Source organism: Pseudolysinimonas sp. 10J20-29, from assembly GCF_055809595.1.
In genome coordinates, this window is the sequence record NZ_CM147917.1 from 2,592,967 (window position 1) to 2,649,311 (window position 56,345).

50 protein-coding genes and 3 pseudogenes (2 of these 53 only partly in view) are annotated in these 56,345 nt (G+C 70.8%); 32 read left to right on the forward strand and 21 right to left on the reverse strand.

Annotated elements, in window-relative coordinates; all coding sequences use genetic code 11:
* The 3 genes in view from AC0L6Y_RS12570 to AC0L6Y_RS12580 are tightly spaced (at most 40 nt apart) and all read left to right on the forward strand, a layout consistent with a single transcriptional unit that may run on beyond the window.
* A protein-coding gene (locus AC0L6Y_RS12570) for a phage holin family protein (protein ID WP_473553145.1) crosses the window boundary here: on the forward strand, positions 1–377 show its 3' portion. It extends 43 nt beyond the left edge of the window; 377 of the gene's 420 nt are visible here — the last part of the coding sequence; its start codon lies beyond the left edge, outside the window; it ends in the stop codon at positions 375–377.
* Positions 378–379: 2 nt separating this feature from the next.
* On the forward strand, positions 380–601 hold the full coding sequence (locus AC0L6Y_RS12575) for a DUF3618 domain-containing protein (RefSeq protein WP_473553149.1): 222 nt from the start codon (positions 380–382) through the stop codon (positions 599–601).
* Positions 602–641: 40 nt separating this feature from the next.
* Positions 642–1,400 carry a uroporphyrinogen-III synthase gene (locus AC0L6Y_RS12580; protein ID WP_473553153.1) on the forward strand — a complete coding sequence of 253 codons (759 nt, stop codon included), beginning with the start codon at positions 642–644 and terminating at the stop codon, positions 1,398–1,400.
* A gap of 2 nt (positions 1,401–1,402) precedes the next feature.
* Here the strand turns inward: AC0L6Y_RS12580 and AC0L6Y_RS12585 are convergent, their stop codons facing one another.
* The 3 genes from AC0L6Y_RS12585 to AC0L6Y_RS12595 are packed head-to-tail and all read right to left on the reverse strand — an operon-like array spanning position 1,403 to position 3,864.
* Positions 1,403–1,822 (reverse strand): DUF1304 domain-containing protein, encoded by a 420-nt coding sequence (locus AC0L6Y_RS12585; protein ID WP_473553157.1) that lies wholly within the window; start codon positions 1,820–1,822, stop codon positions 1,403–1,405.
* Between the two features lie 24 nt (positions 1,823–1,846).
* On the reverse strand, positions 1,847–2,845 hold the full coding sequence (locus AC0L6Y_RS12590; RefSeq protein ID WP_473553162.1) for an acrylyl-CoA reductase family protein: 999 nt from the start codon (positions 2,843–2,845) through the stop codon (positions 1,847–1,849).
* Entirely contained in the window at positions 2,842–3,864 is a 1,023-nt protein-coding gene (locus AC0L6Y_RS12595) for a 6-phosphofructokinase (protein WP_473553167.1), read from the reverse strand. The genes AC0L6Y_RS12590 and AC0L6Y_RS12595 overlap by 4 nt, the downstream gene beginning before the upstream one ends.
* Positions 3,865–4,011: 147 nt before the next feature.
* On the opposite strand from AC0L6Y_RS12595, the gene AC0L6Y_RS12600 reads away from it, so the two are divergent.
* The 3 genes from AC0L6Y_RS12600 to AC0L6Y_RS12610 all read left to right on the forward strand — a co-directional run bounded on the left by AC0L6Y_RS12600 (position 4,012) and on the right by AC0L6Y_RS12610 (position 5,944).
* A complete protein-coding gene (locus tag AC0L6Y_RS12600; RefSeq protein ID WP_473553173.1) occupies positions 4,012–4,278 on the forward strand; it encodes a hypothetical protein in 267 nt (88 codons plus the stop codon).
* 215 nt (positions 4,279–4,493) lie between these two features.
* On the forward strand, positions 4,494–5,300 hold the full coding sequence (locus AC0L6Y_RS12605; protein WP_473553176.1) for a DNA-3-methyladenine glycosylase family protein: 807 nt from the start codon (positions 4,494–4,496) through the stop codon (positions 5,298–5,300).
* Positions 5,301–5,371: 71 nt separating this feature from the next.
* On the forward strand, positions 5,372–5,944 hold the full coding sequence (locus AC0L6Y_RS12610) for an acyl-CoA thioesterase (RefSeq protein WP_473553179.1): 573 nt from the start codon (positions 5,372–5,374) through the stop codon (positions 5,942–5,944).
* Positions 5,945–5,947: 3 nt separating this feature from the next.
* On the opposite strand, the gene AC0L6Y_RS12615 is transcribed toward AC0L6Y_RS12610, so the two are convergent.
* Complete coding sequence (locus AC0L6Y_RS12615) at positions 5,948–7,528, reverse strand: phytoene desaturase family protein (RefSeq protein ID WP_473553181.1); 1,581 nt, start codon at positions 7,526–7,528, stop codon at positions 5,948–5,950.
* A gap of 140 nt (positions 7,529–7,668) precedes the next feature.
* Between AC0L6Y_RS12615 and AC0L6Y_RS12620 the strand changes: the two genes are divergently transcribed.
* The gene (locus AC0L6Y_RS12620) at positions 7,669–11,217 is read left to right on the forward strand and encodes a bifunctional proline dehydrogenase/L-glutamate gamma-semialdehyde dehydrogenase (protein WP_473553184.1); all 3,549 of its coding nucleotides are present in this window, start codon (positions 7,669–7,671) and stop codon (positions 11,215–11,217) included.
* 347 nt (positions 11,218–11,564) lie between these two features.
* Here the strand turns inward: AC0L6Y_RS12620 and AC0L6Y_RS12625 are convergent, their stop codons facing one another.
* Both AC0L6Y_RS12625 and AC0L6Y_RS12630 read right to left on the reverse strand, forming a co-directional pair.
* Complete coding sequence (locus tag AC0L6Y_RS12625; protein WP_473553186.1) at positions 11,565–11,921, reverse strand: GntR family transcriptional regulator; 357 nt, start codon at positions 11,919–11,921, stop codon at positions 11,565–11,567.
* Positions 11,918–13,388 (reverse strand): annotated as a pseudogene (locus AC0L6Y_RS12630) (helix-turn-helix domain-containing protein). Before AC0L6Y_RS12630 ends, AC0L6Y_RS12625 begins: the two are co-directional and overlap by 4 nt.
* Before the next feature lie 128 nt (positions 13,389–13,516).
* On the opposite strand from AC0L6Y_RS12630, the gene aceA reads away from it, so the two are divergent.
* Together aceA and aceB are read left to right on the forward strand one after the other, a co-directional pair.
* Entirely contained in the window at positions 13,517–14,830 is a 1,314-nt protein-coding gene (gene aceA / locus AC0L6Y_RS12635) for an isocitrate lyase (RefSeq protein WP_473553189.1), read from the forward strand.
* 26 nt (positions 14,831–14,856) lie between these two features.
* Positions 14,857–16,497, forward strand: a complete 1,641-nt coding sequence (gene aceB / locus AC0L6Y_RS12640) for a malate synthase A (RefSeq protein ID WP_473553192.1) — start codon at positions 14,857–14,859, stop codon at positions 16,495–16,497.
* A gap of 62 nt (positions 16,498–16,559) precedes the next feature.
* Here aceB and AC0L6Y_RS12645 read toward each other — a convergent pair whose 3' ends face one another.
* Complete coding sequence (locus AC0L6Y_RS12645) at positions 16,560–16,997, reverse strand: Lrp/AsnC family transcriptional regulator (protein WP_473553198.1); 438 nt, start codon at positions 16,995–16,997, stop codon at positions 16,560–16,562.
* 104 nt (positions 16,998–17,101) lie between these two features.
* Between AC0L6Y_RS12645 and ddaH the strand changes: the two genes are divergently transcribed.
* From ddaH to AC0L6Y_RS12675, 6 genes are all read left to right on the forward strand, one after another.
* Positions 17,102–17,950, forward strand: coding sequence for a dimethylargininase (gene ddaH, locus AC0L6Y_RS12650; RefSeq protein ID WP_473553204.1), 849 nt, complete (start codon positions 17,102–17,104; stop codon positions 17,948–17,950).
* Positions 17,947–19,176 (forward strand): ornithine--oxo-acid transaminase, encoded by a 1,230-nt coding sequence (rocD, locus tag AC0L6Y_RS12655; protein WP_473553207.1) that lies wholly within the window; start codon positions 17,947–17,949, stop codon positions 19,174–19,176. Before ddaH ends, rocD begins: the two co-directional genes overlap by 4 nt.
* 110 nt (positions 19,177–19,286) lie before the next feature.
* Positions 19,287–20,336 carry an iron ABC transporter substrate-binding protein gene (locus AC0L6Y_RS12660; RefSeq protein ID WP_473553210.1) on the forward strand — a complete coding sequence of 350 codons (1,050 nt, stop codon included), beginning with the start codon at positions 19,287–19,289 and terminating at the stop codon, positions 20,334–20,336.
* Positions 20,337–20,422: 86 nt separating this feature from the next.
* Complete coding sequence (locus tag AC0L6Y_RS12665) at positions 20,423–22,015, forward strand: ABC transporter permease (RefSeq protein ID WP_473553214.1); 1,593 nt, start codon at positions 20,423–20,425, stop codon at positions 22,013–22,015.
* Positions 22,012–23,085, forward strand: a complete 1,074-nt coding sequence (locus AC0L6Y_RS12670; RefSeq protein ID WP_473553217.1) for an ABC transporter ATP-binding protein — start codon at positions 22,012–22,014, stop codon at positions 23,083–23,085. The genes AC0L6Y_RS12665 and AC0L6Y_RS12670 overlap by 4 nt, the downstream gene beginning before the upstream one ends.
* A gap of 31 nt (positions 23,086–23,116) precedes the next feature.
* The gene (locus AC0L6Y_RS12675; RefSeq protein WP_473553219.1) at positions 23,117–24,145 is read left to right on the forward strand and encodes a Gfo/Idh/MocA family protein; all 1,029 of its coding nucleotides are present in this window, start codon (positions 23,117–23,119) and stop codon (positions 24,143–24,145) included.
* Between the two features lie 10 nt (positions 24,146–24,155).
* On the opposite strand, the pseudogene AC0L6Y_RS12680 reads toward AC0L6Y_RS12675, so the two are convergent.
* From AC0L6Y_RS12680 to AC0L6Y_RS12700, 5 genes and pseudogenes are all read right to left on the reverse strand, one after another.
* A pseudogene (locus AC0L6Y_RS12680) lies at positions 24,156–25,011 on the reverse strand (sugar phosphate isomerase/epimerase family protein).
* The gene (locus AC0L6Y_RS12685; RefSeq protein WP_473553222.1) at positions 25,008–26,168 is read right to left on the reverse strand and encodes a dihydrodipicolinate synthase family protein; all 1,161 of its coding nucleotides are present in this window, start codon (positions 26,166–26,168) and stop codon (positions 25,008–25,010) included. The pseudogene AC0L6Y_RS12680 and the gene AC0L6Y_RS12685 overlap by 4 nt, the downstream one beginning before the upstream one ends.
* Before the next feature lie 11 nt (positions 26,169–26,179).
* Positions 26,180–27,304, reverse strand: a complete 1,125-nt coding sequence (locus AC0L6Y_RS12690) for a Gfo/Idh/MocA family protein (RefSeq protein ID WP_473558532.1) — start codon at positions 27,302–27,304, stop codon at positions 26,180–26,182.
* 217 nt (positions 27,305–27,521) lie between these two features.
* Positions 27,522–28,172 (reverse strand): LacI family DNA-binding transcriptional regulator, encoded by a 651-nt coding sequence (locus AC0L6Y_RS12695; protein ID WP_473553225.1) that lies wholly within the window; start codon positions 28,170–28,172, stop codon positions 27,522–27,524.
* Positions 28,076–28,549, reverse strand: a complete 474-nt coding sequence (locus AC0L6Y_RS12700; RefSeq protein WP_473553228.1) for a LacI family DNA-binding transcriptional regulator — start codon at positions 28,547–28,549, stop codon at positions 28,076–28,078. Before AC0L6Y_RS12700 ends, AC0L6Y_RS12695 begins: the two co-directional genes overlap by 97 nt.
* Before the next feature lie 39 nt (positions 28,550–28,588).
* On the opposite strand from AC0L6Y_RS12700, the gene AC0L6Y_RS12705 reads away from it, so the two are divergent.
* The 6 genes from AC0L6Y_RS12705 (at position 28,589) to AC0L6Y_RS12730 (ending at position 35,169) form a co-directional block, all read left to right on the forward strand.
* Entirely contained in the window at positions 28,589–29,695 is a 1,107-nt protein-coding gene (locus AC0L6Y_RS12705) for an acyl-CoA dehydrogenase family protein (protein WP_473553232.1), read from the forward strand.
* A 154-nt stretch (positions 29,696–29,849) separates the two neighbouring features.
* On the forward strand, positions 29,850–31,334 hold the full coding sequence (locus tag AC0L6Y_RS12710) for an FAD-binding oxidoreductase (protein WP_473553235.1): 1,485 nt from the start codon (positions 29,850–29,852) through the stop codon (positions 31,332–31,334).
* 73 nt (positions 31,335–31,407) lie between these two features.
* Entirely contained in the window at positions 31,408–32,310 is a 903-nt protein-coding gene (locus AC0L6Y_RS12715) for a sugar phosphate isomerase/epimerase family protein (protein WP_473558537.1), read from the forward strand.
* A 12-nt stretch (positions 32,311–32,322) separates the two neighbouring features.
* Positions 32,323–33,546, forward strand: coding sequence for a Tm-1-like ATP-binding domain-containing protein (locus AC0L6Y_RS12720; protein ID WP_473553238.1), 1,224 nt, complete (start codon positions 32,323–32,325; stop codon positions 33,544–33,546).
* Positions 33,547–33,549: 3 nt separating this feature from the next.
* Positions 33,550–34,464 carry a creatininase family protein gene (locus AC0L6Y_RS12725; RefSeq protein WP_473553241.1) on the forward strand — a complete coding sequence of 305 codons (915 nt, stop codon included), beginning with the start codon at positions 33,550–33,552 and terminating at the stop codon, positions 34,462–34,464.
* A gap of 33 nt (positions 34,465–34,497) precedes the next feature.
* Positions 34,498–35,169, forward strand: a complete 672-nt coding sequence (locus AC0L6Y_RS12730; RefSeq protein WP_473553244.1) for a GntR family transcriptional regulator — start codon at positions 34,498–34,500, stop codon at positions 35,167–35,169.
* Positions 35,170–35,233: 64 nt separating this feature from the next.
* Here AC0L6Y_RS12730 and AC0L6Y_RS12735 read toward each other — a convergent pair whose 3' ends face one another.
* Positions 35,234–36,241 carry a sugar phosphate isomerase/epimerase family protein gene (locus tag AC0L6Y_RS12735; protein ID WP_473553246.1) on the reverse strand — a complete coding sequence of 336 codons (1,008 nt, stop codon included), beginning with the start codon at positions 36,239–36,241 and terminating at the stop codon, positions 35,234–35,236.
* 43 nt (positions 36,242–36,284) lie between these two features.
* Positions 36,285–37,460, reverse strand: a complete 1,176-nt coding sequence (locus AC0L6Y_RS12740; protein WP_473553249.1) for a Gfo/Idh/MocA family protein — start codon at positions 37,458–37,460, stop codon at positions 36,285–36,287.
* Positions 37,461–37,615: 155 nt separating this feature from the next.
* Here AC0L6Y_RS12740 and AC0L6Y_RS12745 point away from each other — a divergent pair, with 155 nt between their 5' ends.
* From AC0L6Y_RS12745 to AC0L6Y_RS12780, 8 genes are all read left to right on the forward strand, one after another.
* Positions 37,616–38,479, forward strand: a complete 864-nt coding sequence (locus AC0L6Y_RS12745) for a branched-chain amino acid ABC transporter permease (protein WP_473553252.1) — start codon at positions 37,616–37,618, stop codon at positions 38,477–38,479.
* On the forward strand, positions 38,476–39,552 hold the full coding sequence (locus AC0L6Y_RS12750) for a branched-chain amino acid ABC transporter permease (RefSeq protein ID WP_473553255.1): 1,077 nt from the start codon (positions 38,476–38,478) through the stop codon (positions 39,550–39,552). Before AC0L6Y_RS12745 ends, AC0L6Y_RS12750 begins: the two co-directional genes overlap by 4 nt.
* The gene (locus tag AC0L6Y_RS12755) at positions 39,549–40,802 is read left to right on the forward strand and encodes an ABC transporter substrate-binding protein (protein WP_473553258.1); all 1,254 of its coding nucleotides are present in this window, start codon (positions 39,549–39,551) and stop codon (positions 40,800–40,802) included. Before AC0L6Y_RS12750 ends, AC0L6Y_RS12755 begins: the two co-directional genes overlap by 4 nt.
* A 79-nt stretch (positions 40,803–40,881) precedes the next feature.
* On the forward strand, positions 40,882–41,640 hold the full coding sequence (locus AC0L6Y_RS12760) for an ABC transporter ATP-binding protein (protein ID WP_473553262.1): 759 nt from the start codon (positions 40,882–40,884) through the stop codon (positions 41,638–41,640).
* Positions 41,624–42,343: an ABC transporter ATP-binding protein gene (locus tag AC0L6Y_RS12765; protein ID WP_473553266.1), complete on the forward strand. Its 720-nt coding sequence runs from the start codon at positions 41,624–41,626 to the stop codon at positions 42,341–42,343. The genes AC0L6Y_RS12760 and AC0L6Y_RS12765 overlap by 17 nt, the downstream gene beginning before the upstream one ends.
* Before the next feature lie 9 nt (positions 42,344–42,352).
* The gene (locus AC0L6Y_RS12770) at positions 42,353–43,111 is read left to right on the forward strand and encodes an SDR family oxidoreductase (protein ID WP_473553268.1); all 759 of its coding nucleotides are present in this window, start codon (positions 42,353–42,355) and stop codon (positions 43,109–43,111) included.
* A gap of 81 nt (positions 43,112–43,192) precedes the next feature.
* Entirely contained in the window at positions 43,193–43,939 is a 747-nt protein-coding gene (locus AC0L6Y_RS12775) for an HtaA domain-containing protein (protein ID WP_473553273.1), read from the forward strand.
* Positions 43,936–45,054 (forward strand): heme/hemin ABC transporter substrate-binding protein, encoded by a 1,119-nt coding sequence (locus AC0L6Y_RS12780; protein ID WP_473553276.1) that lies wholly within the window; start codon positions 43,936–43,938, stop codon positions 45,052–45,054. The genes AC0L6Y_RS12775 and AC0L6Y_RS12780 overlap by 4 nt, the downstream gene beginning before the upstream one ends.
* Before the next feature lie 45 nt (positions 45,055–45,099).
* Here the strand turns inward: AC0L6Y_RS12780 and AC0L6Y_RS12785 are convergent.
* The 7 genes and pseudogenes from AC0L6Y_RS12785 to AC0L6Y_RS12815 all read right to left on the reverse strand — a co-directional run bounded on the left by AC0L6Y_RS12785 (position 45,100) and on the right by AC0L6Y_RS12815 (position 53,165).
* Positions 45,100–46,333 (reverse strand): annotated as a pseudogene (locus AC0L6Y_RS12785) (alpha-hydroxy acid oxidase).
* Positions 46,333–47,001 carry a GntR family transcriptional regulator gene (locus AC0L6Y_RS12790; protein WP_473553279.1) on the reverse strand — a complete coding sequence of 223 codons (669 nt, stop codon included), beginning with the start codon at positions 46,999–47,001 and terminating at the stop codon, positions 46,333–46,335. The pseudogene AC0L6Y_RS12785 and the gene AC0L6Y_RS12790 overlap by 1 nt, the downstream one beginning before the upstream one ends.
* A gap of 89 nt (positions 47,002–47,090) precedes the next feature.
* Positions 47,091–48,008, reverse strand: a complete 918-nt coding sequence (locus AC0L6Y_RS12795) for an LLM class F420-dependent oxidoreductase (protein ID WP_473553283.1) — start codon at positions 48,006–48,008, stop codon at positions 47,091–47,093.
* A gap of 22 nt (positions 48,009–48,030) precedes the next feature.
* Positions 48,031–48,798 carry a glucosamine-6-phosphate deaminase gene (locus AC0L6Y_RS12800; protein ID WP_473553288.1) on the reverse strand — a complete coding sequence of 256 codons (768 nt, stop codon included), beginning with the start codon at positions 48,796–48,798 and terminating at the stop codon, positions 48,031–48,033.
* Between the two features lie 94 nt (positions 48,799–48,892).
* Positions 48,893–50,314 carry a rhamnulokinase gene (locus AC0L6Y_RS12805; RefSeq protein ID WP_473553292.1) on the reverse strand — a complete coding sequence of 474 codons (1,422 nt, stop codon included), beginning with the start codon at positions 50,312–50,314 and terminating at the stop codon, positions 48,893–48,895.
* On the reverse strand, positions 50,311–52,341 hold the full coding sequence (locus AC0L6Y_RS12810) for a bifunctional aldolase/short-chain dehydrogenase (RefSeq protein WP_473553296.1): 2,031 nt from the start codon (positions 52,339–52,341) through the stop codon (positions 50,311–50,313). Before AC0L6Y_RS12810 ends, AC0L6Y_RS12805 begins: the two co-directional genes overlap by 4 nt.
* A gap of 71 nt (positions 52,342–52,412) precedes the next feature.
* Positions 52,413–53,165, reverse strand: a complete 753-nt coding sequence (locus AC0L6Y_RS12815) for a DeoR/GlpR family DNA-binding transcription regulator (RefSeq protein ID WP_473553301.1) — start codon at positions 53,163–53,165, stop codon at positions 52,413–52,415.
* A gap of 192 nt (positions 53,166–53,357) precedes the next feature.
* Between AC0L6Y_RS12815 and AC0L6Y_RS12820 the strand changes: the two genes are divergently transcribed.
* The 3 genes in view from AC0L6Y_RS12820 to AC0L6Y_RS12830 are tightly spaced (each overlapping or abutting the next) and all read left to right on the forward strand, a layout consistent with a single transcriptional unit that may run on beyond the window.
* Complete coding sequence (locus AC0L6Y_RS12820; protein WP_473553306.1) at positions 53,358–54,623, forward strand: hypothetical protein; 1,266 nt, start codon at positions 53,358–53,360, stop codon at positions 54,621–54,623.
* The gene (locus AC0L6Y_RS12825) at positions 54,620–55,654 is read left to right on the forward strand and encodes an aldose 1-epimerase family protein (protein WP_473553311.1); all 1,035 of its coding nucleotides are present in this window, start codon (positions 54,620–54,622) and stop codon (positions 55,652–55,654) included. Before AC0L6Y_RS12820 ends, AC0L6Y_RS12825 begins: the two co-directional genes overlap by 4 nt.
* Positions 55,651–56,345: the beginning of a sugar ABC transporter ATP-binding protein gene (locus AC0L6Y_RS12830; RefSeq protein ID WP_473553314.1), read on the forward strand. Its footprint extends 793 nt past the window's final position; 695 of the gene's 1,488 nt are visible here — the first part of the coding sequence; its start codon is at positions 55,651–55,653; its stop codon lies beyond the right edge, outside the window. Before AC0L6Y_RS12825 ends, AC0L6Y_RS12830 begins: the two co-directional genes overlap by 4 nt.

A 56,345-nucleotide genomic window follows, 5' to 3' on the forward strand; every position in this document is an offset into this window, starting at 1 on the left:
CCCTGATCGCCGAGCTGCCAGATCAGGTGACCGCGCTCGTGCAGCGCGAGATCGAGCTCGTCAAGACCGAGCTGATCGCCAAGTTCAAGTCGATCGGGATCGGCGCTGGCCTGCTGGCCGGCGCGGCGCTCGTGCTGCTGGCGATGCTCGGGGTGCTGCTGACCGCGGCCATCCTGGCGCTGTCGCTCGTGATGCCCGGGTGGCTGGCGGCACTCCTCGTGGCGCTGGTGCTGCTCATCATCGCCGCGATCGTCGGATTCATCGGCTATCGCGTGCTGATGCGGGGCATCCCGCCCGTCCCCACGGAGTCGGTCGAGAGCTGGAAGCGCGACCTCAGAGCAATTCAAGGAATCGGAAAGCGAGGCACCACCCCATGAGCATGTCTGACGCAAAAGCAGCCGCTGCCAAGGCCCGCCACGAGCTCGCGGAGACGCTGGACGCGATCGAAGATCGAGTCAACGTCCCCAAGCGGGTCGGCGAGCTGAGCGACAAGGCGGTGGCCGCCTACAAGGAGAACCCCGTTCCGTGGATCATCGGAGCCGCGGCGGTGGCCGTGATCGCCGTCGGTCTCGTCGCCTGGGCGATCTTCAGCGACGACTGATCGATTCGCGTCGGCGCGGCGCACGCGGGAGGATGGTCGAGTGAGATCCTCCGGCGAACTGGCGAAGTGGCGCATCCTCGTGCCGCGCGGCGGACGGTGGGGCGACGGCGTCGCCGCCACCGTGCGCGCGCACGGCGCAATCGCCGTGATCGCCCCGCTGGTCAACTTCGCCAGCGTCGAGACCCCGGACGTCCTGGCCGCCGAGCTGCGTCGGCTCGAGGCGGGGGAGTTCGACTGGCTTGTCGTGTCGAGCGCCACCACGGTTGACGTGTTCATCAGTCACGGCATCCGCCTGCCCGAGACCACGCGCGTCGCGGCGGTCGGCGAGACGACGGCGCAGGCCCTCACCTTCGCCGGCTATCACGTCGACTTCGTTCCGCAGAGCGACAACTCGGCACGCGGACTCGTGGCCGAGTGGCCGGTGGGCGATGTGCGCGGCCGCGCGCTCGTGCCGCAATCCGACGCGAGCGATCCCACCCTGGTGGCGGGACTCGCGCGCCTCAACTTCGAGGCGACCTTCGTCTCGGCCTACCGCACGGTCGGCGTTCCGGTGGCCTCGTCGGTCGCGGCCGACGTCGCGAGCGGGCGCATTCGCGCCGTGCTGGTCACCTCGGGAAGCGTCGCGCGTCAGATCGCCGAGCAGCTGGCGCCCTTGCCCGAGTCGGTGATCGTCGCGTGCATCGGACCGCGCACCGCGTTCGACACCCGCGCCGTCGGCCTGCCGGTGCACGTGATCGCCGAGGAGAAGACCGTCGAGTCGATGCTCGAGGCGCTCGAGGAGTACGTCCGCGACAGCTGAGCTCAGCCGAGCGTCGCGAGCGCGAACGCGAGCAGCGCCAGCAGCGGTGCCGCCCCCTGAATCAGCGCGGCGCGCCAGAGTCGCGGCTGCGAGACGACGAGCACGAGCGCGGCGAGCAGCATCGAGAGCGTCGCGAAGACGGTGATCGCCAGTCCCGCCACGGCGAGGGCTGACGCGGCGAGCAGCAGCAGTCCCGCGAGCACACCGACCGCGAGGAACAGGTTGTAGAACCCCTGATTCAAGGCCATCGGGCGAATCGCCGCCGCGTCGGCGTCGCTGCGGACGCCGAAGACCCGGCGCACACTCGGGCGCATCCAGAGCACGCTCTCGAGCACGAAGATCGCGACGTGGATCGCCGCGGCGACCGCCGCGAAGACCCCGCCCGCGAGCAGGGCGCCCGTGAAGGCGAACGGATCCGTCATGGCGTCAGTGTGGCACGTCGCCGATCAGCGGCGCACGTCGACGACGAGGCGACCTGCCACGCCGCCGTCGAAGAACCGGCTCGCCGCGTCGATCGCCTCGGTGAGCGCGATCTCCTCGGTCACCGCGTCGAGGGCGTCGAGATCCAGGTCGCGGTCGAGCCGCTCCCAGGCGGCCGCCCGCACCGCGTGCGGCGGCTCCACCGAGTTGATGCCCGCGAGGGTCACCCCGCGCAGGATGAACGGCATCACCGTCGTCGACAGCGACGCATCGGCGGCGTTGCCGCACGCGGTGACCGTGCCGCCGGGGCGCGTCTGGGCGAGCACGTTCGCGAGAATGTCGCCGCCGACCGCGTCGATCGCGCCGTCCCAGCGCGCCGACTGCAGCGGCTTGCCGGCGGTCGAGAGCTCCGCACGATCGAGGATGTCGGCGGCGCCGAGGGCGCGGAGCCCGTCCGCCAGTTCGGGGCGCCCGGTGACGGCGGTCATCCGCCACCCCGCCGCGCGGCCGAGCAGCAGCGCGATCGTGCCGACACCGCCGGCCGCGCCGGTGACGACCACCTCGGCCCCGTCGCCGAGTCCCGCCTGGGCGAGGCGATCGACGCAGAGCGCCGCCGTGTAGCCTGCCGTGCCGATCGCCGCGGCCTGTCGGCTCGTCATCCGCGAGGGCAGTCGGATTCCCCAGGAGCCGTCGATGCGGGCCCGCTCGGCGAGGCCGCCGGGCTCCGTCTCGCCGAGCCCGTAGCCGTTCACGACGACCCGGTCGCCGACCTGCCAGCGGTCCGACGCCGAGGCGCGCACGACGCCGACGAGGTCGATGCCGGCCGTCAGCTCGGCGACCCGGACGATTCCGGGCCGTCCGGTGAGCGCGAGCGCGTCCTTGAAGTTCAGGCTCGAGTACTCGACGTCGACGAGCGCGTCGCCCGGGGCCGGCGCAGCGGCGAGGTCGGGCAGGTCGACCAGAGCGACCCGGTTCGGCGCGCCGCGGTCGGCGGCGCGCGTCACGCGGATCGCGCGGAAGCTCATCCGAACAGGACCGCGGCCTCGTCGTAGCGGCTCTGCGGCACCGTCTTCAGGCGGCCGAGCGCGTCCTCGAACGGAACGTGCACGATCTGCGTGCCGCGCAGCGCGACCATGCGGCCCCAGTGCTTCTCGAGCACCGAGGTCACCGCCGCCATGCCGTAGCGGGTGGCGAGGACGCGATCGTAGGCGGTCGGCGTGCCGCCGCGCTGGATGTGACCCAGCGTGGTGGCGCGCGTCTCGATCCCGGTGCGCTCCTCGATCTCGGGGGCGATCAGCTCGCCGATCCCGCCGAGTCGCGGACGCCCGAAGGCATCGAGACCGCGCTCCGAGTGCGCGTCGTCCATGGTGTCGAGCTTGAAGCCCTCGGCGACGGCGACGAGCGGGGCGCGACCGCGATCGTGGGCCGACTGCACCCACTCGATGATCTGGTCCATGCTCGTCTTCTGCTCGGGAATCAGGATCGCGTGCGCGCCGGCGGCCATGCCCGAGTGCAGGGCGATCCATCCGACGTGGCGGCCCATGACCTCGGCGACCATGCAGCGCCCGTGGCTGTCGCCGGTGGTGCGCAGACGGTCCATCGCATCCGTCGCGATCTGCACCGCGGTGTCGAAGCCGAAGGTGTAGTCGGTGGCCGACAGGTCGTTGTCGACGGTCTTCGGAACCCCGACGATCTGGATGCCCTCGTCGGTGAGGCGCTTCGCCGCGGCGAGCGTGCCCTCGCCGCCGATCGCGATGAGCGCGTCGATGCCCTGCTCCTCCATCACCTCGGCGACGCGCGGGGCGCCGCCCCCCTCGAAGGGGTTGGTGCGGGAGGTGCCGAGAATGGTGCCGCCCTGCTTGGAGATGCCCATCACCTGGGGACGCCCGAGGGGCATGGTGTCGCCTTCGACGACGCCGCGCCAGCCGCCCTTGAAGCCCACGAACTCCATGCCGTGCAGCTTCGTGCCGGTGAACACGGCCGCGCGGATGACCGCGTTGAGGCCGGGGCAATCGCCCCCACTGGTCAAGATTCCGATCTTCATCACGGTCCATCATGCCGTGTTTCGCGGCATCCGCGACGCGGGATAGGTAGCAAATACCTGTCGCGGCGGTGCGCGAACCTCGCTAGTGTCGTCGGCGAGTGGCACCGAATGTCACTCAGTTTGCTGTAAGAGACCTAGAGGAGAGTCATGACTGACCCCGTCGTTCCCGCCGCTGCCCCCGCCGTTCCCGGCAAGACCCTGGGCATCGTCGGCCTCGTGCTGGCGTTCCTGTTCCCCCTGCTCGGCCTCATCCTGAGCATCGTCGCGGCCAACCAGTCGAAGGCCGCCGGCGTTCCCAACACCCCGGCGAAGGTCGGCATCATCCTCAGCATCATCTTCATGGTGCTCGGCCTCATCATCTTCATCGCGACCTTCGCGCTGAGCGCGGCGACCTTCACCACGGTCGGCTACTGATGTCATGACGCTGCCGCCTCCGGGCTGGCAGCGTGCGAAGGGGCGAGCCACTGGCTCGCCCCTTCGTCGTTCTCGGGGGCCGGGCCTAGGCTCCTCGCAATGGAACCGCTCCGGATGCGCTACACCCCCGATCGCGAGGTGCGGCTGGCGCTGACGCTCGGCCACTTCGGCCAGGGGCGCACCGACCCGTGCGTGCGACGCACGCCCGAGGGCTGGTGGCTGGCGCTGTCCACCCCGACCGGAACCGCGACGCTGCGCTGCGGGAGTCCTCGGGTGCGGTCAACGCGCTCGCGTGGGGCGCCGGGGCCGCTGAGGCGCTCGACACGGTTCCGCGACTGCTCGGCGCCGACGACGACGAGGACGGGTTCGAGCCGGAGCGGCATCCGCTGGTCGCCGAACTGCACCGCCGGTTCCGGGGGCTCCGGCACGGGCGAGCCGACCGCATCCTGCCGTTCCTGGTTCCGACGATCCTCGGTCAGAAGGTGACCGGCGTGGAGCAGAAGAGAGCCTGGCGCGAACTGGTGCGTCGGCACGGGGAGCCCGCCCCGGGGCCCGCGCCCGAGGGGATGCGCGTCGCGCCGGACGCCGCGACGTGGCGCCGGGTGCCGAGCTGGGAGTGGCACCGCGCCGGGGTGGGGCCGCAGCGATCCGACACCGTGATGCGCGCCGTGCAGCTCGGCGATTCGCTCGAGCGACTCGTGCGCCGCTCGGCCGTGGACGCGGCGGCCGGACTGACGACCGTTCCCGGGATCGGGGTGTGGACCGCCGCCGAGGTGGTGCAGCGCTCGCACGGCGACCCCGACCACGTCAGCGTGGGCGACTACCACGTCAGTCGCCGGGTCGGCGCGGCCCTGCTCGGCGACGCGGTGCGCGGCCGCGACGTCGACGACGACGGGATGCTCGAACTCCTGGAGCCGTGGCGCGGCCATCGGCAGCGCGTGGTGCGTCTGATCGAGGCCGCAGGGATCGGCTACGAGCGTCGCGGGCCGCGCATGACGATCGTCGACAACCGCGCGCGCTGAGAGCCGCCCCCGACTGTCGTGCAGTCACAGACGTTTCGCGCACCGCGGTCGCCGCGTTTAGCGTTGCCGGGGTGAATCCCTTTCGTCGCTTCGGCCGTCTCGCCTGGCTCGCGGTGCGCGCCCCGCAGCTGCCTCCCATCGACCCGCAGCACGTCGGGCGGGTGCGGCGCCGTGTGATGCTCGGCGACATCGACGAGCTGCGGCACATGAACAACGGCGTGTACCTCTCGATGCTCGATCACGCCCGTCAGGAGCTCGTCGTCCGCACCGGGGTGTGGGCGCGGCTGCGCGCCGCCAAGATGTATCCGGTCGTCACCGCGCAGACCATCACCTACCGGAAGTCGCTGACGTTCCGGCAGCGCTACGAGATCGAGTCCCGCCTGCTCGGGCTCGACGACCGCTGCGTCTACATGGAGCAGCGCTTCGTCGTCGACGGGGAGATCTACGCGCGCGCGTTCGTGCAGGCGCGCTTCCTGCGGGATGCCGGCGGCACCGTGCCGACGGAGGAGCTGGCGGAGGTCACCGGCATCGACCCCGAGCACTTCCGGGTGCCCGAGTGGCTGCACGAGTGGGCCGCCCACGTGCGCCTGCCCGGGACCCGCCGTCCCGCGCCGAGCGTGTGGGATGAAGACTCGCTTGTCTAGTTACTAGACAGTCTCCAGCACTGCCATCGCGGCATTGTGGCCGCCGAGCCCGCTGACCCCGCCGCCGCGCTGAGCGCCCGCGCCGCAGCGCAGGATGCGCGGGTGGGCGGTCGCGACGCCCCAGCGCTCCGCGGCGCTCGCCCGGGGAGCGTCGTCGTCGAGGAACGGCCAGTCGAGTGGCGCGTGGAAGATGTTGCCGCCGGTCATGCCGAGGGCGAGCTCAAGATCGCGCGTCGTCTTCGTCTCGACGCACGGGCGGCCCTCCGCATCGCGCAGCACCAGCCCGGCGAGCGGTTCGCCGAGCACCGCGTCGAGCGAGCGGAACACCGCCGCCTCCAGCTCCGCGCGCCGGGCGTCGTTGTTCTCGGCCGAGATCAGCCGGTCGGGCACCTGCAGCCCGAACACGGTCATCGTGTGCGCCCCGCTGGCCGCGAGCTCCGGCCCGAGGATCGTCGGGTCGGTCAGCGAGTGGCAGTAGATCTCGAGCGGCAGCGGATCGGGCACGCGGCCCGAGCTCGCCGCCGCATGCGCTGAGCCGAGGGAGGCCCAGCCCTCGTTCGCGTGGAAGGTGCCGCCGAACGCGGCGGCCGGATCGACCCCCGCCTCGCGCAGACGCGGAAGGCGGGAGAGCAGCAGGTTGACCTTCACCTGCGCACCCTCCGCGCGCGGGGCGTCCTCGCCGAGCAGACGGGCGAGCTCGAAGGGGGTCACGTTGGCGAGCACCGTGCGGGCGACGATCCTGCGATCCGTGCCGCCCTGCGTGTACTCGACCTCGCCGTCCGGGCTGATGCTCGTCACCTCGGCGCCGGAGCGCAGTTCCGCCCCCGCGTCGAGGGCCGCCCGCCAGAGCGCCCCGCTGACGCTCTGCATGCCGCCGACCGGCACATCCCAGTCGCCCGTGCCGCCGCCGATCGCGTGGTAGAGGAAGCATCGGTTGGTCGCCAGGGTGGGGTCGATCGGCTCGGCGAAGGTGCCGATCAGCGCGTCGGTCAGCACGACGCCGCGCACCAGGTCGGAGGCGAAGGTGCTCTCGATCACGGCGCCGATCGGCTCCGCGATGAGTCCATTCCAGAGCGCGTCGTCGCCGAGCAGCGCGCGGGCCTCGGCGCGGGTCGGCAGCGGTTCGGTCATGGTCGGGAACAGGGCGCGCGCCAGGCGTCCGGTGCCAGCCGAGAACTCGCGCCAGGCCGCGGCATCCGCACCGGCCCCGATGGAGGCGAAGGAGGCGTCGGTCGCGGCGGCATCGCCGGTGTCGATCAGCAGGCCCCGATCCTCGCCGGGAACCGGCGTGTACGACGAGAAGCGGCGCCGGGCAAGCGTGATGTCGAGGCCCAGGTCGGCGATGATCCGGCGGGGGAGGAGGCTCACCAGGTACGAGTAGCGCGACAGCCGGGCCGAGACGCCCGCGAAGGGCTCCACCGAGACGGCAGCACCGCCGAACTGCTCGAGCCTCTCCAGCACGACGACGCGAAGACCCGCGCGCGCCAGGTAGGCGGCAGCCGTGAGCCCGTTGTGGCCGCCTCCGACGATGGCGACGTCGGCGCGCTCCGTGCCCGTCGCCCCGGGCCTGACCTCCTCCGCCATGCCGTCATGCTACGCGGCGGCACGCCGGAAACGTGCGGCCGGGCGCGGCGCGGTGGCCCGGAATTGCAGGGTCCGCAGGTTTCCGTCGAATGTTGCCGGGAGAGGGCCGCGGCGCATCCGCGCGCCCTATTCTCGACTCCATGGTGCCGGAACCCGAACTTGCGACCGAGCTTCCGACGGCCGAGGAGACGATCGACCTCGTCGAGCGCTGGCTGCGCCGCAGCGCCGGCCACCGCGCCGACGCGAACGCCGAGCGGCTCGCCGGGCTGCTGCAGGACCCGCAGGGCCTCGAATTCACGATCGGCTTCGTCGACCGCGTGGTGCGGCCCGAAGACCTCCGCATCGCGGCCCGCAACCTCGAAGCGCTGTCGCGTCAGGTTCCCGACTTCCTGCCCTGGTTCCTCCGGCTCGCCGTCGTGGTCGGGGGAGGGTTCGGCATCCTGCTGCCCTGGCCGATCGTTCCGATCGCGCGCGCCGTGTTCCGCCGCATGGTGGGTCACCTCGTCGTGGACGCGCATCCGCGGCGTCTCGGGCGCACCCTCGCCAAGCTGCGCGACGGGGGAGCGCGACTGAACGTCAACCTGCTCGGCGAGGCGGTGCTCGGGGAGCGCGAGGCGGAGCGCCGGCTCGAAGGCACGCGCGCGCTGCTGGCCCGCGACGACGTCGACTACGTCTCGATCAAGGTGTCCTCGGTGGTGAGCCAGCTGTCGATGTGGGGCTTCGAGCACACCGTCGACCGGGTCATCGAGCGGCTGGTTCCGCTCTACCGGCAGGCGGCCCAGGCACCCACGGCCAAGTTCATCAACCTCGACATGGAGGAGTTCCGCGACCTCGACCTCACGATCGCGGTCTTCACGCGGCTGCTCGAGCGCGAGGAGTTCCGCCAGCTCGAGGCCGGGATCGTGCTGCAGGCGTACCTCCCGGACTCGCTCGGCGCGCTCGAAGAGCTCACCGGCTGGGCGCGCAACCGCCGCCGCGAGGGCGGTGCGGGCATCAAGGTGCGCATCGTGAAAGGCGCGAACCTGGCGATGGAGCGGGTGGATGCGGCGATCCACGGCTGGCCGCTCGCGACCTGGCCCTCGAAGGCCGCGACCGACGCGCACTACAAGCGCCTGCTCGACTACGCGCTGCGGCCGCGCAACGCCGAGGCGGTGCGGGTCGGGGTCGCCGGCCACAACCTCTTCGACCTGGCGTTCGCGTGGCTGCTCGCCGAGAAGCGCGGGGTCACCGACCGGGTCGACATCGAGATGCTGCTCGGCATGGCCTCCGCGCACCAGGAGGCGCTGCGCGCGCAGTCGGGCGGCATCCTGCTCTACACCCCCGTCGTGCACGGCGACGAGTTCGACAGTGCCATCAGCTACCTCGTTCGCCGACTGGAGGAGAACTCCAGCACCGAGAACTTCCTCTCCGGGGCCTTCGAGCTCGACGACCCGGCGATCTTCGAGCGCGAGGCCCGCCGCTTCCGTTCCGCGCTCGCCCTGCTGGACGCCGCGATCCCGGAGTCGATGCGCACCCAGAACCGGATGACGCCCGACCTGCCGTGGAGCCGTCGGCCGTTCGACAACGAGCCCGACACCGACCCCTCGCGCGCCCCGAACCGGGCGTGGGCGACGGCGGCGCTCGAGCGCAGCCTGCACACGACGCTCGGGACGGCAGCGCTCGAGGACGCGCGGATCGACACCGAGGAGGCGCTGCGCGCGTGTCTCAGCCGCGCCGCCCGTGCGGGGCGCGACTGGGGGAGCGCGTCGACCGAGGATCGCGCCGCCCTGCTGGAGCGCGTCGGGGACGCGCTCGCGGCGTCCCGCGGCCGACTCGTCGAGGTGATGGCGGCCGAGACCGGCAAGACCGTCGCCGAGGCCGACGTCGAGGTGAGCGAGGCCGTCGACTTCGCCCGCTACTACGCCGAGCGCGCCCGCGACCTGGATGCCGTCGAGGGCGCCCGTTTCGTGCCCGCCGGGGTGATCCTCGTCACCCCGCCCTGGAACTTCCCGGTGTCGATTCCCGCCGGGGGCGTGCTCGCCGCGCTCGCCGCGGGCAGCGCCGCGATCCTCAAGCCCGCCCCGCAGGCCCGGCGCTCCGGTGCGGTGCTCGCCGAAGCGATCTGGGAGGCGGGCGTTCCGCGCGACCTGTTCAGCCTCGTCGACGTCGAGGAGGGCGAGCTGGGGCAGCAGCTGGTCACCGCGCCCGAGGTCGGTCGCGTCGTGCTCACCGGAGGATTCGAGACGGCCGCGCTGTTCCGCTCCTGGAAGCACGACCTGCCGCTGCTGGCCGAGACGAGCGGCAAGAACGCGATGATCATCACGCCGAGCGCCGACCTCGACCTCGCCGTCGGCGATCTGGTGAAGAGCGCCTTCGGCAACGCGGGTCAGAAGTGCTCCGCCGCGTCGCTCGCGATCCTCGTCGGATCGGTGGCCCGCTCCGAGCGCTTCCGCCGCCAGCTCACCGACGCGGTCGCCAGCCTCGCCGTCGGCCCCGCGGACGACCCGGCGACGCTCGTCGGCCCGCTCGTCGAGCCGCCGCACGGGAAGCTCGAACGCGCCCTCACCGAGCTCGACGAGGGCGAGAGCTGGCTGGTGCGCCCGCGCCAGCTCGACGGCACCGACCGACTGTGGTCGCCGGGCGTGCGCGACCAGGTCGCTCCGGGCAGCACGACGCACCGTGTCGAGTTCTTCGGGCCGGTGCTCGGCCTGATGGCCGCCTCCGATCTGGATGACGCCATCGCGCTGCAGAACGATGTCGACTTCGGGCTGACGGCGGGCATCCATTCGCTCGATCCGGACGAGGTCGCCCACTGGCTCGCGGAGGTCGAGGCGGGGAACCTCTACGTAAACCGGCCGATCACCGGCGCGATCGTGCGCCGGCAGCCGTTCGGCGGGTGGAAGCGCTCCTCCGTCGGCACCGGCGCCAAGGCGGGCGGCCCGAACACGCTGTTCGTGCTCGGCGACTGGGAGCCGGTCGCGGAGGAGCCGGACGGCGACCTGCGACTCGACGCCCTCGACGATCGCGTGCGCGCCGTCGTCGAGGCGGTGCAGCCGGCGCTCGACTACGTCGGCTTCGACCTGGTGCGCCGCGGCGCCCTCCGCGATGCGGAGGCCTGGGATGCCGAATTCGGTGTCGCGCGCGACGCCTCCGAGCTCGGGGTCGAACGCAATGTGCTGCGCTACCGGCCGGCTGCGGTCGAGCTGCGACTCGCCGCCGAGGGGTCGATCGCCGAGTTCGCGCGCTTGCTGGCCGCCGCCGCGCTGGCGCGCTCGCCGCTCACCATCAGCTCCTCGCGCCCGCTGCCGGCGACGCTCGTGCCGCTGCTTGACGCCGACTTCGGCGAGCTGCGCACCGACCGCATCCTGATCGAGTCGGACGCCGCCTGGATCGCGCGGATGCGCGACGAGCGCCCGCACCGCATCCGGCTCGTCGCGCCCGCGGGTGCGGGTGCCGGGGACCGGGCGGGTGCCGGGTCCGGTGCGAGTGCGGGTGCGGGTGCGGGTGCGGGGGCGGGTGCGAGTGCGGGCGCGCTTGCCGCGGAGCTGCGCGACGCGATCGCGGGCGACCCGGACGTCGCCCTCTGGGCGGGACCGGTCACCACCGCGGGCCGCATCGAGCTGCTGACCTTCCTGCGCGAGCAGGCGGTCTCGGTGACCGCGCACCGCTTCGGCAACCCCGCCCCCGGGTTCCTCGACCTGCGCGTCTAGCCTGCGCCGCGCGTCCCACCCCGCGCCGCGCGCGTCCCACCCCGCACGCCGCGCCCCCCACATCCCCGCGAGCGGTGCGAAAAGTGCGGTGTTGGGGCCGTGCACCCCACGTTTGGCACCGCTCGCGGGGTGTTGGTTAGCGGGGTGCGCTGCGGGTGCACGCCAACCGCGCGGGTGGGCTCGCTGACGCGCACGTCGGGTTGACGCCCCGGCGAGCGGTGCGAAAAGTGCGGTGTTGGGGCCGTGCACCCCACGTTTGGCACCGCTCGCGGGGAGGTGGGGTACGCGGGGGGCGGGTGCGCGGGGAGGTGGGGTGCGCGGGATGCGCGGGGGCGCGCGGGCCGGGGCTAGGCGTCGAGGGCGGCGCGGGCCGCGTCGAGGGCGGCGGGTGCGGTGATGCCGAGCGCGCGGGCGCGGGCGGCGAACTCGGTGGCCGCCTCCTGCAAGGATCGCTCGGCGGCATCCGCGGAGAAGGTGACGAAGGAGCCGTTGCGTCCGCGCGTCTCGATGACGCCGTCGGACTCGAGCTCGCGGTAGGCGCGGGCGACCGTGTTGGCGGCGAGTCCGAGCTCGGCGGCGAGGGCGCGCACGGTGGGGAGCTTGGAACCGGCGGCGAGCTCTCCGGAGAGGGCGGCGTCCCGGACCTGCCGGCGCAGCTGCTCGAAGGGCGCCTCGGCGGCCTCGTGATCGATGGTGAGCCTCATGCGCGCGCCCCGGAGTGCTTCTCAAGGAACTCGTAGACCGCCGTCGTGTCGACGCCGGTGAAGGTGCCGGTCGGCATCGCCGCGAGCAGTGAGGCGTTCAGGCGCGCGCTCGGCCACGCCTTCTCGGCCCAGCGCTGTGAGAGCTCGGCCGGGGGACGTCGGCAGCACGAGGGGTCCGGGCAGGTGGAGCGCAGGCGTCGCTGAGTGTCGCGCCCGCGGAACCACTTCACGTGCGCGAAGGGCGTGCCGACGCTGACCGAGAAGTCGCCCGCGGCGGTGGACTGGATGCTCGAGCTGCACCAGTAGGTGCCCGCCGGCTTGTCGGTGTACTGGTGGAACGGGCTCAGTCGGTCGGCAACCTCGAACACCTGGCGGGCGCTCCACCAGCGGCAGACGATCTGCCCGTCGATGGCACCGAGCGCGTCGGTCGGGAAGGCGGCGCCGTCGTTCTCGTAGGCCTTCGAGATGGTGCCGCTCGAGTGCACCTTCAGGAAGTGCACCGGCAGGCCCAGGTGCTCGGTCGCGAGGTTCGTGAAGCGGTGGGCGGCGGTCTCGTAGCTGACGGCGAAGGCATCCCGCAGGTCCTCGATGCTCAGCTCGCGGGCCTGCTTGGCGGCGGTGAGGAACGCGACGGCGCTCTCCTCCGGGATGAGCAGCGCGCCCGCGAGGTAGTTGGTCTCGACGCGCTGCCGCAGCAGCTCGGCGTAGTCGTGCGGCTCCTTCTTGTCGAGCACGTGCGCCGCGAGCGCCTGCAGCAGCGTCGAGCGCGGGTCGGTGTCGCCGTGCCGCACCGGCAGGTAGATGCGCCCGTTCTCCTTGTCGGTGACGCTGCGGGTGGAGGCCGGAAGGTCGGGCACGTAGTGCAGCGAGAAGCCGAGGTGCGCGGCGAGCTCGGAGGCGACCCGCTGGGAGAGCGGCCCGCCGGTGTGGCCGACGGCCGCGAGCAGCTCGCGCGCGGTGCGCTCCAGCTCCGGGAAGTGGTTGCCGCGCCGACGCTGCTCGGCGCGCAGCTCGGCGTTCGCGCGCCGCGCCTCCTCGGGGGTGGCGGCGCGCTGCCGGTGCAGGCGCTCCAGCTCGTCGTGCAGCCGCAGGATCGTGGCGATCGCCTCGTCGCTGAGGCCTTTGCGCACGGGGACCGGGGGCAGTTCGAGGGAGGAGAAGATCGGGCCGCGGCCGGCGCGCTCGAGCGCGATCTCGAGCGCATCCCGCGAGCTCGGCGGCTCGGGGGAGAGCAGCTCGTCGAGGCTGACCTCGAGGATGCGGGCGAAGCGCTGCGAGCTCGCCGACCTTGAGCTCGCGCTTGCCGTTCTCGATCACCGAGACCTGCGACGGCGCCCGGCCGATCGCCTGCGCGAGCACCTCGAGGGTCATCCCGCGGTCGGAGCGCAGCTGTCGGATGCGGCGGCCGATGGTGAGCGGATCGAGCATCTCCTCATCGTCGAGGGCTTCGTCATCGAAGGGGGCCATTCCGACAGCATCCCAGGTCCGATTGTTCTTCGCATCAGAAATTTCGGGGAATTTCTGGCCGAAGTTCTGAGAAATTCCGGTTGCAGCGGGCGCACAGTCGAAGCACGACTTCAGCAAAGGAGCAGTCCATGAGCACCACGCCCCCGCGTCCCGGCGACCAGACCCAGACCGCCGCCGAACTTCAGCACGAGTGGGACACCGACCCGCGGTGGGCCAACGTCCGCCGCGACTACACCGCCGAGGACGTCATCGCCCTCCGCGGCCCGGTGCGCGAGGAGCGCACGCTCGCTCGCCGCGGCGCCGAGAACCTGTGGGAGCTCATCGAGGCCAACAGCGAGAACCCCGAAGAGTGGGTGGCGGCACTCGGCGCCCTCACCGGCAACCAGGCCGTGCAGCAGGTGCGCGCCGGACTCAAGGCGATCTACCTCTCCGGCTGGCAGGTCGCCGGCGACGCCAACCTCTCCGGCCAGACCTACCCCGACCAGAGCCTCTACCCGGCCAACTCGGTTCCCGCCGTCGTGCGCCGCATCAACAACGCGCTGCAGCGCTCGGCGCAGATCGAGTTCAGCGAGGGCAACGCCTCGCGCGACTGGATGGTTCCGATCGTCGCCGACGCCGAGGCCGGCTTCGGCGGCCCGCTCAACGCCTACGAGCTCATGCACTCGATGATCGAGGCGGGAGCCGCGGGCGTGCACTGGGAGGACCAGCTGGCGAGCGAGAAGAAGTGCGGTCACATGGGCGGCAAGGTGCTCATCCCGACCGGGCAGCACATCCGCACCCTCAACGCCGCCCGGCTCGCCGCCGACGTCGCCGACGTGCCGACGATCGTCATCGCGCGCACCGACTCGCTCGCCGCCACGCTGCTCACCAGCGACGTGGATGAGCGGGATCGCCCGTTCCTCTCCGGCGGCCGCACGAGCGAGGGCTTCTACGAGGTCGAGAACGGCATCGGTCCGGTGCTCGCCCGCGGCCACGCCTACGCGCCCTACGCCGACCTGCTGTGGGTGGAGTCGAGCGAACCCGACCTGGAACTCGCGCGCACCTTCGCCGAGAGCATCCACGCCGAGTACCCCGGCCAGAAGCTCGCCTACAACTGCTCGCCGAGCTTCAACTGGAAGCGCCACCTCGACGACGACACCATCGCGAAGTTCCAGCGCGAGCTGTCGGCGATGGGCTACGCCTTCCAATTCATCACACTTGCCGGCTTCCACTCCCTGAACCACGGGATGTTCGAGCTGGCGCAGGGCTACTCGACGCGGCACATGAGCGCCTACGTCGAGTTGCAGGAGGCGGAATTCGCCGCCGAATCCCGCGGCTACACCGCGACCAAGCACCAGCGCGAGGTGGGAACCGGGTACTTCGACCGGATCTCCACTGCCCTCAACCCGGACAGTGCCACTCTCGCGCTCGTCGGCTCCACCGAGTCCGCGCAGTTCCACTAGGCCACGAGACACGACAGGAGACGATCATGACTCACCCGATTCGGATGGAGGTGCTCGGTCCGCAGGACGAGAGCACCGCACGCATCCTCACGCCGGAAGCGCTGCGCTTCCTGACCCGACTGCACGACATCTTCGCCGGGCGCCGCCAGGAGCGGCTCTCCGGGCGGATGCTGTTCCGCCACGCGATCGACAACGGCCGCAACCTGCGGTTCCTCGACGAGACCAAGCCGGTGCGCGAGAACACCGAGTGGCGCGTCGCGGGCGCCGGTCCCGGCCTCGAGGACCGTCGCGTCGAGATCACCGGCCCGACCGACCGCAAGATGACGGTCAACGCGATGAACTCCGGGGCCAAGGTCTGGCTCGCCGACCACGAGGACGCGCTCAGCCCCACGTGGGAGAACGTCATCGGCGGTCAGCAGAATCTGTTCGACGCGATCCGCCGGCAGATCGACTTCACGACCCCCGAGGGCAAGAGCTACACCCTGGGGGAGGAGACGCCGACGATCGTGTTCCGCCCGCGCGGCTGGCACCTGGTCGAGAAGCACCTGCGCTACACCGATCAGGCGGGGATCGCCTCGCCGGCGAGCGCTTCGCTGGTCGACTTCGGGCTGTACTTCTTCCACAACGCGCAGGAGCTGATCGCGCGCGGCACGGGACCGTACTTCTACCTGCCGAAGCTCGAGAACCACCTCGAGGCGCGGCTGTGGGACGACGTGTTCACCTTCAGCGAGAACGCGCTCGGCATCCCGCACGGCACGATCCGCGCGACGGTGCTGATCGAGACGATCACCGCGGCGTTCGAGATGGACGAGATCCTCTACGAGCTGCGCGAGCACTGCGCGGGGCTCAACGCGGGACGCTGGGACTACATCTTCAGCATCATCAAGAACTTCCGCGGACGCGGGGCGCGCTTCACGCTCCCCGACCGCAAGGAGATCACGATGACGGTGCCGTTCATGCGGGCCTACACCGAGCTGCTCGTGCAGACCTGCCACAAGCGGGGCGCGCACGCGATCGGCGGCATGAGCGCGTTCATCCCGAACCGGCGCGACCCGGAGGTCACCGAGCGCGCGCTCGCCGCGGTTCAGGCCGATAAGCGCCGCGAGGCGGGCGACGGGTTCGACGGCACGTGGGTGGCGCATCCGGACTTGATCCCGACGGCGCGCGCCGAGTTCGACGCGGTGCTCGGCGAGCGGCCGAACCAGCTGGAGCGTCTCCGCGAGGAGGTGCACGTGACAGCGGCCCAGCTCACCGACCTCGACATCGACGGCGAGGTGACGGATGCGGGACTCGCCGCCAACGTCTCGATCGCGCTGCGCTACCTCGACAGCTGGCTGCGCGGCATCGGCGCCGCGGCGATCGACGACCTCATGGAGGACGCGGCCACCGCCGAGATCAGCCGGTCTCAGCTCTGGCAGTGGATCCGTCAGGGCGTCGTGACCGCCGAGGGCACGCGGGTGACGGCCGAGCTGGTCGAGCAGCTGCTCGAGCGCGAGGTCGCCGAGCGTGCGGGCGAGGGCTCCCGCATCGAGGATGCGGCCGAGCTGTTCCGCGAGGTGACGCTGGGGGATGACTTCCCGACGTTCCTCACTATCGCGGCCTACTCGCGCTACCTGGTCGAACCGGCCGCCGCGACTCCCCGCGCACGGGAGATGGTCGCCGCCTAGTCAGCCGCGACCGCCCGCCGCGGTCCCGCTCAGTGTCGAGCGGGACCGCGGCATCCGCGCGTTCAGTCGTAGTTGCGGTGGATGAGCCGGCTCAGCACGATCGCGCTGCGCGTGTGGTCGACGCTGGGGGCCACCCGGACCTTCTCGAGCGCGTCCTCGAGCGAGGGGATGTCGCGGGAGCGCAGCAGCACGACCGCGTCGGCGGAGCCGGTGACGGTACTGGCGTCCACCACCTCGGGCACGCCCTGCAGGATGCGCTTGAGCTCCTCGGGGGCGACCGTGCCGCGGCAGAACAGCTCGACCCAGGCCTCGGTCGCCAGGCCGTCGACCTTCGGGTCGACCTGGATGGTGAACGCGCGGATGACGCCGTCGGCGACGAGGCGATCGACGCGCCGTTTCACGGCCGAGGCCGAGAGGCCGATCCTGTCGCCGATGTCGCCGTAGCCGGCGCGGGAGTTCTGGCGGAGGAGGTCGAGAATGCCGTAGTCGAGGTTATCCACGAGCCGATCCTACGCTGAATTACTGCGTGGCTGGCAATGATCACGGCGAAAATGTGCGCACCGAGCCAGATTTCATCGGATGCATGCGTGCAACACTGGAAGTCATGACGTTGACCGACTCCGCCCCCCTCGCCCCCGAACGTGTGGCGACCCAGCGCACGGTGCTGATGTGCCGTCCCGAGCACTTCACCGTCAGCTACCGGATCAACCCGTGGATGCATCCGGAGGAGCCCACCGACACCGCTCTGGCGGTGCGGCAGTGGGACGAGCTCTACCGGATCTACCGGGAGCTCGGCTTCGAGGTGCACCTCATCGACCCGGTCGACGATCTGCCCGACATGGTCTACGCCGCCAACGGGGGCTTCACCCTGGACGGCATCGCCTATGGAGCCCGGTTCCAGTTCCCGGAGCGCGCTCCGGAGGGTCCCGCCTACATGGCGTGGTTCGCGGCGAACGGCTTCGAGGTGCGCGAACCGGTGTCCACCAACGAGGGCGAGGGTGACTTCCTGCTCGTCGGAGACACCATCTTCGCCGGCACCGGCTTCCGCAGCGACACCGCGAGCCACGACGAGCTGCGCCGCATCTACGGCCGCGAGGTCGTCACCCTGCGTCTCGTCGACCCGAGCTTCTACCACCTGGACACCGCGTTCGCGGTGCTCGACTCGAACGGCGGACCGGGCAGCGTGGCCTTCCTCCCGAAGGCCTTCGACGCCGCCAGCCTCGACATCCTCAACGAGCGCTTCCCGGATGCCATCCACGTCACCGACGAGGATGCCGCCGTGCTCGGGCTCAACAGCTTCAGCGACGGGCGCAACGTCGTGATCGCCGCCCGCGCCGAGGAGTTCGGTCGGCAGCTGCGCGAGCGGGGCTTCGTGCCGCATCCGGTCGACCTGTCGGAGCTGCTGCTCGGCGGCGGAGGAGTGAAGTGCTGCACCCTGGAGCTGCGCCGATGACCGCGGTCAACGCCCGGAGCTACCTCGACCAGGTCGAGGAGTTCGGCGCGCACAACTACCACCCGCTTCCGGTCGTGATCGCGCGGGGCGAGGGGGCGTGGCTCACCGATGTCGAGGGGCGCCGCTACCTCGACTGCCTGGCCGCCTACTCGGCCGTCAACTTCGGGCACGGCCACCCCGAGCTGATCGCCGCCGCGAAGGAGCAGCTCGATCGGATCACCCTGACCAGCCGGGCCTTCCACAACGACCAGCTCGGACCGTTTCTCGAGTCGCTGGCCCGGCTGGCGCACAAGGACATGGTGCTGCCGATGAACACCGGCGCGGAGGCGGTGGAGAGCGCGATCAAGGTGGCGCGCGCCTGGGGCTACCGCGTGAAGGGCGTGCCGCACGACGAGGCGAAGATCGTGGTGGCGGACGGCAACTTCCACGGGCGCACCACGACGATCATCAGCTTCTCGAACGATGCCGAGGCGCGCGCCGACTTCGGGCCGTACACGCCCGGCTTCGTGAGCGTTCCCTACGGCGATGCCGCGGCGCTCGCCGCCGCGATCGACGAGAACACGGTGGCGGTGCTGCTGGAGCCGATCCAGGGCGAGGCGGGCATCGTGGTTCCGCCCGAGGACTACCTGCCCGAGGTGCGACGCATCACCGCCGAGCTCAACGTGCTCTTCATCGCCGACGAGATCCAGTCGGGGCTGGGGCGCACCGGCGCCACCTTCCAGTGCGACAACGCGGGCGTGGTGCCCGACATGTACCTGCTCGGCAAGGCACTCGGCGGCGGTATCGTGCCGGTGAGCGCGGTGGTCGCGAACCGCGAGGTGCTGGGCGTGCTGCGTCCCGGTGAGCACGGCTCGACCTTCGGCGGCAACCCGCTCGCGGCCGCCGTCGGCCGGGCTGTCGTCGAGCTGCTCGGGACCGGCGAGCTGCAGGCGCGGGCGCGCGACCTGGGCGCGATCCTGCATCAACGGCTGCGCGCGCTGCTCGGGCACGGCGTCGTCGCGGTGCGCTGCGTCGGCCTCTGGGCGGGAATCGACATCGACCCGGAGCTCGCGACCGGACGACGCGTGTGCGAGCTGCTGGCCGAGCGCGGCGTGCTCGCGAAGGACACCCACGGGTCGACGATTCGGCTCGCGCCGCCGCTCATCATCGAGCTGGCGGATCTGGAGTGGGCGGTCGATCAGCTGGAGGCCGTGCTCGCGGAGCTGCGGGGCGACGCGGCGGCCTGAGACCGCGCCTGCCGCGCACCGAACTGGCGCGATAGGTGATGTTAGCCTAACCTAAGTTCGGTCAACCGAACCGGTTCGACTCCTGGCACCTTTCACGGAGTTCTTCCCCCATGCACGCTTCACGCACTCTGCCCCTGCTCGCCATCGCCGCGAGCGCTGCGCTCCTCGTCGGCTGCTCGGCCGCGACCGACACGGACTCGGTCGACTCGGGCGCCGATGTCGTCGCCGACGGCGCGTTCACCCTGTACTCGGGTCGCGATGAGGAGCTGATCCAGCCCCTCATCGACATCTTCGAGGAGCAGTCCGGCATCGAGGTAGACGTCCGCTACGGCAACACGGCGGAGCTCGGCGCGCTGCTGCTCGAGGAGGGCGACCAGAGCCCCGCCCAGGTCTTCCTCTCGCAGGATGCCGGCGCGCTCGGCGCGCTGAGCCAGGCCGGTCTCTTCGCCGCTCTGCCCGATGACGTCGCCGACGCGGTGCCGGCGGGCTTCACCTCGACCGACGGCAGCTGGGTCGGCCTCACCGGCCGCGCCCGCGTCGTCGTCTACGACGGCGAGGAGCTCACGGCCGACGAGCTGCCCGACACCGTGCTCGAGTACGTCGAGCCGGAGTGGGCGGGCCGCCTCGGCCTGCCGCCGGGCAACGCGAGCTTCCAGTCCTTCGTCACCGCCCTGCGCGTCATCGAGGGCGAGCAGGTCGCCGAGGACTGGGTCGAGGCTCTCGCGAGCAACGACCTGCAGATCTTCGAGAACAACACCGCCACGCTGACGGCGGTCAACGAGGGGGCGCTCGACGTCGGTCTCATCAACCACTACTACTGGTTCCGTCAGGCCGCCGAAGTCGGCGCCGAGAACATGCGCGCGCAGATCGACTTCCTCGAGGCGGGCGACGCCGGCTCGATCGTCAACGTCACGGGCGCGGGCATCCTGAGCGGCGCCGCCGCCGACGCCGATGCGCTCGAGTTCGTGCGCTTCCTCATCTCGGAGGAGGCGCAGACCTACTTCGTCGAGCAGACCTTCGAGTACCCGCTGCTCCCCGGGGTGGCCGCCCCCGAAGGGCTCCCCGCCCTCGACTCGCTCGTCAACCCCGAGCTCGACCTGAGCGACCTCGACGACCTGGCGACGACGCAGGAGCTGCTCGCCCGATACGGCCTCATCTGACCGAGGATCCGCAGGGGACGGCGGGAGCGAGGCGCACCTCGCTCCCGCCGTCTCGCGGGCTCGGCCGAGGGTGATGCAATAGAGACATGGTCCGCCCGCTCGACGTCGCCGATCCGCCCGCACCCGCGGCGACTGTGATCGCGCCCGTGATCGCGCCCGCGACGGCGGGGCGACCGCCGGTGCTGCTCGTGCTCGGGGCCGCCGTGGCGGCCGCCGCGGCCGCGATCCCGCTCGTCTACCTGGTGGTGCGGGCCACGGGCGGCGGCCTCGAGACGATGCTCGAGGTTCTGGCCCGCCCCCGCGTGCTCGAATACGCGACCAACTCGCTCGGGCTCGCCGCGGCGGTCACGCTGACCTCCCTCGTGCTCGGCACCGCGACCGCCGTGGTGCTGAGCCGGCTGCGCGTGCCGTTCCCGCGCACCTGGCTGCTCGTCTCCTCGCTGCCGCTCGCCGTGCCGTCCTATCTCGCCGGCTACGGGTGGCTCGTCACCCTCCCGGCGATCAACGGCTTCCTGCCGAGCTGGATCCTGTTGACGGCCGTGACGGTTCCGTACGTGACGCTGCCGGTCGCGGCCGCCCTGCGCGGAGCATCCGGCGACCTGGAGGGCGTCGCGCGCACCCTCGGCCGGGGCCCAGTGCGGGCCTTCTTCGTCGCCACCTGGCCGCAGGTGCGCCCCGCCGCGATCGCGGGCTCGTTGCTCGTTGCGCTGTACTCTCTGAGCGACTTCGGGCTCGTCGCCATGATGCGGTTCCCGACGCTCACCTGGGGCATCAATCAGGCGTACGCGGCGAGCTTCGACCGCGCCCAGGCCGCCGTGCTGGCCCTGCTGCTCGTGGTGCTCGCCGTGCTCGTGGTGGTCGGAGAGCGCAGCGCCCGCGGTCAGCTGCCGCGCCAGGCCGCGCGCGCCGTCGCCCCCCGCCGCATCGGGCGCGGGGCGCTCCTCGCGCTGCTTCCCGTCGTCGCCGCGGCGCCCGCCGTCGGTGTCGTCGTGCCCCTGCTGGGACTCCTCGCCCGCCTGCTCGAGGCGCAGACCCTGCGCGAGCTCGACGTCGCGCGCCTTCTCGAGGCCGTCGGCGCGACCGTGGGGGTGGCGGTGGCGACCGCGCTGTTCGCGGTGCTGCTCGCGCTGCCGGTCGCGGCGCTCGCGAGTCGCTACCGCGGCCGACTCGTCTCGGCGCTCGAGTCGGTGAGCTATCTCGGACACGCGCTGCCCGGCATCGTCGTCGGCCTCTCGCTCGTGTTCTTCGCGCTCGCCGTCGTGCCGGCGCTGTATCAGAGCGCCGCCGTGCTCGTCTTCGCCTACGCCGTGCTGTTCGCGCCGAAGGCGATCAGCACGATGCGGGCCGGGCTCGGCGACGTGCCGCCGCGACTGGTCGCCGTCGCCCGCACGCTCGGGGATACGCCGCTGCGCGCCTGGTGGCGGGTGACGGTGCCGTTGGCACTGCCGAGCGTGGGCATCGGAGCCCTGCTCGTCGCGATCGCGACCATGAAAGAATTGCCCGCGACGCTGCTGCTGCGCCCGACCGGGATGTCGACGCTCGCCACCGAGCTCTGGAACCGCACGGTGGTGGTCGAGTACGGGGCTGCCGCGCCGTACGCCGCGATGCTCGTGCTGCTGGCCGCCGTTCCGGCGGTCATCCTGTCCGGGGTTCGCACCGTCGCCAAGGAGGAGCTGTGAGCGATCTCGTCATCGACGGCGTGAGCGTCACCCACGGGTCGACGCTCGCGGTCGACGAGGTGTCGCTGCGCATCGATCGCGGCGATCTGGTCGCGGTGCTCGGGCCGAGCGGCTGCGGCAAGACGACCCTGCTGCTGGCGATCGCGGGGCTGCTGCCGATCGGGGCGGGAGCGATCCGCATCGGGGAGCGCGAGCTCTCGCGGCCCGGGCGCACGGTGCCGGCCGAGAAGCGGGGCATCGGCTGGGTGCCGCAGGACGCCTCCCTCTTCCCGCACCTCTCGGTCGCCGAGAACATCGGATTCGCGCTGCCGCGCGGGCGCGGTCGCGGCGCCGCCTCGGTGCGCGCTCGTCGCATCGCCGAGCTCGCCGAGCTGGTCGGTCTCGCAGGTCTCACCGGCCGTGCGCCCAATCAGCTCTCCGGAGGCCAGGTGCAGCGCGTCGCCCTCGCGCGGGCGCTGGCGCCGCGACCGGAGCTGCTGCTGCTCGATGAGCCCTTCGCCGCCCTCGATACGCAGCTTCGCGTCGGCCTGCGCCGCGAGGTCGCCGAGCTGCTGCGCGCGCAGGGCACGACCTCCCTCCTGGTCACCCACGATCAGGAGGAGGCGCTCACCCTCGCCGACAAGGTGGCGGTGCTGCGCGACGGCCGGCTTGAGCAGTTCGGCACTCCCGAGGAGATCTACCAGCATCCCGCCTCCGCCTGGGTCGCCTCGTTCGTCGGCGACGTCGTCGAGCTCGACGGGGCCTGGCGCGGCGGCCGCGTGATCTGCGCGCTCGGCTCGGTCGAGGCGACCGCCGTCGGGTTCGCGCCCGCCGACGGCGACCGCGTGCGGCTGATGCTGCGACCGGAGTGGATCGTGCCGCGACCGGAGCTGCTCGCGCACGCCGCGGCGGGCGCCGATGCGCGGGTCAGCGCGCTCTCCTACGCGGGCCACGACGCGATGCTCACCTGCGATGTCATCGACGGCCCGAGCGTGCGCATCCGCATGTCCACGGTGGAGCTGCCCGCCGTCGGGGACCTGGTGCGCCTCGCCGTGCAGCGGCCCGGACTCGCGTTCCCGCGTCCGGCCTGACGGCGGGCACCCCGCTGATAGCGTCGGGCGGGTGAGCATTCTTCCTTCGACACTGCCGTCGTCCACCCACACCCCGCTGCGTGGCGGGGCGACTCTGCGCTGGGGGATTCTCGCTCCGGGCCGGATCGCGCACAGCTGGACGACGACCGTGCACGCCAACACCGATCAGCGGGTCGTCGCGGTGGCGTCGCGCTCTGCGGACCGGGCGGCCGAGTTCGCGGCGACGCATGGCATCGAGCGCTTCTACGGCGAGTACGAGGCGCTGGTCGGCGATCCCGAGGTGGATATCGTCTACATCGCGGCGCCGCACAGCGAGCACCGCGCGCTCGCCGAGTTGGCGATCGCCGCGGGCAAGCACGTGCTGATCGAGAAGCCGATCGCCACGAACGCGGAGGATGCGGCGGCGATCGTCGCGGCGGCCCGCGCGGCGGGCGTCTTCGCGATGGAGGCGATGTGGTCGCGGTTCCTGCCGCAGACGACCGTTCTCCGACGGCTGCTCGATGACGGTGTGCTGGGCGCGCCGCGACAAGTGTCCGCCGACTTCGGGGCGCGGTTCCCCTTCGACCCGACGAGCCGCGCCTTCGACCCGGCGCTCGGCGGCGGCAGCCTGCTCGACCTCGGCGTCTACACGGTGTGGTTCTGCGGGCTCGTGCTCGGCCTGGACCCGGCCAGCGTCACGGCGCGGGGGAGCCTCGCCGTGACGGGGGTCGACGAGCAGGCGGCGGTCACGCTCGACTACGCGGGCGCGACGGCGGTCGCGAGCTCCAGCATGGTCGCGCACACGCCGATCGTCGCGACGGTCGGCGGCGAGAAGGCGGTGCTGAGCTTCGACAGCCCCTTCTGCGGCGTCGGCGGGTTCTCGATCCGCGCCGGCGACGAGAGCCTCGGGTGGCGCGATCCCGCCCCGCTCGTGTGGAACGACGGGCTCTGCTACCAGGTGACCGCCGTCGCCGAGCACGTCGCCTCGGGACGCACCGAGGCGCCCGAGCATCCGCTGGATCGCAGCGTCGAGCAGCTGCGCGTGATCGACGAGGCCCGGCGCCAGCTGGGCGCCAGCTGAACTCGGCTCGTCAGGCGACCGCGTCGGCGGTGAGGTGCGGGGCGACGAGCAGCTCGAAGGCGGCCGCGGCACGGTGCGCGATCTCGCGCGGGTCCGCATCCCAGATCTCGCGCCGGAACACCTCGCACTCGATGTCGCCGCGGTAGCCGGCCGCGCTGACCAGGCGGGTGAATTCGGTGAAGTCGATGTCGCCATCGCCCGGGATCCCACGCGACAGCAGCGGGTCGGCCGCGATCGGCGTCACCCAGTCGCACACCTGGTAGCTCGCGATGCGCCCCTCGCGGCCCGCTCGCGCCACCTGGACGGCGAGGGTCGGATCCCACCAGAGGTGGAAGGTGTCGACGACGACGCCGACCTGGGCGGCATCGAACGGCGCGGCGAGGTCGAGCGCCTGCTCGAGCGTGGAGACGACCGCGCGATCGGAGGCGTACATCGGGTGCAGCGGCTCGATCGCGAGCGTCACCCCGGCCTGGGCCGCGTGCGGGGCGAGCTCGGCCAGGGCGTCGGCGACGCGGGATCGCGCGCCCGCCAGGTCACGCGACGCGGCGGGGAGACCGCCCGCGACGAGCACGAGCGCGGGCGCGCCGAGCTCGGCGGTCTCGTCGATCGCCCGCCGGTTGTCGTCGATCGAACGCCCGCCGCTCGGGGCCCTCCGGCATCGTGAAGAAGCCGCCGCGGCACAGCGACGAGACCCGGAGTCCGGCGTCGCGGACCAGGCGCGCGCTCGCGGCGACCCCGTACTCGGCGATCGGCTCGCGCCACAGCCCGATGGCGGGGATGCCCGCCTCGGCCGTGACGCGCACGGCCGTCTCCAGGTCGGCCAGCTTGATGGTCGCCTGGTTGAGAGAGAAGCGGTCCAGGCTCATGAGCTCAGCCCGTTCACGGCCAGCATCGTGTGCCAGCGGGCGGCCGCCAGCTCCGGGCGCTCCAGCGCGCGTGCCTGGTTGGCCAGCCGCACGATCTCGCTGAGGTGGGCGAGGCTCCGGCCGGAGTGCAGTCCGCCGACCATCTGGAACGCCGACTGGTGGCCGTTCAGCCACGACAGGAAGGCGACGCCGGTCTTGTAGAACTGGGTCGGCGCGGCGAAGATCTGGCGGGCGAGCGCCTCGGTCGGCTCCAGGATGCGCCGGTACTCGGCCGCATCGCCTGCGTCGAGAGCCTGCAGCGCCACGGCCGCGTTGGGGGCGACGGCGGCGAACGCTCCGAGCAGGGCGTCCGAGTGGCCGAGCTCGTCGCCCTCGATGAGCGACACGTAGTTGAAGTCGTCGCCGGTGAACAGCGTCGCGCCGTCCGGCAGGCGGCGCCGCACCGAGATCTCGGCCTGGGCATCCAGCAGCGACATCTTGATGCCGCGCACCTTGGGCAGGTTGTCCTGGATGATCCGCACCACGGTGGCGCTCGCCGCATCGAAGTCGGCGGAGCCGAAGTAGCCCGCGAGCTCGGCGTCGAAGGCGTCGCCGAGCCAGTGCAGCACGACCGGACCGGTGGTGCGCGAGAGCACCTCGCGGTACACCCGCTCGTAGTCGGCGGAGCTCTCCGCGGCGCGGGCCAGGTGGCGCGAGGCCATCAGCACGACGCCCGCACCCGCCTCCTCGGCGACCTCGAGCTGGTGCAGGTAGGCATCCACCACGGCGTCGACCGAGATGTGCGCCTCCTCCACGTGATCGGTGTTGACCCCGACGACGAGCTCGCCGTTCACGCTGCGCGCCTCGGCGGCGCTGCGCTGGATCAGCTCGGCCGTCGCGGCCCAGTCCAGGCCCATGTTGCGCTGGGCGGTGTCCATCGCGTCGGCGACGCCGAGACCCCACGACCAGACGTGGTGACGGAAGGCGAGGGTCGCATCCCAGTCGATGTCGGCGGGATGCCCCGGGACGTTCTCCGCCGACGTGCGGGGCACGACGTGCGCGGCCGCGAAGGCGACTCGCGAGCTCGGCCGTGCCTTCGGCGAGCGGAATCCGGGCGCGGCCGCGAGCTGGACGCGTTCGAGTCGTCCCTCGGAGTCGAGAAGCTGGAGTGCGGTCATGGGAGCGAGCCTCAGAGGGTGACGGGGGCGAGCTCGAGCCGCCGGCCCTCGGCGGAGCTGGTGAGGCCGGCCTCGCTGAGACGCACCCCGCGGGCGCCGGCGAGCAGGTCGAAGCTGTAGTCCTCCCCGTCCACGACGTGGCGCAGGAAGTGCTCCCACTGCACCTTGAAGCCGTTCTCGGCGGGATCGTTGTCGGGAACCTCGATCCAGTCGCCGAGGTAGTCGTGCGTCTCGGGCAGGTCGGGGTTCCAGACCGGCTTCGGGGTCGCGTTGCGCGGCTGGATCTTGCAGCCGAACAGGCCGACGACGGCGGAGCCGAGCGTGCCGTCCACCTGGAACTCGACGAGCTCCTTGCGGTCGACGCGGACGACCCAGCTGGAGTTGAGCTGCACCGTGATGCCGCCCTCGAGCTGGAAGATCGCGTACGCGGCGTCGTCGGCTGTCGCGGTGTAGCGCACGCCGTTCTCGTCGACGCGCTCCGGGATGTGGGTGACGGCCTGCGCGTAGACGGACTCGACGCGGCCGAACAGGTTCTCGAGCACGTAATTCCAGTGCGCGAACATGTCGGAGATGATGCCGCCGCCGTCTTCGCTGCGGTAGTTCCAGCTCGGTCGCTGCGCGGGCTGCCAGTCACCTTCGAACACCCAGTACCCGAACTCGCCGCGCACGCTCAGGATCTCGCCGAAGAAGCCCGAGTCGATCAGGCGGCGCAGCTTGAGCAGGCCCGGGAGGTACAGCTTGTCGTGCACGACGCCGTTCTTGACGCCGGCGGCCTCGGCAAGGCGCGCGAGCTCGAGGGCATCCTCGAAGCTCTCGGCGGTGGGCTTCTCGGTGTAGATGTGCTTGCCCGCGGCGATCGCCTTCTTGATCGCGTCGACGCGCTTGGTCGTCACGAGGAAGTCGGCGTAGATCGGGAAGTCGGGGTTGGCGAGCGCCTCGTCGAGGCTCGTCGTGTAGTGGGTGAGCCCGTGGCGCTCGGCCAGTTCGCGAAGCTTCTCCTCGCTGCGGCCGACGAGCATAGGCTCGGGCATCAGGCGTGATCCGTCGGCGAGGAGGACACCGCCCTGCTCGCGGATCGCGAGGATCGAACGGAGCAGGTGCTGGCGGTATCCCATGCGACCCGAGACGCCGTTCATGATGATGCCGATGCTGCGGGGAGCCACGTTGCCTCCTGGTTGGTCTGAAATGCCCGAGAGCGCGTCAGCGACGAGTCGCCTCGGAAAGGGCTTTCCGACACAGTAGCGGGCCGTCTGGTTCGACGCAACCGTTACCCGGGGACGGGGACGTGGACGTGGACGGGGTCGGTGCGCCGGCGCTGCGGGTGGCCGCACCGCCCGGGGCGCCCGAACCGGATCAGCGCGCGGTGCTGGCGCGCGCCACGACCGCCGTGGCGAAGGTCTCGTCGGCGATCTCGCCGTCGTCGTCGCCCATCGCCAGTTCGACGGCTCGCTGGCCGAGGGCCTCGAGCTCGACACGCACCGTCGTCAGCGCCGGGACGGTGTCCTTCGCCGCCTCGATGTCGTCGAAGCCCGCGACCGCGATTCGCTCCGGCACCGAGACGCCCGCGTCGCGCAGCGCCGTCAGCGCCCCGATCGCCATCACGTCGTTGACGGCGAAGAGCAGTTCGACCTCGTCCAGATGGTGCTCCACGACGCGCCGGGCGGCATCCGCCCCCGCGTCGCGGCTGAACTCGCCCGCGAGCACGAGGTGATCCGGCACGGTGACCCCGAACGCCGCGAGGCCCCGCCGGAAGCCCTCGACGCGCAGCCGCGCGGTGACCAGGTCGGCCGGGCCCGCCGCGATCGCGACCTTGCGGAATCCCGCCTCGCCGAGGTGTCGGCCGAGCGCCTCGGCGCCCCCGGCGTTGTCGAGCTGGATGCTGGCGAAGTCGAACTCGTTCTGGCCGATCAGCACGACGCGGCCGCCGCCGGCGCGATACCCGTCGAGCTCGCGCGCCAGCGCATCATGGCCGGGCTCGTTGACGAAGCGGCTTCCCGCGAGCACGAGCAGCTGCGGCGCAGCCCGCGCAGCTCGCGGACCAGCGCAAGCTCGCGCTGCGGGTCGCGCTCGGTCACCGCGATCGTCACGAGCAGCCCTTCGCGCTCGGCGGCGCGCGCCACGCCGGAGGCGAGGGTCGAGAAGAACGGGTCGGCGATGTCGCTCACGAGGAGGGCGGCGATCCGCGAGGCCCCGCGGGCCATCGCCTGCGCCGACAGGTTCGTCGTGTACCCGATGCGCGCGGCGGCCTCCATCACGCGGGTGCGGTACGACTCGGCGACCTGTCGGGTGCTGCCGTTGACGACGCGAGACGCGGTGGCGAGGGAGACCCCGGCTTCGCGCGCGACGTCGTACAGCGTCGGGGCACTCGGGTGATCGGTCACGGCGAGAGCATAACGCGGCGGCGGGGTTAGCCTGGGCGAGTGACGGTGCTGACTCCGGACCTGCTCGACCGCATCCGCTCGCGCGCGGCGGACTACGACCGCGCCAACGCGTTCTTCTCCGAGGATCTGGAGGAGCTGCGGGCGGCCGGATATCTCGCCCCGCGCTCGCTGCTGGAGACGGCGCGCGACCAGCGACTGCTGGCGGCCCACGCGCCGGCCACCGCGCTCGGCATCAACATGCACCTGGTCTGGGTGGGTGTGGCGCGGGTGCTGCACGAGCGCGGCGACTCCAGCCTCGACTGGGTGCTGCGGGATGCCGAGGCGGGCGAGCTGTTCGCCTTCGGCAACAGCGAACCGGGCAACGACCTGGTGCTCTGGGACTCGCTCACCACGGTCGACACCGTCGACGGCGGTTACGCCTTCACGGGCACCAAGATCTTCACCTCGCTCGCCCCCGCCTGGACCCGGCTCGGCGTGTTCGGCAAGCAGGTCGACGGACCCGACGGTCCCCGTCTCGTGCACGGCTTCCTCACGCGCGACGACGCGGGCGTGACGACGCTCGACGACTGGGACACGCTCGGGATGCGGGCGACGCAGAGTCGGACGACGAAGCTCGACCACGCGGTCGTGCCGGAGGAGCGCATCTCGCGCTTCCTCCCGGTGGGGCCGAACGCGGATCCGTTCGTGTTCGCGATCTTCGCCAACTTCCTGCTGCTGATCGGCTCGGTCTATGCGGGCATCGCCGATCGCGCGCTCGAGCTCGGCGTCGAGGCGGTCACGCGCCGCACGAGCGTCAAGACGGGCACCAGCTACGACCGCGATCCCGACTTCCGCTGGCGGCTCGCCGAGGCGGCGCTCGCGCTCGACGCCCTCGCGCCCGATCTCGACACGCTCGCCCGCGATGTCGACGAGCAGGTCGACCACGGCGCGCTGTGGTTCCGGAAGCTCACCGGCGCCAAGCACCGCGCGACCGAGACCGCGCGCGTCGTCGTGGATCAGGCCATGCGCTCGGCGGGCGGCGGCGGATACCGCTCCGCGAGCGAGCTGGCGCGCCTGCAGCGCGACGTGCTGGCCGGCATCTACCACCCGAGCGACACCGAGAGCGTTCACGCGACGGTCGCCGCCAGTCTCCTCGGCCCGCTCTAGGGTTCGCCGCTCTCGACGCCCGGGCGCTCGGCGCACCGGGTGTTGACACCGTGCTCTCATTCGGCATAGTGTTCTGACTTGTATACAAGTACGGATACATGGTCAGCGGTGACCGGCAGGGTCGCCGCGCGACCTGCCGAACCGGAGGAGACCAGTGAGCACGACATCGTCGGCCGGCGAAGTAAGCGGGCAGAATTACCTCCGGGGGCAGATCGCCCGAGAGCTCACCGCCGCACTCGGGCCCGAGCACGTCAGCCAGGATCCCGCCGACCTCCAGGCCCAGGCCTCGGACTGGTCGTGGTACTCGAAGTTCCTGACCTACAAGGGCCTTGAGCAGCCCGCCGCCGACTTCGCGGTGCGGCCGGCGAACACCGCCGAGGTCGAGCGCGTGGTGCAGATCGCGAGCGACTACCGCATCCCGATCGTGACGCGCGGCGGCGGCTCCGGCACCCAGGGCGGCACCTTCGCCCCCTACGGCGGCATCTCGCTGGACCTCGGCCGCCTCACCGACATCGTCGAGATCGACGAGCAGAGCCTCGTCGTCACGACCGGCGCGGGCATCGACGGTCCGACGCTCGAGAAGGCGCTCAACGAGAAGGGCCTCACGCTCGCCCACTACCCGGGCTCCTACCACCTCGGCGCGACCATCGGCGGCTTCATCGCCGCCCGCGGCTCCGGCGTCGTCTCGACCAAGTACGGCAAGGCCGAAGACCAGGTGCTCCAGGTGGAGGCGGTCGTCGCCCCGGGCAAGACCATCACGACGCTTCCGGTGCCCAGCCACGCGGCCGGGCCCGACCTGCTGCAGTCCTTCGTCGGCTCGGAGGGAACGCTCGGCGTCATCACTCAGGCCAGCCTGCGCATCGACCCGCTTCCCGCGGCGCGCGGCTTCCTGTCCTTCAGCTTCCCCGACATCTTCGCCGGAATCGAAGCCGGTCGGCGGATCATGACCAACCGGCTGCGCCCCGCCGTCATCCGCCTCTACGACGAGGCCGACAGCTACAAGCTGCGCGACTGGGTCGGCACCCCGTTCACCGGCACGCTCATGGTCATCATGTGCGACGGCTCCGAGGACCTCGTCGACTACGAGACGCGCGCCATCACCAGCCTCGTCGAGAGCGCCGGCGGCACCTCGCTCGGCCCCGAGGTCGGGCAGACCTGGTGGGAGGGCAAGTACGAGCCCTACGCCAAGGGCAAGCTGCCGCAGCCGCCGCTCATGTACGGCACCTTCGACCAGGTCGCGCGCTTCGCCGACATCCCGGCGATCTACCGTGCCAAGAAGAAGGTCATCGAAGAGCAGTTCGCCGAGTACGGCGCGCGCTACACCGCGCACCTCTCGCACTGGTACGACTGGGGCGCGATGCTCTACGACCGGTTCTACGTCGACGAGCCGCCGACCGACCCGGCCGAGGCGATGGACCTGCACGACCGGCTCTGGGACGCGGGAATCCTCGCGGGCCTCGAGAACCGCGCCGTGCTGAACGACCACCACGGCGTCGGCATCAAGCTCGGTCGCTTCATGCGGCCGCAGTACGGCGCCGGGTTCGAGCTCATGCGTCAGATGAAGGACGCCTGGGACCCGGACGGGATCATGAATCCCGGAAAGCTCGGGTTCGGCCCGCCGCGCAACAGCCGCTGGTAGCCGTGCCCCACAACTGAATAGCGGCAATACCTGCAGAATGGCACCCTGTGCCCGAACTCAAAGGAGAGTAGTGATGCACCTGTCTATGCACAACTGGATGCGCGCGGAGCCGATCGAGACCACGATCGCCCGCCTGGCCAAGTACGGCTACAAGAGCATCGAGATCTCGGGCGAGCCCGAGAAGTACGATGCCAAGCACGTCCGCGGCCTTCTGGACCACTACGGACTCAACTGCTGGGGCTCCGTCACCCTGATGGTCGACGGCCGCAACATGCAGTCCGGCGACGAGGCGGTGCGCGCCGAGAGCGTGCAGTACGTCAAGGACTGCATCCAGCTCGTCCACGACCTCGACGGCAAGATCCTCACCCTCGTGCCCGGCACGGTCGGCAAGGTCGTGCCCGACTCGACTCCCGAGAACGAGTGGGAGTGGCTCGTCAACGGCACCAAGGAGGTCTACGAGTTCGCCGAGGCCAAGGGCGTGCGGGTCGGCATCGAGCCGCTCAACCGCTTCGAGTCGTACCTGATCACGCGCGCCGAGCAGGCGCTCGCGCTGTGCGACGCGGTCGGACCGAACCTCGGCGTGGTGCTGGACGCGTTCCACATCAACATCGAGGAGTCGAACCTCTACGACGCGATCCGTCTCGTCGGCGACAAGCTGGTCGACGTCCACGTCGCCGAGAACAACCGGATGCCCTGCGGCTACGGCGACTACAACTGGACCGAGTTCGTCGGCGTGCTCAACGAGGTCGGCTACGACGGCGCCCTCACGGCCGAGTTCGTGGCCCCCGTCGACCGCACCCCGGCCAACAAGTACCCGAACGCGCTCGAGACCAACCTCGAGGGCCTGGACATCCCGCCGGAGCAGCTCAAGTTCATCATCGACCACGGTTCGTCGATCCTCACCGAGGAGTTCTACGACTGGCTGGTCAAGGTGAACTCGGAGACGTTGCTCCCGCTGATCAACGACAAGTGGTAGGCGCCTGAGCGCATGGGCAAGGTAGTCATCGTCGCGACGCTCGACACGAAAGGGCCGGAGGTCGCGTACCTGCGCGATCGTCTGCTCGCCCTCGGGGTCGAGTCGCTCGTCGTTGACTCAGGAATCCTTGGCGAACCGGTGGGCATCGTCCCCGACGTGAGCCATGCCGAGCTAGCTGGGCGGGGCGGCATCACCCTCGCCCAGCTTCAGGCCTCCGGCACACGAGGCCGCGCGGTGGAGATCATGCGCGGCCTCGTGCAGGACCTCGTGCGCGAGCGCTTCGACGCGGGCGAACTGGTCGGCGGCATCAGCATCGGCGGGGTCGGCTCGGTGATGGGCGCGGCGGCGATCCAGGAGCTGCCGGTCGGCATCCCCAAGATCGTGATCGCGCCCACGGCGTCCGGTCATCACGAGTTCGGGCCCTACGTGGGGCTGAAGGACGTGATGGTGGTGCACTCGGTCGTCGACATCCTCGGGCTGAACCCGGTGATGACGACGGTGCTCGACAATGTGGCCGCCGCCATGGCCGGGATGCTCGCGCACGGTCACGCCCTCACCCCGCCGGAGGAGGGCCGCCGGTACGTCGCCGCCACGATGCTCGGCAACACCACCAAGGCGGTCGGCGCGCTCAAGGACGAACTGGCGGAGCACGGCATCGAGACCGTCGTCTTCCACTCCAACGGGGTCGGCGGTCCGGCGATGGAGGAGCTCGCGGCCGAAGGCCAGTTCATGGGCGTGATCGACTACACCACGAACGAGATCAACGACCCGCTCGTCGGGGGCATCCACAACGGCGGCCCCGACCGGCTGCGCGTGGTCGGCCGGCTCGGGATCCCGCAGGTGCTGGTGCCCGGCTGCATCGACTTCTCGGTGTGGGCGGCCGGCTCGATCCCCGAGAGCATGGCGGATCGGCCGGTCTACGACCACAACCCCGAGTACACGCTCGTGCGCGCCACGCACGAGGAGAAGAAGCTCATGGGGAGGATCTTCGCCGAGCGGGTCAACGAGTCGACCGCGCCGGTGCACATCGTGATGCCGCTGCGCGGCCTCTCGATCCCGGCGACCCCGGACGGCCCGTTCTGGGATCCGGAGGGCGATCAGCTGTTCCTCGCCGAACTGCGCGCGAACCTGCGCGGCGGCATCACGGTCGAGACGACCGACCACCACATCAACGACCCCGACCTCGGCCGCCTCGTCGCCGAGCGGTTCCTCACCCTCATCACCACAAAGGAGTAAGCCATGACCCGCCCCGAGCGCAAGATCGCGCGCCTCACCACCGGCGACGACGAGTTCCGCGAGAAGTTCCGCTCCTGGAACCACGCCTACCTCTCCTACGTCGACATCGAGGAGTACCTCAAGACGAAGGACACGATCCTCGTTCCCATGGCGAGCACCGAGCAGCACGGTCCGCACCTGCCGCTCTACACCGACACGATCACGGCGATCGAGATCTCGGAGCGCATCTCCGAGCACATCGGCGTGCTGCACACGCCGCCGCTGTGGGCGGGCTACTCGCCGCAGCACATGTACGGCGTCGGCCAGGGTCGCGGCACCGTCACGCTGCGCGCGTCGACGCTGCTCAACCTGATGAACGACGTGGCGCGCAGCCTCATCCACCACGGCTTCAACCGGATCATCTTCATCAACGGCCACGGCTCCAACACCAAGGTCGTCGACCCGGTGCTGCGCAAGCTCCGCTACGAGACCGGGGCCCTGATCTCGTTCGTGAAGCCCTTCATGGAGCGCTACACGGGCGTGCTCGAAGGCCTCATGGAGAACCCGCCGGAGGAGACCCCGGGCTGGCACTCGAGCGAGCTCGAGACCTCGCAGGACATGGCGTGGAACCCGGACCTGGTGCGCATGGAGCGCGCGGTCGACACCCGGGCCCACACGCCGGCCTTCCTGCCGGACGCCTTCAAGAAGAACGACGGCATGCCCGACACCGAGTTCGAGGGCTACCAGTACTTCACCTTCCCGATGGACCACCACGAGTTCGTCGAGAACGGCATCATCGGCAACCCGATGCGCGCCACGGCCGAGAAGGGCGAGGAGGCGTTCCGCCGCTACAGCGAACATGTCGCGCGCGGAATCCTCGAGCTCGAGAAGGTGCCGGTGGACGTGCACACGCGGGAATTCATCGACCGCACCATGTGAGTCCTATAGTTGGCTCGATCGAATGGAAGCACCATGACCGCTGATGAAGTTGGCTCGCGCGTCGACACCGCGTACGAGTGGCTCTTGGCCGAGATCACTGGGTTTCGCATCCGCTCCGGAGCACCGCTCTCGGAGAACCGGATCGCGACCCAGCTCGGCATCAGCCGCACTCCCGTGCGCGAAGCGCTCCAGCGCCTCGAGAAGGAGGGGCTGGTCAAGCGCACCGACAGCGCGCGCTTCGCGGTCTCGCAGCTGACCATTCAGGAGGTCAACGACGCGTGCGACCTGCTCGAGGCGCTCGACACCTATGTGTGCCGCAAGGCCTCGAGCAAGCTCACTGAGGCGGACGTCGAGCAGCTCACCGCGAGTGTGGCGGAGATGCAGCGCGCCGCGGCGGCGGACGATCGAGCCTCCTGGTCGGCCGCCGACCTGGCGTTCCACCGCACCGTCAACACGATCGCCGACAACCAGCTCGTCGCCGACACGGTCAAGGAGACGCGGCGTCGCATCCAGCGCTTCTGGATGCGCGCCGCCTCGCTGCAGTCGCGCCTCGAGGCGTGCTCGCAGGAGCACCTGGTGCTCGCGAATGCGATCATCGCGAAGGACTATGACGCGATCGAGCCGGCGGTGAAGGAGCACATCGGCCACATGCGCGGGCGCATGATCGAGATGCTCGAGGCCGCGGGCGCGCTGCTCGGCGACTGACCCGACAACGAAAGCGGGCCGAACCTGTGATCCAGGTTCGGCCCGCTTCGTCGTGCGGTGCGCTCTAGTCCTTGGCGGCGAAGGCGTCGTCGAAGGAGCCGGTCGGCACGTTCCAGAGCAGCGAGCGCACGTACTCGAGACCGGCGGGCGCGCCCTGGAGGCGGTCCATGCCGGCGTCCTCCCACTCGACCGAGATGGGGCCGTCGTAGCCGATCGAGTTGAGGGCGCGGATCGCGTCCTCCCACGGCACGTCGCCGCGGCCCGTCGAGACGAAGTCCCAGCCGCGGCGCGGGTCGGCCCAGGCACGGTGCGAGCCGAGGATCCCGTTGCGGCCGTTGCCCATGCGCATCCGCGTGTCCTTGCAGTCCACGTGGTAGATGCGGTCGGCGAAGTCGAGGATGAACGCGACCGGGTCCAGTCCCTGCCACACCATGTGCGACGGGTCCCAGTTGAGCCCGAAGGCCTCGCGGTGGTCGATCGCCTCGAGCGTGCGCACCGTCGTCCAGTAGTCGTAGGCGATCTCGGACGGGTGCACCTCGTGCGCGAACCGCACGCCCTCGGAGTCGTAGACGTCGAGGATCGGGTTCCAGCGATCCGCGAAGTCCTGGTAGCCGGCGTCGATCACGTCCTGGCCGACCGGCGGGAACATGGCCACGTACTGCCAGATCTTCGAGCCGGTGAAGCCGATGACGGTGTCGACGCCGAGCTTGCGCGCGGCGATGGCGGTGCGCTTCATCTCCTCGGCGGCGCGCTGGCGCACGCCCTCGGCGTCGCCGTCGCCCCAGACCTTCGCGCCGACGATCGCCTCGTGGCGGAAGTCGATCGGGTCGTCGCAGACGGCCTGGCCCTTGAGGTGGTTCGAGATGGCGAACAGCTTCAGGTTGTACTTGTCGAGGATGTCGAGCCGCGACTGCACGTAGGCGTCGTCCTCGGAGGCGCGCCAGACGTCGAGGTGGTCGCCCCAGCAGGCGAGCTCGAGGCCGTCGTAGCCCCAGCCGCTGGCGAGCTTGGCGACCTCTTCGAGGGGGAGATCCCCCCACTGGCCGGTGAACAGGGTGACAGGATGCGTCATTGCTTCTCCTTGGGTTGGGTGGAACGTGTGGGCAGCGCCGCCGCTAGTCGGCGACGCGGACGCGTCGCGAACCCTCGGCGGAGCTCGCTTCGATGGCGGCGAGCACGCGCTGCACGCGCAGGCCCTCGGCGAAGGAGGGGCTCGACGGGGTGTCGTCGCGGATGCTGTTCAGGAACTCGGCGAACTGGTGCACAAAGGTGTGCTCCCAGCCGATGATGTGGCCGTCGGGCCACCAGGCGCCCACCCACGGGTGGTCGGCCTCGGTGACGAGGATGCGGCGGAAGCCCTGCCGGCCGGCGCTGTCGGCGCCGTCGAAGAACCACAGCTCGTTGAGGTTCTCCAGGTCGAAGCTGAGGCTGCCGTGCTCGCCGTAGATCTCGAGGGTCAGCCCGTTCTTCTTGCCGAGCGCGAGCCGCGTCACCTCAAGCTGCGCGACGCCGCCTCCCGACAGCTGCGCGGTGCCCCAGGCGGCGTCGTCGACGGTGACCTGCTCAAGGGCGCCGCCGCCGGAGCCCTTGATGCCGCCGTCGCCGCCCTCGCCTCCGGGACGCTCGGCGACGAAGGTGCGCAGTCCGCCCGAGACCTCGTCGAGCGTCTCGCCGGTGACGTGCTGGATCAGGTCGGCGATGTGCGAGCCGAGGTCGCCGAGCGCGCCGCTGCCGGCGGTCTCGCGCCGCAGCCGCCAGCTCATCGGGCTCGACGGGTCGTTGAGCCAGTCCTGCAGGTAGGCGGCGCGCACGTGGCGGATCGGGCCGATCCTGCCCTCGGCGACCAGCTGCCGGGCGACCTCGATGGCGGGGACGCGGCGGTAGTTGAAGTTGACGATCGCGTGCTGGCCGCGGGCGGTCGCGGCCTCGGCGGCGGCGAGCATCCGCTCGGCCTCCTCGACCGAGTTGGCGATCGGCTTCTCGACGATCACGTGCTTGCCAGCTTCGAGCGCCGCGATCGCGATCTCGGCATGCATGTTGCCGGGGGCGCAGACGTCGATGATGTCGATGTCGTCACGGGCGATCACCTCCCGCCAGTCGGTCGCCGACTCGGCCCAGCCGAAGCGGGCGGCGGCCGCAGCCACCTCGGTGGCGTTCCGCCCGACGAGCACCGCCTGCTCGACGGCGGGCACATCGAAGTAGGCGGCGACGTTGCGCCACGCCTGCGAGTGCGCCTTGCCCATGAACGCGTAGCCGATGACGGCCACCCGCAGTGTCTTGTCCGTGGTCATGGAGGTCCCTTCGCTCCGTTGCGAATTCGGTGGGGGATTCCCTCGCTGATTGACAGCGGTGGAACATGCCCCTATCGTACAACTACTTGTATACAAGCAGGGATACATTTCCGCATCCCGTTCCGAATGGCAGTTCACAGAGTCGTGAAGGTGACATGGATCAGTTTCTTCTCATCGCGCTGAATGGGCTGACGCTTGCCGCCGTGTACTTCCTGGTTGCGAGCGGACTCACCCTGATCTTCGGCCTCATGCGCGTCATCACCATGGCGCACGGCACCAGCTACCTGCTCGGCGGGTATCTGGGCTACGTCATCGCCCGCGAGACCGGCAACTGGTTCCTGGGGGCTCTCGGCGGCGCGCTGCTCGTCGGAATCCTCGGCCTCGTCATCCACCAGGTGCTGATCCGTCGCTTCCAGGACGACGACATGCGCGTCGCGCTCATCACGCTCGGCGTCTCGCTCATCGGAACCGACCTGATGCTCGCCTTCTTCGGCGGCACCGCCACGCAGGTGCCCGTGCCGACCGAGGTGCAGACCTCCTCGGTCGACCTGCCGCTCATCGGCGCCTACCCGGCGCTGCGGCTGCTCGTGCTCGTGATCGCCCTGGTCGTCGGCGTCGGACTCACGCTCTTCATCACCCGCACGCGGTTCGGCTCGGTGGTCCGCGCCGGCGTCGACGACAGCCAGATGACGGCCGCCACCGGCGTCAACGTCCGGGTCGTCTTCGGCGTCATCTTCCTGCTCGGCTCGGCGCTCGCCGGACTTGCCGGCGTCGTCGGCGGCACGCTGTTCCCGCTGCTGCCCGGGCAGGACGGGGTGTACCTCCTGTACTCCCTCGTCGTCGTGATCGTCGGCGGGATGGGCTCCATCACGGGCGCCGCGATCGGCGCCGCCCTGGTGGGGCTGGTGTCGCAGTTCTCGCTCGTCTACGCGCCGACGTACTCGCTGGTGCTGACGTTCGCGCTCATGGTGGTCGTGCTCGCGATCCGCCCGCAGGGAATCATGGGGAGGGCGTCATGAGCAACGTCGAACTGTTCGCGCCGCGCCGCACCGGGATCGCGCGCTGGCTGCCGTGGGCGCTCGGCGGAACCGTGCTGCTGCTCGCCCTGCTGTTCCCCTACCTCGTCGACCGCCCCCGCTTCTGGCTGCCCAACATCGGCGTGCGCTCGATCTGGCTCGGCATCATCGCGATGAGCCTGGTCTTCCTGAACCGCTACGTCGGGCTGCTCTCGCTCGCGCAGGTCACGATCGCGGGCGTCTCCGCCTACGCGGTCGGCGTGATGATGGTGACCTTCGAGCTGCCGTTCCTGATGGCGGCCGTCGGCGGCCTCGCCGCGGGAACCCTCGCCGGATTCCTGATCGCCCTGATCGCCGCCCGCACCAAGGCGATCTACTTCCTGATGATCACCCTCGCGATCGGGCAGGTGTTCTACTCGTGGGCCTCGCAGGCGATCGAGGTGACGAACGCCCGGCGCGGCCTCGCCCCCGTGCTCAAGCCCGACCTCGGCATCGTGAACCTCAACGACATCACGACGTTCTACTACTTCGCGCTCGTGCTCGGCGTGCTCTGCTACGCGCTGTGCCGCTACGCCGCGAGCTCGACCTTCGGTCTCACGCTGCAGGGCGTGCGCGACAGCCCGGAGCGGATGAAGGCGCTCGGCTACAACGTCAACCGGTATCGCATCGCCGCGACCACGTTCGCCGCCTTCATCGCCTCGGCCGGCGGCATCCTGCTCGTGCTCGACCGCTCGCAGGTCGACCCGGACGTGGTGAGCCTCGGCTCGACGCTCGACGTGCTCGTCGTCGCGGTGATCGGCGGCGTCGGCTCGCTGGGCGGCGTGTTCGCCGGTGCCCTGGTGCTCACCCTGCTCTCGAACTTCGCCCAGAACCTGACCGACCGATACATGACCCTCACCGGGCTCGTGTTCATCCTCGTCCTGCTCTTCGCTCCGGCCGGTCTGGCCGGGATCGGGCAGCAGGTTAAGCGGTTCATCGACCGGCGGCGCGGCGCGCGCCAGGACGACGAATCGCAGCAAGACCCGCCGGCTGCCCAGCCGACGGAGAGTGCAATCACGGAAGGAAAACAGCAATGAAGCTGAAGAAAAAGGGCCTGGCCGCCTCGGTGGCCATCGGGGCATCCGTGCTCCTGCTCGCCACGGGCTGCTCGGCAACCGGAGGCGACGACGACGGTGTGATCAAGATCGGCGTCCTCGCCACCAGTGAAGGCAACCTCGCCTTCGGCATGGACGAGGCGAAGGCCGCCATCGGCGTCGCCATGGAGGCACGCGGCGGCACGATCAACGGCGGCGAGATCGCCGGCCAGCAGGTCGAGATCATCTACGCCGGAACCGACGGCACGACCGCCTCGGCGCAGACGCAGGTGAAGAAGCTCGTCGAGAACGACGGCGTCGACATCGTCTTCGGCCCGGTCTCCGGTGACGAGGGCGAGACGGTCGTGCAGTACGCGCTGACCGTGCCCGAGGTCACCTTCGTCAACGGCTCGGCCAGCCCGGTCGGCATGACGCTCGAGGGTGCCGAGAACTTCTTCCGCTTCCACGGCGACTCGGCCATGTGGATGGGCGGCGTCGGCGACTACGCCTACGACGAACTCGGCTACGAGAAGATCTACCTCCTCGCCGAGGACTACTCCTTCCCGTACGACAACGCGGGCGGCTTCTTCAGCGAGTTCTGCGGAGCCGGCGGCGAGATCAACGGCGCCTCCTGGGTGCCGGTCGGCACCACCGACTACGCGACGATCATCGCGCAGATCCCGGCGGACACCGACGCGGTGTACGTGGGCCTCGGCGGCGCGGACGCGGCGAGCTTCCTCTCGCAGGCCGTGACCAACGGCGTCAACAAGCCGCTCGTCGGCGGCACGATCGCGGTCGACACGACGGCCCTCTCGGGTGACGCCAACATCGCCTCGGCGGCTGTCGGCATGATCTCGGGTGGCCCGGTTCCCGGCGCCACGTTCTCGAACCCGGTGTGGGACGAGTTCGTTGCCGCGTACGTGACGCAGCCGAACGCCTTCCCGAGCCCGTCGATCTTCTCGCTGCTGTACTACAACTCGTTCGAGCCGCTGCTGCTCGGACTTGAGGCAGCGGACGGCGACCTCTCGGACGGCCACGAGGCCTACCGCGCGGCGCTGGCGTCGACCAGCTGGGAGAGCCCGACCGGTCCGATGACGATGGACTCGAACCGTCAGGCGATCGTCGACAACTACATGAACGCCGTGGTCGAGGCTGAGGACGGCTCGCTCGTTCTCGAGACGATCGCGACCACCAGCGGAGTGTCGCAGGGCACGACGGTCTACGACCGCTTCGACGACTGCAGCATCTTCTAGCCAGATCCGTTCCCGGTCGGCCGAGCACAGGCGGCCGACCGGGGACACCCTTTCCACCCTGAACCGAGAGGAACCCGCGATGACGGATCTCGCCCTCCGCGTCGACGACGTGTCGAAGCACTTCGGCGGACTCAAGGCCATGCGCCACGTGAGCCTGACGCTCGACGCGGGCGAGCGCATCAGCGTGATCGGCACCAACGGCGCCGGCAAGTCGACGCTCTTCAACTGCATCGCCGGCACGTTCCCGATCTCATCCGGGACGATCGAGCTCTTCGGCGAGAACGTCTCGCACACCTCCGCCGCACAGCGGGCGCGGCGCGGACTCGCGCGCACCTTCCAAACCTCGCGGCTGTTCGAGCAGCTCACGGCCGCCGAGAACGTCTACATCGCCCTCGGGGGCAACGAATTCCGCGGCGGACTCTTCCGCCACGCCCGGCGCGACGAGGCCCGCTGGAGTCGGGTCGCTCGTCTGCTGGAGCGCGTCGGCCTCGCCGGCCGCGGCCCCAATCTGGTGGCCGACCTGTCGCACGGCGAGCAGCGCCAGCTCGAACTCGCCATGGCGCTCGCGCTGGAACCCAAGCTTCTGATGCTCGACGAGCCAGCCGCGGGGTTCTCGCCCGGCGAGCGGGCCGCGCTCATCACCCTCCTGCGGGAGCTGCCGCAGGAGATCAGCCTGCTCCTGATCGAGCACGACATGGACATCGCGCTCGCCGTCGCGAGCCGCGTGATCGTCATGCACGACGGGGAGAAGATCCTCGAGGGCACGCCCGACGAGATCCGCGCCAGCGAGCGGGTCCGCGAGATCTACCTGGGAGGATCCATTGACCACGCAGCCTGACCAGGCCGCCGGCTTCGAAGTCACCGACCTCAACGTCTACTACGGCCGCGTCCACGTCCTCCAGGACGTGTCGTTCCGCATGGGCACCGAACCGCTCGGCATGGTCGGGCGCAACGGCATGGGCAAGACGACGCTCGTGAAGGCGATCGCCGGATTCGTGCCGGTGAGCAGCGGATCGATCGAGTTCGAGGGCCGCGAGCTGGTGGGGCGTCAGCCGTACCAGATCAACCGGGCCGGCATCGCGCACGTGCCCCAGGGCCGCCGGATCTTCCCGTCGCTGACCGTGCACGAGCACCTGACCATGGTGGGCGCCAAGAAGAGCGCGCGCTGGAACGTGCCCGCCATCTACGACCTGTTCCCGCGACTCGCGGAGCGCCGCAAGAACGGCGGCGCCGAGCTCTCCGGCGGCGAGCAGCAGATGCTCGCCATCGGTCGCGCGCTGCTGTCGAATCCGCGCCTGCTGGTGATGGATGAGCCCTCCGAGGGGCTCGCCCCCGCCGTCGTCGACCACCTCGCCGAGGTGCTGCGCGGGGTTGTGAGCGAGGGCCAGGCGGTGCTCCTGATCGAGCAGAACCTGCGCTTCGCCACGGAGCTGTGCGACCGCATCCTCGTGATGGTCAACGGCCGGATCGCCGCCGACCTGCCCGTCGGCGAGATCGCCAACGACCCGGAGATCCAGAACCGGTATCTGGGTGTCGTCTAGCCTGGCGGCATGACCTCGACCTTCGATCTCACCGGCTCGCTGGCCGTCGTCACGGGCGCGAGCCGCGGCATCGGCGCGGGCATCGCGCTCGGGCTGGCTCGCGCGGGCGCCGACGTGGTCGGGGTCTCACGCACCGGCGGCGACGCGGAGGTGGCCGAGGCGATCCGCGCGCTGGGCCGCGAGTACCACTCGCTGTCGGCCGATCTGGCGACGCTCGAGGGCGTGCACGATCTCGTCGCGCGACTCGACGAGCTCGGGCGGCCGGTCGACATCCTGATCAACAACGCCGGGATCGCCGAGCGGGCCCCCGCCGAGGAGCACACCGATCAGCAGTGGGAGCACGTCGTCGCGGTCAATCTCACCGCGCCGTTCACCCTCGCGCGTGAGCTCGGCGCTCGCATGCTGGCGCGCGGTCGCGGGCGGATCATCTTCCTGGCCTCGATGATGACGTTCCAGGGCGGGCGCAGCGTCGTCAGCTACGCCGCCACCAAGTCCGGCGTCGCCGGCGTCGTGCACGCGCTCGCGAACGAGTGGGCCGGCCGCGGCGTCAACGTCAACGCGATCGCCCCCGGCTACATCGAGACCGACCTGACGTCGGGGTCGCACGCCGACCCGGAGCGCCGTCAGGCGTTCATCGAGCGCATCCCGGCAGGGCGCTGGGGCACCCCGGATGACCTCGCCGGCGCGGCGGTCTTCCTCGCCTCGCCCGCGGGCTCCTACGTGCACGGTGTCGTGCTGCCGGTCGACGGCGGCTGGCTCGTTCGCTGACTCGGCCGCCGCGCGTCGGCGCGTCAGCTTAGGTTTGCCTAAGCTGGTGGGGTGTGCCGTCTGCCGCACGGAAAGGTCGTCATGCTCCGCTCCCGCATCGCCGCCGCAGGTCTGACCGTCGGCGCGCTTCTCGCGTTCGGCGCGGCGGCCCCGACCAGCGCGGCCACGACGGCGGTCGACGCGGAGTGCGAGATCGTCGACGCGAGCCTCACCTGGGGCTTCAAGGAGTCGTTCCGCGCCTACATCGACGGCGCGATCGCCAACGGGGAGTGGACGACCGAGGGGGCCGTCAGCTACGCGACCCCCGATTTCACCTGGGCGCCGGGAGCCGGATTCCTGGACCCCGAGGCCGACACAGCCGACCTCCACTTCAGCGGCGGGATCCGCTTCACCGGTCACGGCGGCATCCTCGACACCACCTTCTCCGACCCGATCGTGCGCGTCGAGACGGACGGCAGCGCCCACGTCGTGATCGATGTCGCGGGGGCCACGCGCGACGGCGAGCAGATCACCGCACCCAGCGTCGACTTCCTGACCGGCGCGGCGGAGTCGAGCGTCGACGACGGGCAGTGGACGCTGCTCATCGCGACGCCGATCCTGACCGAGGACGGAGCGGAGGCGTTCCCTGACTACCCGGCGGGCGCCGAGTTCGATGCGATGGCGATCACCGCCAGCATCGACGAGACCTGCGCCGAGGCGCTGGTCGCCGCCGCGGAGGCCCGGGAGCTGCCGACGCGCGTCGGACTCATCGCCGGGGGTGCGACCGCGGCCGCCGCGCTCGCCGTCCTGGTCGTCGGGCTCGTGCGGCGTCGGGGCGCGCAGGCATGACCCGCCGCCAGGCCTCGCGGCCGGCCGCCGCGGCGCTTGCCACGATGCTCGCGGCGACGCTGCTGCTGACCGGGTGCACGACGACCGGATCGGGCATCGCCCCCACACCCGTCGTGGCCGACGATCGCCCGCTCTCCGAGCTGACCCTCTACCCCGACCCCAGCGACGTCGAGGGCCCGACGACCGCCGTGCTGCCGAACGAGGCGATCGAGCCGATCGCGGTCGATCCCGCGGTGTCGCTTCCCGTGACGGTCACCTCCTACGACAGCGACGGGGAGATCTCGGTCGAGGTCACCGACACCTCGCGCGTGCTCGCCCTCGACCTGGCGGGCTCGATCGCCGCCACCGTCTGGGGCCTGGGCCTCGGCGACCGGCTCGTGGGGCGCGACACCTCGACCACCTTCGAGGGCACCGCCGACCTTCCGCTGGTGACCAGCAGCGGGCACACGATCAACGCCGAAGCGGTCATCGCGCTGCGCCCCACTCTCGTGCTGACCGACGGCACGATCGGCCCGCGCGACGTTCTCGAGCAGCTGCGACAGGTTGGCGTGACGGTCGTGTTCCTCGACAACGAGCCGACGTTCGACGGCGCCGCGCAGCTCGCTCGCGACGTCGGGGCGGCGCTCGGCGCGCCCGCGGCGGGGGAGGTGCTCGCCGCCGCGCTCGAGGCCGAGGTGGCGGCGACCGTCGCCGAGATCGCCGCGATCCTGCCGGCGGATGCGGCGCTGCGCCCGCGCGTGATCTTCCTCTACCTGCGCGGCAGCTCCGGCATCTACTACCTGTTCGGCGAGGGCTCCGGTGCGGACGAGCTCATCGCGGGCCTCGGCGGCATCGATGTGGCCGCCGAGCTCGGCTGGAGCGGCGAGCGGCCGATGACCGACGAGGCGCTCATCGCGGCGGACCCCGATGTGATCCTGGTCATGACCGAAGGGCTCGAGTCAGTCGGCGGTGTCGACGCGCTCCTGGCGGCGAAGCCCGCGATCGCGCTCACCCACGCGGGTCAGAACCGCCGCTTCGTCGACATGGCCGACGGCGACGTGCTGAGCTTCGGGCCGCGCTCCGCGGCGGTGCTCGACGCGCTCGCGCGCGCGGTCTACGCCGACCCGGAAGGGTGAAGTGCCCCGCGGCGGCTGCCACCACACGGCCGCCGCGGGGACGTTTTAGGAGCGCGGAACGAGGCGCTGCAGCTGGGTGACGTGCTTCGGGGTGAGCTCGTCGAGGCTCTGCACCTCGAGCAGCTTCATGGTGCGCACGACCTGGTCGGAGAGGATCTGGATCGTGCGGTCGACGCCCGCGCGACCGCCGGCCATGAGGCCGTAGAGGTAGGCGCGTCCGATGAGCGTGAACTTCGCACCCATGGCGATCGAGGCGACGATGTGGGCCCCGTCCATGATGCCGGTGTCGACGGCGATCTCGGTGTCGTTGCCGACCTCGCGCACGACCTCCGGGAGCAGGTGGAACGGGATCGGGGCGCGGTCGAGCTGGCGCCCGCCGTGGTTCGACAGGATGATCCCGTCGACGCCGAGGTCGGCGAGCTTCTTCGAGTCCTCGACGTTCTGCACGCCCTTGATCACGAGCTTGCCGGGCCACATCTCGCGGATGATCTTCAGGTCGTCGAAGTTGATCGAACGGATCCATCGCCGAGTCGAGCAGCTCGCCGACGGTGCCGCCGGTGGAGGAGAGCGAGGCGAACTCGAGCTTCGGGGTGGTGATGAAGTCCCACCACCACCAGGGGCGGGGGATCGCGTTGGCGATCGTGCCGAGCGAGAGCTGCGGCGGGATGGAGAAGCCGTTGCGCTTGTCACGCAGTCGTGCGCCGGCGACGGGGGTGTCGACGGTGAACATCAGGGTGTCGAAGCCCGCGGCGGCGGCGCGCTCGACGAGGCCGTAGGAGATCTCGCGCTGGCGCATCACGTACAGCTGGAACCAGTTGCGCCCGTTCGGGTTCGCGGCCTTCACGTCTTCGATCGAGGTGGTGCCGAGCGTGGAGAGCGTGAACGGGATGCCCGCGGCGCCCGCCGCTCCGGCTCCGGCGATCTCGCCCTCGGTCTGCATGAGCCGGGTGAAGCCAGTCGGGGCGATGCCGAACGGCATCGCCGAGGGGCCGCCGAAGATGGTGGTCGAGGTGTCGACGTTCGAGACGTCGCGCAGGATCGAGGGGTGGAACTCGATGTCATCGAAGGCCTGGCGGGCGCGCGCCAGCGACAGCTCGCCCTCGGCGGAGCCGTCGGTGTAGTCGAAGGCCGCGGTGGGCGTGCGACGCTTCGCGATGGTGCGCAGGTCGTGGATGGTGAGCGCCGACTGCAGTCGGCGGCGCTTGCCGTTGAAGTCGGGCTTCTTGAACTTCATCAGCTCGAAGAGCTCGACCGGGTTCGGGAACTGGCGTTTCACCATCAGAGGTGCCTTTCTGGCTCACGGGGCTGAGCGGCGTGGTGCGCGACCAGGCGGTCGCGCGATCCGTGGATGTGGGAGCGGGTGAGCGCGGCGGCCCCGTCGGCATCGCCGGCGAGGATCGCGTCGAGGATTCCCTGGTGCTGGGTGGCGATCTCGCCCGCGGTGAGCAGGCCCGCGCTCTGAACCTGGGCGATGCAGAGCTCGATCTCGCCCATGAGCAGCGCGTGCAGGTGGGCGAGGCGCGGGCTCGGCTGCCCGCTGCCGATCGCGCGGTGGAAGGCGATGTCGGCTTCGGCGAAGGGCTCGCCGTGCTCGGCGCGCGCCAGCAGGATGCGGTGGGCGGCGACGACCTCCGGCGGCACGGATCCGCGGTGCGTCAGCGCTTCGACGGCGGCGGCCTCGACCACGGCGCGGGTGTCGAAGAGATCCTCGATGTCGGCCCGTTCGAGCGTCGGCACGCGCGCGGCGCGATGCGCTTCGCGGCGCAGGAGTCCCTCGGTGACGAGCCGTTCGATCGCGAGCTTGGCGGTGGGCCGGGCGACGCCGTGGCGCAGCGCGACGGCGGACTCGGTAATCGACGAGCCGGGGCGCTCGACGCCGCTCAGGATGCGCTCGCGCAGTTCTCCGTAGACGGAGTCGGGGAGCACGGCAGAAGGCTCGACGTTCATGTCGCCCCCTTTGCCGTTCGCCCGCGCGTGCGGATTGTCTAACAACGTATTGGATTGTTAGACAATCCGCAAGACGCGGACGGCGGGCTTCAGGCCACGTGCGGGAGTACCTCGGTGCCGACCAGCTCCAGGTGCTCCAGATCGCGCAGGTCGAAGAACTGCAGATAGACGCGCGCGGCGCCGCGCTCCGCATACGCCGCGAGGATGTCGACGATCTGCTGCGGCGACCCGACCGCGTTGTTGGGGTTCTCGAGGTTGCCGCCGACCCGGTCGGCGCGGGTTGCGCGCTCCTCCGCCGAGCGTCCGCACCACACCTGCGCGACGGCCGAGTAGCGCAGCGACTCTGGGTCGCGGCCCTCCGTCTCGCACGCCGCGCGCACCACGTCGAAGCGGTCGCCCGCCCCGGTCGGCCCGCTGAAGCTGTTGAATTCGGAGGCGTAGCGCGCCGCAATGCGCGGGGTGCGGGTCGGGCCGCCGCCGCCGACGATGATCGGCACCGAGTCCTGCACCGGACGCTGACGCGCGGGTGCGCCCTCGAGCCGGTAGTGCTCGCCGGAGAAGTCGAAGGTCTCGTCGCCGGCGATCGACCACAGGCCGCGCACGATCTCGAGCTGCTCCTCGAGCATCCCGAAGCGCTTCTCCGGGAACGGGATGCCGTAGGCGCGGTGCTCGGCCTCGAACCACCCGGTGCCGAGCCCCAGCTCGACGCGGCCGCCCGAGATGTCGTCGACGTTGGCGACCTGCACCGCGAGGATGCCCGGGGTGCGGTAGGTGACCGAGCTGACGAGGGTGCCGAGACGCACCGTGCTCGTCTCGACCGCGATGGCGGCGAGGCTGGTCCAGGCATCCGTCGGGCCTGGCGCTCCGTCGGTCGCCTCGCCCATCTTCAGGTAGTGGTCGGAGCGGAAGAAGCCGTGGAAGCCGAGCCGCTCCGCGGTGACGGCGAAGTCCCGAAGTTCGGTGTAGCTGGCTCCCTGTTGGGGTTCGACGAAGGCGCAGATTTCCATGCGTCGATCCTGTCAGGCGAGATCAGCTCAACTGGCCTGCCGCGGCGGAGTCCAGCACGAAGGTCACGTTCTCGTGCAGCTGGAGGGCGGTGGCGGGGCAGTCGATGGTGATCCCCGACTCGATCGCGGTCGCGACCGCCTCCGCCTTCTCGGCGCCGGTCGCCAGCAGCAGGATGCTTCGGGACTCCAGGATCGTGCCGATGCCCTGCGTCACGCTGTGCGTCGGCACGTCGGCGAGGCTGTCGAAGAAGCGGGCGTTCGCTCGACGCGTCGAGTCAGAGAGCGCGGTGACGTGGGTGCGGGTCGAGAACGGGGTGCCCGGCTCGTTGAAGCCGATGTGGCCGTTGCCGCCGATGCCGAGGATCTGCACGGCGATGCCGCCGCTCGCGGCGATGCGCGCGTCGAACGCGGCCAGGGCGGCCGGGTCGTCGGTGGCCGGGGGCACGTGAACGCGGTCGGGGTCCATGCCGAGGGGAGCGATCACGTCGCGCTCGATCACGGAGCGGTAGCTCTCGGGGTGCTCGGCGGGCAGCCCCAGATACTCGTCGAGCGCGAAGCCCGAGAGGGACGAGAAGTCCGCCCCCGCGGCGCGACGACGGGCGAGCGCCCCGTAGAGCCGCTGCGGGGAGGAGCCGGTCGCCAGGCCCAGGCCCGCGCCCGGCGCCGCGGCCAGCGCCTCGAGGACGAGGTCGGCCGCGTACTCGGCCCCGGCCTCGGCCGAGTCGAACACCATGACGTTCAGTCCGCGACGCGCGGGTGCGGTCGGGTGGTAGCTATCGCGCAGAATCACGCATCAAAGATAGCCGTCGATGACGCAATTTGAGCGATAAGTCCCGAATACGCGCAATTGCGACGCCGTTCTGTGCGATGTGCGAGAACGCCCCTCAGGATGCGCGCGGGTCGAAGCGCTTCGGCGGGAACGCGCGCATCGCGATCGCCCGCAGCGACTCGAGGTCGCCGCTGACGAAGCCCTGCGCGCGAGCCTGCACGAGCACGTTGCCGATCGCGGTCGCCTCGACCGGACCGGCGAGCACCGGGAGCCCGGCCGCATCGGCGGTCAGCTGGCACAGCAGCTCGTTGAGCGAGCCGCCGCCCACGAGGTGGATTGCGTTGACCGGCTTGCCGCTCAGCCGCGAGGCGTTCTCGATGGCGCGCGCGTAGGCGTCGGCCAGCGACTGCAGGATGCTGCGCACCAGCTCCGGGCGGCTCGCCGGCGGCTCGATCCCGCGCTCGGTGAACCACGCGGCGATCCGCGCCGGCATGTCGCCGGGAGCGAGGAAGGCCTCGTCGTCGGCGTCGAAGACCGGCACATCGGCGCGAGCGGATGCGGCCTGCGCCAGCAGCGCCGGCAGCGAGATCGTCTCGCCGGTGCGCTCCCAGTCGCGGATGCTCTCGCTGAGCAGCCACAGGCCCATCACGTTGTGCAGGTAGCGCACGCGTCCGTCGACGCCGCCCTCGTTGGTGAAGCCGGCGAGCCGGCTCTCCTCCGTCAGCACCGGGCGCTCGAGCTCGACGCCCACCAGCGACCAGGTGCCGCACGAGATGTACGCGACATCCGGATCCGTCAACGGCACGGCGACGACGGCGCTCGCCGTGTCGTGCGAGCCGACCGTGGTCACCACGGCGCGCGTGTCGCCGATGCCGCGCACGGCGCTCGGCGCCAGCGCGCCCACCTCGGTGCCCGCATCCACGAGCGGGCGGAACAGTCGCTGCGGCAGGCTGAGGCGCTCGGCCAGCGCGAAGTCCCACTCGCCCGTCTCGACGCCGAGAAGTCCCGTCGTCGAGGCGTTGGTGCGCTCGGCGACGCTGCGCCCGGTGAGCCAGTAGCCGAGCAGGTCGGGCAGCAGCAGGTGCGAATCGGCCAGCTCGAGCATGCCGCCGGTGCGGTCGGCGGTGAGCTGGAACAGCGTGTTGAACGACAGGTGCTGCAGGCCGTTCAGCCGGTACAGCTCCTCGGGCGACACGATGCCGTGCACGACGTCCACCGCGGCGAGATTGCGCTCATCGCGGTACGCGTACGGCGCGCCGAGCAGGCGACCGTCGCGCAGCAGGCCGTAGTCGACCGCCCACGAGTCGATGCCGATGCTCGCCACCTGCGGCTCCTGGCGCACCGCGGCGGCGAGGCCCTCGACGACGTCGCGGTAGAGCTCCAGGACGCTCCAGTGCAGGCCGTCGATCGTGCGAACCGGGCGGTTCGGGAAGCGCGCGACGTCGGTGAGCCGCAGCTCGTTGTGCCCGACGTAGCCGAGGATCACGCGGCCGCTGGTGGCACCGAGGTCGACCGCGGCGACCGCGCCCCCGCTCATCGGAGGAACGCCGCCGCGACGCCCGCGTCCACGGGGACGTGGAGACCGGTCGTGTGCGAGAGGTCCGGGCCGGTGAGCACGGCGACCGCGTTGGCGACCGTCTCGGGCAGCACCTCGCGCTTGAGGATGGTGCGCTGCGCGTAGAACTTGCCCAGGTCGTTCTCGTCGATGCCGTAGGTCTTGGCGCGGTTCGCGCCCCAGCCGCTGGCGAAGATGCCCGAGCCGCGCACGACGCCGTCCGGGTTGATGCCGTTGACCTTGACGCCGTGCTCGCCGAGCTCGACCGCGAGCAGACGCACCTGGTGCGCCTGGTCGGCCTTCGTCGCCGAGTAGGCGATGTTGTTCGGGCCGGCGAACACCGAGTTCTTGGAGGCGATGTAGATGACGTCGCCGCCCATGCCCTGCTCGATGAGCACCTTCGCGGTGGCCTTCGAGACGAGGAACGAGCCCTTGGCCATGATGTCGTGCTGGAAGTCCCAGTCCTTCTCGGTGGTCTCCAGCAGCGGCTTCGAGAGCGAGACGCCCGCGTTGTTGACGACCAGGTCGACGCCGCCGAAGGCGAGGACGGCGTCCTGCACCATACGGTCGATCGCGTCGGCATCCGTGACGTTCACCTCGACGCCGATCGCGACGTCGGTCGAGCCGAGCTCGGCGGCGGCCTCCTGCGCCTTCTTCAGGTCGAGGTCGGCGATGACGACGCACGCGCCGTCGGCGGCGAGCCGGGTCGCGATCGCCTTGCCGATGCCGGAGGCGGCACCGGTGACCAGGGCGACGCGCGTCGCGTGGGTCTTCGGCTTCGGCATCCGCTGCAGCTTGGCCTCCTCGAGGGCCCAGTACTCGATGCGGAACTTCTCGCGGTCGCTGATCGGGGTGTAGGTCGAGATCGACTCCGCCCCGCGCATGACGTTGATCGCGTTGAGGTAGAACTCGCCGGCCACGCGCGCGGTCTGCTTGTTGGCGCCGAAGCTGAACATGCCGACGCCGGGCACCAGCACGATCGCCGGGTCGGCGCCGCGCATCGCGGGGGAGTCCGCGTCGGCGTGCTTCTCGTAGTAGGCGGTGTAGTCCTTGCGGTACGCCTCGTGCAGCTCCTTGAGGCGCTCGATGGCCTTCTCGACCGGGGCGTCGGCCGGCAGGTCGAGCAGCATCGGCTTGACCTTGGTGCGCAGGAAGTGGTCGGGGCAGCTCGTGCCGAGGGCGGCGAGCTTGGGCGCGTTGGCGCTGGCGAGGAACTCGAGCACGCGCGGGTCGTCGGTGAAGTGGCCGACCATCGGCTTGTCGTGGCTGGCGATTCCGCGGATCGTCGGCGCCAGGGCGGCGGCCTTGGCGCGGCGCTCGGCGGGAGCCAGGGCGAGGTTCTTCTTGACCTCGCGGCCGAAGGGGCTCTTCTTGCCCTTCGCGGCGAGGTACTCCTCGGCGGTCTTGATGATCCAGAGGCTGTTCTTCTGGCACGCGGCGCTCGTCGCGCCCCAGGCGGTGATGCCGTGGCCGCCGAGGATGCATCCGATCGCGTTCGGGTTCTCGGCCTTGATCTTGGCGATGTCGAGGCCGAGCTGGAAGCCGGGGCGGCGCCACGGAACCCAGACGACCTTGTCGCCGAAGATCTTCTTGGTGAGCTTCTCGCCGTCCTTGGCGGTCGCGATCGCGATGCCCGAGTCGGGGTGCAGGTGGTCGACGTGCGCGGCGTCGACGAGGCCGTGCATCGCGGTATCGATCGACGGCGCGGCGCCGCCCTTGCCGTGCAGGCAGTAGTCGAACGCGGCGACCATCTCGTCTTCGCGGTCGAGACCCGGGTAGACATCGACGAGGGCGCGCATCCGGTCGAGGCGCAGCACGGCGAGGCCGGACTCGGTGAGCGTGCCGAGGTCGCCGCCGGAGCCCTTGACCCACATCAGCTCGACGGGCTCGCCGGTGACCGGGTCGGTCTCGGTGCCCTTGGCGGAGGTGTTGCCGCCGGCGTAGTTGGTGTTCTTCGGGTCGCTGCCGAGCTTGTTGCTGCGGGCGATGAGGTCTTGCGGAGTGCTCACGTCGAACGTCCTTGTCTGTTTCTGTTAAGTCTCTCAGAACGTAACATGACGCGGCGGGCGGGACAAGCGTCCTAGGCGAGTTCGACCAGGTCGCGGAACGGGTCCAGGAGCGGATCGGCCGGATCGAGGTCGGTGACCAGCAGATCGACGGCCTCCCAGGCGAGCGAGCGCGCGAGGGCGCGGCGGCCCAGCTTCGCGGCGTCGGCCAGCACGATCGTGCGCTCGGCGTTCGCACTGAAAGCCGACTTCAGCTGCGCCTCGGTGAGCGACACCTCGTTCGGGCCGAACTCGGCATCGACGCCGCTCGCCGAGGTGAAGAAAGCCGAGTAGCTCATGCTCGTGGCGGCGAGAACGGCGACCGGGCCGACGAAGCTGCCGGTGCGCTCCTCGAGCTCACCGCCGATCAGCACCGAGTGCACGCCGGGGCGGCGACGGGCGGTCGCGGCGTTCTCCAGCGAGTTCGTGGCGATGAGCAGGTCGCGCGCCTCGACGAGCGAGATGAGCGCGTTGCTGGTCGTGGAGGCGTCGAAGGCGGCCGCGCCGTCCAGCGGCACCAGGTCGATCGCCTTCTTCGCGATGATCGCCTTCGCGCCGGCCCGGGCGGTCGCGCGGGCGCCGAACGGCTCCGGCAGCAGCGGAGCGACCGCGCCTCCGCGCACGCGCCGCACCACGCCCTCGGCCTCCAGATCGGCCAGGTCGCGCCGCACGGTCATCGCCGAGACGCGCAGCAGCTCGGCCGCGGACTCGAGGCGGATCGCGCCATCCTGCGCCAGCAGTTCGCGCAGTCGGGCGCGGCGTTCGCTCGCGAGCAGTGGGGTCGACATGCGCATCAGCGTACGCGGCGGTCGAGAACTCGGGGAGATTCCGCACTTGACAGCCCGTCAGCCGGTGCCGTAGTTTCACTGAAACAAGAGATGGTTCATTGAACCAACTTGATCCAGAAGAACTCGCGGACCGTGTGGTCCCGACAACGGCAATGGCGCCCCGACTTCGGCGGCGCCCCAGTAAGGACGGCGATGAGCAAGGCGGGGCCCTACGAGGGCGTTACTTCGGCCGAGGCGAGCATGGAGCGCGCGATGGAGGCCGGCGGCGGCATCCTGCGCCTGGCACCGGCGTGGGTGCCGCGATCGTTCTGCACGCCCGCCCAGCGACTGCGACTGCACCCCGACGACTACTTCCCGCTGGGCAAGGACCGCGGCGGCATCGACGAGCGCTGGTTCGCGAGCGCGATCCGCGCCGAGAACGGTCCGCTGACCGACCCCTTCGAGGGCCTCAGCCTCGTCGTCGGCGCCGACGACGAGGTGATCCCCTTCGACGAGTTCATCGACCACTTCAAGGGGCAGGCCATCGGCGGGCTCTGGGACAAGTACGGCAAGTGGCCGATGTACTCCAAGTTCTTCGACAACCAGTACCCGTTGCCGTTCCACGTGCACCAGAAGGATGAGCACGCGGCGCTCGTCGGCAAGATGGGCAAGCCCGAGGCGTACTACTTCCCGCCGCAGTTGAACAACCACGGCGGCATGTTCCCGTACACCTTCTTCGGCTTCCACCCCGAGACCACGCGCGAGCAGGTCATGGACAAGCTCGAAGGGTTCCTCCGCGGCGGCGACAACCGCATCACCGAGCTCTCGGTCGCGTACCGGATCACCCCGGGCACCGGCTGGGATGTCCCGCCGGGCGTTCTGCACGCCCCGGCGAGCATGTGCACCTACGAGCCGCAGGCCGCGAGCGACGTCTTCGCCATGGCCGAGTCGTGGTCGAACAATCGCGAGGTGCCCGACGAGCTGCTCTGGAAGGACATCCCCGCCGACAAGGTGGGCGACCTCGACTTCGTGCTCGAGATCCTCGACTGGAACCTCAACGTCGATCCCGAGTTCTGGAGCCACCGCTTCAGCCCGCCGCTCGAGACCTCGGCCAGCGCCGAAGCCGGCGGCGCGCAGTACGTCGAGAAGTGGATCACCTACCGCTCCGACGCCTTCAGCGCGAAGGAGCTGACGGTCAAGCCGGGCGAGACGGTGACCGTCGACGACCGCGATCCCTACGGCTTCATCGCCGTCGACGGCCGCGGCGAGATCAACGGTCAGACGGTCGAGGCGATCTCGTCGATCCGCTACGGCCAGCTCTCGCACGACGAGTACTACGTGACCGGATCCGCGGTGAACAACGGGGTGACCATCCGCAACACCTCGAGCAGCGCCGACCTGGTTCTGCTCAAGCACTTCGGTCCCGGCAACAGCGAACTCGCGGCCGACACCGGCGCCGTTGCCTCGGAGCGGGCGTGAGCGACGAGACCGCGACAGTGTTCGGCCGCGCGCGCGACGAGGTCGCGCGCCGCGTCGGCACGCTGTCGCAGGTGGCCCGCATCGACCACCTTGTCGAGGCCGAGGGCTCGGCGCGCGGCGCCCGGCGGATCCGCCTGGTCACGGGCGGCGGCCTGGAGGTCGAGCTCCACCCCGATCGTGCCCTCGACCTCGGTCAGGTGACGTTCCGGGGCGTGCCGATCGCCTGGATGTCGCCGACCGGCATGGCATCCCCGGAGCGCTACGAGGCGCAGGGCATGGGCTGGCTGCGGACCTTCGGCGGCGGGCTGCTCGCGACCTGCGGGCTCGACAGCTTCGGACCGAGCACCGACGACGGCGGACGCGAGTTCCCGATGCACGGGCGGATCGGCACCACGTCGAGCACGGTGACCAGGGCCGAGGTGGCGGGCGACGAGCTCATCGTCACGGCGACGGTGCGGCAGGCCGGAGTGTTCACCGAGAACCTCGTGCTCGAGCGCACCTGGTCGGCGGATGTCGGCGGCACAACGCTTCGGCTGCGCGACACCGTTCGCAATGAGGGACTCGCCGATGAAGGCCACATGGTGCTGTACCACGTGAACGTCGGCTGGCCGCTGCTGGATGAAGGCGCGACGCTGGGGATCCCGTCGCGCGAGGTGGCCCCGCGCGACAAGGATGCGCGCTCCGGCGCGGGTCGTTGGGACCAGATCGAACAGCCCCAGGCGGGCTACCGCGAGCAGGTGTTCGGACACGACTTCCGAGACCGGGGAACCGCGGTGGTGTCGATCGACAACCCGGAGATCGACACGCGGTTCGAGCTCCGCTTCGACACCGAGACGCTCCCGGCGCTCCACCAGTGGAAGATGAGTGGTGAGGGCCACTACGTCATGGGACTCGAGCCCGTGAACGTCAACAGCTTCACGGGGCGCGCGGGAACCCGCGCTGCCGGAGTGCTGCCCGTACTCAAGCGCGGCGACTCCGTCTCGTACGCGCTCGACTTCGCCTTCGGGCCCTCGGAAGGAGCCGACTCATGAGCGCCGCGCTGCAGATGACGGGCATCACCAAGACGTTCCCCGGAATCCGCGCCCTCAGCGACGTCGATCTCACCGTCGCCGGTGGAGAGGTCCACGCGATCGTCGGAGAGAACGGCGCTGGGAAGTCCACCCTGATGAAGATCCTCGCGGGCGTCTATCAGCCCGACGGAGGTGAGATCCGACTCGCCGGCGAGCCGGTGCGGATCAACGGGCCGATCGATGCCGGTCGACGCGGGATCGCGATGGTCTACCAAGAGCTCAACCTCGTTCCCGACCTGACGGTCGCCGAAAACATCTCCCTCGGTGACGTGCCGTCGCGCTTCGGATTGGTCGATCGGAAGGCGCTGCGTGCGCGCGCCGAGCGGGTGCTCGACGAACTGGATGCGCGGGTGCGTCCCGATGATCTCGTCGGGTCGCTGTCCGTGAGCCAGCAGCAGATGGTCGAGATCGCGAAATCTTACGCGCGCTCGCCGAAGATCATCGTGCTCGACGAGCCGACGTCGTCGCTGTCCGAGAACGAGGCGCAGTCGCTGTTCCGCGTCGTGGCGCGCATGAAGGAGGCCGGCATCGCGGTGATCTACATCTCGCACCGTCTGCGCGAGGTCACCGAGCTCGCCGACCAGGTCACCGTGCTGCGCGACGGCCGGCTGATCGAGACCCGCCCGGCCGCGGGCATCAGCGCTGCCGACAT

Bases quoted from the DNA above. Each gene is read 5' to 3' on its own strand.
- AC0L6Y_RS12575 (WP_473553149.1), top strand. From the start codon at position 380: ATGTCTGACGCAAAAGCAGCCGCTGCCAAGGCCCGCCACGAGCTCGCG.
- AC0L6Y_RS12585 (WP_473553157.1), bottom strand. From the start codon at position 1,822: ATGACGGATCCGTTCGCCTTCACGGGCGCCCTGCTCGCGGGCGGGGTC.
- AC0L6Y_RS12590 (WP_473553162.1), bottom strand. From the start codon at position 2,845: ATGAGCTTCCGCGCGATCCGCGTGACGCGCGCCGCCGACCGCGGCGCG.
- AC0L6Y_RS12595 (WP_473553167.1), bottom strand. From the start codon at position 3,864: ATGAAGATCGGAATCTTGACCAGTGGGGGCGATTGCCCCGGCCTCAAC.
- AC0L6Y_RS12600 (WP_473553173.1), top strand. From the start codon at position 4,012: ATGACTGACCCCGTCGTTCCCGCCGCTGCCCCCGCCGTTCCCGGCAAG.
- AC0L6Y_RS12615 (WP_473553181.1), bottom strand. From the start codon at position 7,528: ATGGCGGAGGAGGTCAGGCCCGGGGCGACGGGCACGGAGCGCGCCGAC.
- AC0L6Y_RS12620 (WP_473553184.1), top strand. From the start codon at position 7,669: ATGGTGCCGGAACCCGAACTTGCGACCGAGCTTCCGACGGCCGAGGAG.
- AC0L6Y_RS12625 (WP_473553186.1), bottom strand. From the start codon at position 11,921: ATGAGGCTCACCATCGATCACGAGGCCGCCGAGGCGCCCTTCGAGCAG.
- aceA (WP_473553189.1), top strand. From the start codon at position 13,517: ATGAGCACCACGCCCCCGCGTCCCGGCGACCAGACCCAGACCGCCGCC.
- aceB (WP_473553192.1), top strand. From the start codon at position 14,857: ATGACTCACCCGATTCGGATGGAGGTGCTCGGTCCGCAGGACGAGAGC.
- ddaH (WP_473553204.1), top strand. From the start codon at position 17,102: ATGACGTTGACCGACTCCGCCCCCCTCGCCCCCGAACGTGTGGCGACC.
- rocD (WP_473553207.1), top strand. From the start codon at position 17,947: ATGACCGCGGTCAACGCCCGGAGCTACCTCGACCAGGTCGAGGAGTTC.
- AC0L6Y_RS12660 (WP_473553210.1), top strand. From the start codon at position 19,287: ATGCACGCTTCACGCACTCTGCCCCTGCTCGCCATCGCCGCGAGCGCT.
- AC0L6Y_RS12665 (WP_473553214.1), top strand. From the start codon at position 20,423: ATGGTCCGCCCGCTCGACGTCGCCGATCCGCCCGCACCCGCGGCGACT.
- AC0L6Y_RS12685 (WP_473553222.1), bottom strand. From the start codon at position 26,168: ATGACCGCACTCCAGCTTCTCGACTCCGAGGGACGACTCGAACGCGTC.
- AC0L6Y_RS12690 (WP_473558532.1), bottom strand. From the start codon at position 27,304: ATGAACGGCGTCTCGGGTCGCATGGGATACCGCCAGCACCTGCTCCGT.
- AC0L6Y_RS12715 (WP_473558537.1), top strand. From the start codon at position 31,408: ATGCACCTGTCTATGCACAACTGGATGCGCGCGGAGCCGATCGAGACC.
- AC0L6Y_RS12720 (WP_473553238.1), top strand. From the start codon at position 32,323: ATGGGCAAGGTAGTCATCGTCGCGACGCTCGACACGAAAGGGCCGGAG.
- AC0L6Y_RS12725 (WP_473553241.1), top strand. From the start codon at position 33,550: ATGACCCGCCCCGAGCGCAAGATCGCGCGCCTCACCACCGGCGACGAC.
- AC0L6Y_RS12730 (WP_473553244.1), top strand. From the start codon at position 34,498: ATGACCGCTGATGAAGTTGGCTCGCGCGTCGACACCGCGTACGAGTGG.
- AC0L6Y_RS12735 (WP_473553246.1), bottom strand. From the start codon at position 36,241: ATGACGCATCCTGTCACCCTGTTCACCGGCCAGTGGGGGGATCTCCCC.
- AC0L6Y_RS12740 (WP_473553249.1), bottom strand. From the start codon at position 37,460: ATGACCACGGACAAGACACTGCGGGTGGCCGTCATCGGCTACGCGTTC.
- AC0L6Y_RS12745 (WP_473553252.1), top strand. From the start codon at position 37,616: ATGGATCAGTTTCTTCTCATCGCGCTGAATGGGCTGACGCTTGCCGCC.
- AC0L6Y_RS12750 (WP_473553255.1), top strand. From the start codon at position 38,476: ATGAGCAACGTCGAACTGTTCGCGCCGCGCCGCACCGGGATCGCGCGC.
- AC0L6Y_RS12755 (WP_473553258.1), top strand. From the start codon at position 39,549: ATGAAGCTGAAGAAAAAGGGCCTGGCCGCCTCGGTGGCCATCGGGGCA.
- AC0L6Y_RS12760 (WP_473553262.1), top strand. From the start codon at position 40,882: ATGACGGATCTCGCCCTCCGCGTCGACGACGTGTCGAAGCACTTCGGC.
- AC0L6Y_RS12770 (WP_473553268.1), top strand. From the start codon at position 42,353: ATGACCTCGACCTTCGATCTCACCGGCTCGCTGGCCGTCGTCACGGGC.
- AC0L6Y_RS12775 (WP_473553273.1), top strand. From the start codon at position 43,193: ATGCTCCGCTCCCGCATCGCCGCCGCAGGTCTGACCGTCGGCGCGCTT.
- AC0L6Y_RS12780 (WP_473553276.1), top strand. From the start codon at position 43,936: ATGACCCGCCGCCAGGCCTCGCGGCCGGCCGCCGCGGCGCTTGCCACG.
- AC0L6Y_RS12790 (WP_473553279.1), bottom strand. From the start codon at position 47,001: ATGAACGTCGAGCCTTCTGCCGTGCTCCCCGACTCCGTCTACGGAGAA.
- AC0L6Y_RS12795 (WP_473553283.1), bottom strand. From the start codon at position 48,008: ATGGAAATCTGCGCCTTCGTCGAACCCCAACAGGGAGCCAGCTACACC.
- AC0L6Y_RS12805 (WP_473553292.1), bottom strand. From the start codon at position 50,314: ATGAGCGGGGGCGCGGTCGCCGCGGTCGACCTCGGTGCCACCAGCGGC.
- AC0L6Y_RS12815 (WP_473553301.1), bottom strand. From the start codon at position 53,165: ATGTCGACCCCACTGCTCGCGAGCGAACGCCGCGCCCGACTGCGCGAA.
- AC0L6Y_RS12820 (WP_473553306.1), top strand. From the start codon at position 53,358: ATGAGCAAGGCGGGGCCCTACGAGGGCGTTACTTCGGCCGAGGCGAGC.